Source organism: Corynebacterium glyciniphilum AJ 3170 (assembly GCF_007673095.1).
Classification (GTDB): Bacteria; Actinomycetota; Actinomycetes; order Mycobacteriales; family Mycobacteriaceae; genus Corynebacterium.
The window spans coordinates 1-56,615 of record NZ_VDYZ01000009.1; the positions used below are offsets into that span (position 1 = coordinate 1).

Sequence of the window (56,615 nt, forward strand, 5' to 3'; positions counted from 1 at the left end):
CCTGAAAACCGCCCGGGCCTGGCAGCCTGCCAGCCCGGATGACGCGGTCACACTGCACTGGGCCGGACCCGGCGGGATGCGCGCCACCACCGTGGCCGCCGGACCGTTGTCCCCGGTGAGACACCCAGACTGACAAGCCCACCGCCAGCAGGCGAGGCTCACAGACAGCTACTCGACGGTCACGACCTGGACCGCCGAGCACACCAACACGCCCGGAGGCGAATAACTCCTGACCGACAGATAACTTCCTACAGCAACTCCGTCGCGCCCATCCGGTCAAGCTCCCAGGCGGTCTCGAAGGCGGACTGGCGCCACTTCTCGTAGCGCCCCGACACTCCCCCGTGCCCGGAGGTCATGTCCGTCTTCAGCAGGAAGTCGCCACCGCCGTCAACGTCACCGGCAACCTCACGCAGCTTCGCGATCCACTTCGTCGGTTCCACGTACAGCACCCGGGTGTCGTTGAGACCACTGATCGCCAGGATCGGTGGGTACGCCTGGGCAGTCACGTTCTCATAGGGGGCGTAGGTCGCCATGTAGTCATACACTTCCGGATCGTGGTACGGGTCGCCCCACTCCTCCCACTCGGTCACCGTCAACGGAAGCTCGGGCATCAGGATACTGGTGAGCGGGTCGACGAAAGGCACCACGGCTTCAATACCGGCGAAGCGGTCAGGCGCCATGTTCGCCACAGCGCCCATGAGCAGGCCACCGGCGGAACCGCCTTCCGCCACCATCTTCTGCGGCGAGGTGATCCCCGCGGCGATCAGGTCGTCGGCAACGGCGATGAAGTCGGTGAAGGTGTTGGTCTTCTGCAGCATCTTGCCCTGCTCGTACCAGTGACGTCCCATCTCCCCGCCGCCACGGATGTGCGCCACCACGTACACCACGCCGCGGTCCAGCATCGACAGCCGGAACACCGAGAAGTACGGGTCCATACTGGCCTCGTAGGAACCGTAGCCGTATAGCAGGACAGGGTGCACAGTGCCTTCAGCCAGCGGATCCACGTCGGTGCGGTGGATCAGCGACACCGGGATCCGTGCCCCGTCGGATGCGGTAACCCACCGACGCGATGCGGTGTAACGCGACCGGTCGAAGTCACCGAGCACCGTCTGCTCACGCCGCAGCGTCCGCTCCCCGGTCCGCAGGTCGATCTCCCACACCTGCGCCGGCGTGACGTAGCTGGTGTAGCTGACGCGCAGAACCGGAGACTCCCACTCGGAGTTGCCGACGGTCCCGGCCGAGTAGATCTCCTCGTCGAACTCAATCGGTTCAAACCGTCCCCAGCCGCCGGCGGCGTCCGAGACATCCATCAGGGACAGCTGCTCGATGGCGTTCTCCCGGGTGGCGAGCACCAGGTGATCGGCGAAGCAGTCCACCCCCTCAATCCGGACGTCGTCACGGTGGGGAACAAGAACCTCATAGGACGCGTCGTCAAAGCTGGCGACCGTACCCACCGGACAATGGCCGACCTCACCGTTGGGCAGACCGTCGAGTTCCTCGCGGACCACCAGCCAGGCGTCCTCCCCGCCGACGACGACGTGGTCGACGTCGTACTGCACGTCCTTCTCCCTCGGACGGATACAGGTCAGCTCGCCCTCCGGGTCACCTGTCTTCTCCGAGACGTCGAGGTACCAGGTTTCGGACGTCGTCTTCGAGGCGGTCGAGACCAACAGGAAATGCTCGGAGCGGGTCACTCCGAGTCCGGTCCAGTAGGCTTCGTCCTCCTCACGGAAGACACACACGTCCTCACTCTCCGGTGTGCCGATCTTGTGCCGCCAGATCTCGTGGGGACGCCATGCCTCGTCGACCCGCTGGTAGAAGAGGTAGTCGTCGCCGACCCACGTGGCACCGTAAGCGACGCCTTCCAGGACATCCTCCAACAGGACGCCGTTGACCAGGTCCTTGACCCGCAGGGTGAACCGCTCGTCGCCGACAGTGTCGGTCGAGTACGCCAACAAGGTGCCGTCGACGGTCACGCTCGCCGCACCGAGGCTGAAGAACTCCTCACCATCCGCCAGAACGTTGCAGTCCAGCATGACCTGTTCACGGGCCGCGGGCTCGCCGGGGACGATCTCGGGCGGGGTCCAGGACGCCGCTTCGTCGGTGGTGTCGACGGGGATCCGGCACATGGTGGGGTAGCTCTTCCCCTCCTCGGTGCGGGAGAAATACCACCACTGTCCCGAGCGCACCGGAACCGACAGATCAGTTTCCCGGATCTTCGACTTCACCTCATGGAAGACCGCGTCCTCCAGGGGCTTGAGGTGTGCCGTACGCGCGTCGGTGTACGCGTTCTCCGCGGTGAGGTGCGCCAGGACCTCGGAGTTGTCCTTGTCCCGCAACCACTCGTAGTCGTCGACGACATCACGGCCGTGGAAACTACGGGTGACGGGCTTCTTCTTCGCTACCGGTGGGTTCGCATCCATGGGACACGATCGTAGCGCCCACTGGAAGGGGTCCGGTCAGCGGTCGGTGCAGGTACCGATCCAGTCGGCGAAACGCTGGCCGGAGATCCTCTCGTAGGCGTCCACGTAGCGTTCGCGGGTCGCCTCGACCACCGGCCCCGGAAGCTCGGGCGGCGGAGTGCCCTCGTTCTTGTCCCACCCCGACTTCGGCCCGGTCAGCCAGTTGCGCACGTACTGTTTGTCGAAGCTGGGCTGGACCTTGCCCTCCTCATAGGAGTCGGCCGGCCAGTAGCGGGAGGAGTCGGGCGTCAGCACCTCGTCGCCGAGCACCAGGTTGCCGTCGGCATCCAGGCCGAACTCGAACTTCGTGTCCGCCAGGATGATGCCGTGTTCCGCCGCGATACCGGCCGCCTGGGTGTAGATCGCGATCGAGGCGTCGCGCAGTTCCTCGGCACGCTCCCGGCCGAGTCCCTCGACAACGACGTCGAACGAGACGTTCTCGTCGTGGTCGCCGATCTCCGCCTTGGTCGCGGGGGTGAAGATCGGCTCCGGCAGCTTGGACGACTCGGTCAGGCCGTCCGGCAGTTCCACGCCACACACAGACCCATTCTCCCGGTACTCTGCGAGCCCCGAACCGGTGAGGTAACCACGGACGACGCACTCGAACGGCAGCATCTCCAGCTTGTGGCAGATCTGCGCCCGTCCCAGGGACTTCTGCGGGATGCGCTCATCGTCGGCGGGGCCGGCAAGGTGGTTCGGGAAATCAATGCGTCCGAAAAAGAAGTCACTCATGGCGGTGAGCACCCGCCCCTTGTCCGGGATCGGGGTCTCCAGCACGAAGTCGAAGGCGGAGATCCGGTCGGTGGCCACCATGAGCAGGGTGTCCTCGTCGATCTCGTAGATCTCGCGGACCTTTCCCGCGGAGAAATGGGTGTAGTCGGACAAGTCGGGTCGCATGGCCTGCAGAGTCTAGCCCTCACGACCGGCAATCTCCACGCGCCCCCGCGGACCCCACACGAGAGGTACCGACGGGGTTTTCTGTTTCACCATGCGAGACAGGGAAGAATCACTAAACTTTCCATTTTCGACGTTTCCTGTACACCTCACGAAAGTGCCATCCATGAGAATCCGACCCCGTCGGGCACTGGCGGCGACCCTCACCGGGCTTGCCCTGCTGCTCTCCACGACGGCGTGTGTACCGGACCGGGACGACATCCCGTCCGACTACATCACGTTCTTCGGCGGCGAACCACAGAATCCGCTGCTGACCACGAACACCAATGAAGTCCAGGGCGGTGAAGTCCTCCGCGCCATGTACACCGGCCTGGTCGGCTACAGCCCTGACGGCGAGCCGTACAACGCCGTCGCCGAGGACATCGAACCGAACGACGACTCCTCCAGCTTCCACGTGACCCTGAAGGACGGCTGGACATTCACCAACGGTGAACCCGTGACCTCCGCCAGTTTCATCGACGCCTGGAACTTCGGCGCGACCTCGGCCAACGCCCAGCTCGGTGCAGACTTCTTCTCCGCCATCGAGGGATACGACGACGTCGCCGGCGAGGACGCCACCGCGACGGAGATGTCCGGGCTCACCGAGATCAACGACCATGAGTTCACCGTCGACCTTTCGGCACCGGACGCCTCCTTCCCCACCCAGCTCGGGTACTACGCGTTCTCACCGCTGCCCCAGGTCGCCTTCGACGACATCGATGCCTTCGGTCAGCACCCGATCGGCAACGGGCCCTACATGCTCGACAGGGATGACGCCTGGCAGCACAATGTATCGATCCAGCTGAAGGCGAATCCGGACTACGTCGGCGACGACAAAGCGCAGAATCCGGGCATCGCCTTCAAGCACTACGCCGACGTAGCCACCGCCTACGCCGACCTGCAGTCCGGCGATCTGGACCACATGCGCGAGAACGTCGGTCCGAGAGCTCTTCCCAGCTACCGAGCGGACTTCCCCGACAGCAACGACGACGCACCCTACGCCGCCATCCAGAACTTCACCATCCCTGAGAACCTCCCCGGTTTCCAGACGGATGAAGAAGGCCGGCTGCGTCGTGCCGCGATCTCCATGGCCATCGACCGGGATCTGATCATCGACAAACTCTTCTTCGGTGGACGACAGGTCGCCGAGGACTTCGGCGCCCCCACACTCGAAGGCGGTATCGCGGATGTGCCGGGCAAGGAGGTGCTGACCTTCCAGCCGGACAAGGCCCGTGAACTGTGGGAGAAGGCCAACGAGATCAAACCCTACAGCGGTGAATCGTTCCAGATCGCCTACAACGCCGACGGCGGCCACCAGCAGTGGGTCGAGGGTGTGACCAACAGCATCCGCCAGGTACTCGGGATCAAGGCCTCCGGTAAGGCCTACCCCACCTTCCAGGCCCAGCGTGACGCAATCGTCAACCGCACCGTGGGCTCTGCCTTCCGGTCCGGATGGAATGCAGATTACCCGTCCATCTCGTCCTTCCTCGTCTCCAACTACCGCACCGGCGGCGGATCGAATGACGGTGACTACTCGAACCCGGAGTTCGACAAACTGCTCGCACAGGCCTCATCGTCCCCCGATTCCGATGCAGCCCAGACCTACTACGACGAGGCTCAGGCGGTACTGATGGAGGACCTTCCGCAGATCCCCCTGTGGTATTACGCGGCGACCACGGCATGGGACCCTGGCCTGCACAACGTGGAGACGAACTGGCAGGGTATGCCCGTCTACACCGAGATCACGAAGGACGGTGAGTGACCGTGTGGTGGTACCTCGGTAAACGACTGCTCCAGCTCATCCCCGTCTTCTTCGGGGCGACATTCCTCATTTACGCCATGGTCTTCCTCATGCCGGGAGACCCCGTCCTCGCGTTGGCCGGCGACAAGGCCGCTGAACCGGCCGTCCTCGACCAGATCCGCGCCGACTACAACCTGGACAAGCCCTTCATCGTCCAGTATCTGCTCTTCCTCGGCGGCTTCTTCACCGGTGACATGGGCACCACCTTCTCCGGTCGCGCCGTCACCGAGGTCCTCGCCGAAACCTTCCCCATCACCATCCGACTGGCGCTGATGGCTCTGGTCATCGAAGCCGTGATGGGTATCGTCTTCGGGCTGATCGCCGGTCTCAAGAAGGGCAAGTGGTTCGACTCGACCCTGCTGGTCGTGTCACTGGTGATCATCGCCGTACCGACCTTCGTCATCGGTTTCGTCGGACAGTTCCTGTTCGGCATCCAGTGGGGTGTCGTCCCCCCGACGGTCGGCTCCGACGGCTCCTTCAGCCGACTGCTGCTACCCGCCATCGTGCTGGGAATGGTCTCCTTCGCCTACGTCCTACGATTGACCCGGTCGGAAGTGGCGCAGAACCTGCGCGCCGACTTCGTTCGCACCGCTTCTGCCCGCGGACTCTCCCGCGGCGTCGTCGTCCGCGACCACGTCCTGCGCAACTCGCTGGTCCCCGTCGTCACCTTCCTCGGCGCCGACCTCGCCGCTCTCATGGGCGGCGCGATCGTGACCGAGGGCATCTTCAACATTCACGGTGTCGGCGGCCTGATCTTCCAGTCCGTCAGTATCGGTGAGGCCCCCACCGTCGTCAGCGTCGTCACGATCCTCGTGGTGATCTTCGTCGTGGCCAACCTCATCATCGACCTGCTCTACGCCCTGCTCGACCCGAGGATCCGATATGCCTGACATCCACAACCGCAATGAACGCTGGACAGCAGAGGTCGTCACCGAGGACGTCCTGACCCGCGACCAACTCCTCCCCGAGGACGCACCCGCCGGCTTCTGGGGAACGGCGTGGCGGAATCTCCGCCGACGTCCGATGTTCTGGATCTCGACGGTGATCATCCTCGCGGTTCTCCTTGTGACCGTCTTCCCCGGGCTGTTCACGTCGACCGATCCCACCACCGCGACCCTGGAGGATTCCCTCGAACCCGCCAGGGACGGGCATCCCTTCGGCTTCACCCAGCAGGGGTACGACGTCTTCGCCCGCACCATCTACGGAGCACAGGCGTCTGTGGTGACCGGACTGGTGACCACCCTCGTCGTCGCCGTTCTCGGCGTGGTCGTCGGCTCTCTCGCCGGCTACTTCGGCGGATGGGTGGACGCACTTCTGTCTCGTCTGACGGACATCTTCTTCGCCGTGCCGCTGCTGCTCGCCGCCATCGTGCTCATGCAGCTTTTCGACGTCCGCAACGTATGGACGGTCGTCCTCGTGCTCTCCGCCTTCGGCTGGCCGCAGATGGCCCGCATGGTCCGTGGTGCTGTGCTGCAGGCCAAGAACAACGAGTACGTGCAGGCGTCCCGCGCTCTCGGGTTGACCCGCGGCAGGATCCTCGTCCGACACATCCTCCCGAACTGCCTTGCCCCGATCATCGTCATGATGACGACCAACCTCGGTATCTACATCGTCGCCGAGGCGACACTGTCCTACCTCGGCGTGGGACTGCCGCCGGACACCGTGTCGTGGGGAAATGACATCTCCACCGCGCAGGACGTCCTGCGGCTCTCGCCGGAGATCCTGTTCTACCCGGCTGGTGCGCTCGCGCTCACCGTCCTGGGATTCATCCTGCTGGGCGACACCCTCAAGGACGCCCTCGACCCGAAGGAGCGCACCCGATGAGCGACCAACCACTGCTGTCCATGCGCGGCGTCGACATCGCCTTCGGTACGCGCAAGAATCCCAAACCCACGGTCTTCGATGTCAGTCTGGACATCTGGCCCGGTGAGACGGTCGCCGTCGTCGGTGAATCCGGATCCGGCAAGTCCACCAGTGCCATGAGCATCATGGGCCTGCTGCCCGGCGGAGGGCATGTCACGGACGGCACCATCACCTTCAAGGGCGAAGACATCACCCACGCTTCACCGAAGCGGTTCACCGAACTGCGCGGCGACAGCATCGGTCTGGTCCCCCAGGACCCGATGAGCAACCTCAATCCCGTGTGGACGATCGGTCACCACGTCAAGGAAGCACTGAAAGCCAACGGCATCGCGACCGGGTCCGCGGCGCACAAGCGTGCCGTCGAACTGCTGGAGGAAGCGGGGCTCTCGGACGCTGAGCACCGCATCAGCCAGTACCCCCACCAGTACTCCGGTGGTATGCGTCAGCGTGCGCTGATCGCCTGCGGGCTTGCGGCGCGTCCGGACCTGCTCATCGCCGACGAGCCGACCTCCGCACTGGACGTCACCGTCCAACGCCAGATCCTCGATCACCTGCAGGGTCTCACCGAGGAACTGGGCACCGCCGTCCTGCTGATCACCCACGACCTGGGCCTCGCCGCCGAGCGAGCCGACCGCATCGTGGTGATGAGTCAGGGGCACGTCGTGGAGTCGGGTCCTGCCCTCGAGATTCTGCAGGATCCCCACCACCCGTACACCCGCAAGCTTGTCGCCGCAGCACCCTCCATCGGTGCGCGACGCAGCGAGGTCCAGGTGTCGGAGCCGGCGGACAGGGCTGACGCGTCTGGTGAGTCACCGCTGATCACCGTCGAGAACCTCAGCAAGGTCTTCCAGGTGCCCGGCGACAAGCCGTGGCGGAAGAAGGACTTCACCGCCGCAGACGACATCAACTTCTTCCTGCGCCGGGGACGGACTCTTGCGTTGGTCGGCGAGTCCGGCTCCGGTAAGTCGACCGTCGCGCAGATGGTGCTCGGCCTGCTGGAGCCCACGTCCGGGAAAGTCACCTTCGACGGTACCGACGTCACCGACCTGGACCGGAAGGCAGAACTCGCCTTCCGCCGACGCGTCCAGCCGGTGTTCCAGAATCCCTACGGCTCGGTGGACCCGATGTACTCGGTGTTCAACACGATTGCCGAGCCGTTGAAGATCCACGGTGTCGGCTCGAAGAAGGACCGGGAGAAGCGTGTCCGGGAGCTGCTGGACGTGGTCGCCATGCCGCAGTCGATGATGTCACGCTTCCCCGGGGAACTGTCCGGGGGCCAGCGCCAGCGTGTGGCGATCGCCCGTGCCCTGGCGCTGGGTCCGGACGCGCTCATTCTCGACGAAGCGGTCAGTGCGCTCGACGTACTGGTGCAGTCACAGGTCCTGGACCTGCTGAACCAGCTGCAGCGGGACATGGACCTGACGTACCTGTTCATCACCCACGACCTCGCGGTGGTCAAGCAGATCGCCGACGAGACCCTGGTGATGCAGCACGGCCGGATCGTGGAGCGTGGCGAGACCGACGACCTCTTCGATCATCCGGAACAGGAGTACACCCGCCGACTGCTCGATTCCATCCCCGGCGGGACGATTCCCCTGCACCAGGGGTAAGCGCAACGGTGCCGGCTCAGAAAAGATGCCGGAGGAAGCTCTCCGGCTCACTGAGGAACCGGCGCCAGTTCTGCACGAGAGCGAGGTCGTCGTAGTTCTTCCGGTGAATTCCGGTACCGTCCCATGCTGCATATGCCGTCCAGGTAGGCAAAGTGGCTGTGCATGGTCTCGGCGCGGAGGAACACACCTTTCCTGGAAGCACCTCCGGCACGGATCAACTTCAGGTTCTCTGCGAGGCCGGACTCCGTCCGCTGGGTCGAGTGCATCGCGTCCCGTGTGCCACCTTCCGGGTTGAGACCATAGGCCTCGGCGACGGCTTCGACGAGCGTCGACTTCCCCGAACCGTTTTCCCCGACGAGGACTGTAAGCCGCGACAGGTCAATTCCGTTGTCAAGCACATCCGCGACAGCGGGGACCGTGGCGGGCCAGGCGCGACGGTCCGCCGGATAGACGGCCAGCTCCTCGACCCTGCGTACCGGAAGTGGAGACGGATAGGGCATGGGGCCAGTGTATCGCCCCCACCCCCGGGCGTCCCGGCATCAAATGAGGTACCGGACGAGGTCGGGGGTGATGACCGAGACGAGAGTCGCAACCGTTTCCGGAACAGAACCATTGGCCCGGCGACCGATGGCATAGTGGACGCTGAAACCATGTGTCAGCAGTCACAGCGCCGCCTGGGGCACTGGCACGGTCACGTACCCGAGCCTCTAGGAGTCCCACCCCGTGGAGAAGCACACCGTTCGCGTCCATCCTTCTGCTGAAGAGTTCCCGAAGAAGGAGCACCTGGCCTGGAAGGTCGCCGAAGTAGCGGCCGACCCGGTGGCCGTCCCCCAGGACTCCGCCGACATGGCGGTCAACCGCATCATCGACAATGCCTCGGTGGCGGTCGCGTCCGTGCTGCGCCGCCCGCCGTCGACGGCCCGCTCCCAGGCGCTGAGCCACCCGTACTCCCCCGGTGCCACGGTCTTCGGTGTTCCCGGCACCTACTCGCCGGAGTGGGCCGCCCTGGCCAACGGCACCGCCGTGCGCGAGCTCGACTTCCACGACACCTTCCTGGCCGCGGAGTACTCCCACCCGGGTGACAACATTCCGCCGATCCTGGCCACCGCCCAGCACAAGGGCCTGTCCGGCGCCGAGCTGGTCCGTGGCATCGTCACCGGCTACGAGATCCAGGTGGACCTGGTCAAGGGCATCTGCCTGCACGAGCACAAGATCGACCACGTCGCCCACCTCGGCCCGTCGGTCGCCGCCGGCATCGGCACACTGCTCAAACTCGACACCGAGACCATCTACCAGGCGGTCGGCCAGGCGCTGCACACCACCACCGCGACCCGCCAGTCCCGGAAGGGCCTGATCAGCTCCTGGAAGGCCTTCGCCCCGGCCTTCGCCGGCAAGATGGCGATCGAGGCGATCGACCGTGCGGTGCGCGGCGAGGGTGCACCGTCACCGATCTGGGAAGGCGAGGACGGCGTCATCGCCTGGATGCTGGACGGCAAGAACGCCGAGTACACCGTGCCGCTGCCGGGTGCCGGCGAGGAGAAGCGGGGCATCCTGGACACCTACACCAAGCAACACTCCGCGGAGTACCAGTCCCAGGCCCCAATCGACCTGGCACGTCGCATGGGCAAGCAGCTCCGCGACCAGGGCCAGGACCTGTCGCAGATCGAGTCGGTCGTGCTGCACACCAGCCACCACACTCACTACGTCATCGGCACCGGCGCGAATGACCCGCAGAAGTTCGACCCGGACGCGTCCCGTGAGACGCTGGACCACTCCGTGATGTACATCTTCGCCGTCGCACTGGAGGACGGTGACTGGCACCACGAGCACAGCTACTCCCCGGAGCGTGCGCACCGTCCCGAGACCATCGAGCTGTGGAACAAGATCAGCACCGTCGAGGACCCGGAGTGGACCCGCCGCTACCACGCAGACGACCCGAATGAGAAGGCCTTCGGTGCCAAGGCCGTGATCACCCTCAAGGACGGGACGGTTCTGGAGGACGAGCTCGCCGTCGCCGACGCCCACCCGCTGGGAGCACACCCTTTCACCCGGGAGCAGTACATCGGCAAGTTCCGTACGCTGGCAGAAGGTCTGGTCGACGAGAAGGAGCAGGACCGCTTCCTCGAGGCCGCCACCAACACCCTGGAGCTCGGTGCCGGCGACCTCAACCAGCTGACCGTCACCTTCTCCGAGGATGTGCTGGCACGCGCACCGAAGATCAACGAGGGGCTGTTCTAGATGCCCGGCCTGTTCTCAAGCAACGTCACCCCCACTGACCGCCGTAAGGCGTTCCGGGAGGCACTGACCTCCGGCACGATCCAGCGGTTGCCCGGCGCTTTCTCACCCCTGGTGGCCCGTGCCATCCAGGAAGCCGGACTGGACGGCGTCTACGTCTCAGGCGCTGTCGTCGCAGCGGACCTCGCGCTTCCGGACATCGGACTGACCACCCTCACCGAGGTGGCGGGACGGTCACGCCAGATCGCCCGCGCCACGGACCTGCCTGTCCTCGTCGACGCTGACACCGGCTTCGGTGAACCCATGTCGGCCGCCCGTACCGTCAGCGAGCTGGAGGACGCCGGTGTGGCGGGCTGCCATCTCGAAGACCAGGTCAACCCCAAGCGGTGTGGGCACCTCGACGGCAAGGAGGTCGTCCCGACCGAGCTGATGCTGCGCAGGATCACCGCCGCCGTCAACGAACGACGCGACGATTCCTTCGTCATCTGTGCCCGTACGGACGCCGCCGGGGTCGAAGGCATCGACTCCGCCATCGAGAGGGCGAAGGCCTACGCCGACGCCGGCGCCGACCTGATCTTCACCGAGGCACTGCACACTCCTGCGGACTTCGAGAAGTTCCGTGCAGCGGTCGACACCCCCCTGTTGGCGAATATGACCGAGTTCGGCAAGACCGAATTGCTCAGCGCACAGACGCTGCAGGACATCGGCTACAACGCGGTGATCTACCCCGTGACCACCCTGCGGATCGCCATGGGTCAGGTCGAGGCCGCGCTGGGCGACATCGCCGAGACCGGCACCCAGACCGGGTGGATCGACCGGATGCAGCACCGTTCCCGGCTGTACGAGCTCCTGCGCTACAGCGAGTACAACGCCTTCGACACAGACGTCTTCACCTACACCAGGCCGGACGGAAGCTAGCGGCGTCCGGCACCACCGCACGGTTGTCACCACCAACTGAAAGGACCATCCCTGATGAGCGAGAACAACCCCAACAACTCCCCGGAGATCCGTAAGGGCCTCAACGGCGTCGTCGTCGACTACACCGCCGTGTCCAAGGTCAACCCGGAGACCAACTCCCTGACCTACCGCGGCTACCCGGTGCAGGAGCTCGTGGAGCACTGCAGCTTCGAGGACGTCGCCTACCTGCTCTGGAACGGCGAGCTGCCCACCTGGCGCGAGCACCAGGAGTTCGGCCAGCGTGAGCGGGCGCTGCGCACCGTCAGCCGCGGCCTGCTGGACCTGATCAACTCCCTGCCGAAGACCGCCCACCCGATGGACGTCGTCCGCACGGCGGTGAGCTGGCTGGGCACGCAGGACGTCACGAACGAGGACAACAGTTCCGACACCGTCCGCCGCACCGGTCTGAGCCTGCTGGCCAAGCTGCCGGTGATCGTCGCCTACGACATGCGTCGCCGGCGTAACCTGGAGTTCATCCCGCCGTCGCGCACCCGCGACATCGCCTCGAACTTCCTGTACATGTGCTTCGGGGACGACCCGGACTCCCCGGCGAACAACATGGACGACGTCAAGGCGTTCGACCAGTCGCTGATCCTCTACGCCGAGCACTCCTTCAACGCCTCCACCTTCACCGGCCGGGTGATCACGTCCACCACGTCCGACGTCTACTCCGCGGTCACCGGTGCGATCGGCGCCCTGAAGGGTGCATTGCACGGCGGTGCCAATGAGGCCGTGATGCACAACTTCCTTGAGGTCGACGACCCCGCCAAGGCCGAGGATTGGGTCCTGGACAAGGCCGACAACAAGCAGAAGATCATGGGCTTCGGCCACCGCGTGTACAAGAAGGGCGACTCGCGGGTGCCGTCGATGGAGAAGGCGATGCGTCGCACCGCCAAGAACCACGACGGTGACAAGTGGGTCCAGATGTACGACAACATGCAGGCTGCGATGGAGAAGCGTACCGGCATCCTGCCGAACCTGGACTTCCCCGCCGGACCGACCTACTACATGCTCGGCATCGACATCCCCTTCTTCACCCCCATCTTCGTGATGGCCCGCGTCGTCGGCTGGACGGCCCACATCGTGGAGCAGAACGAGTCCAATGCACTGATCCGTCCGCTCAGCGCCTACAACGGCGAAGATCAGCGGGTGGTCGAGGAGAATATCGGACGCTGACCCCGCCCTGAACGCGCCCGTGCCGACGGTCACCACCGTCGGCACGGGCGCGTCGCCGTCTGTCCCCACCTCTCGACAGTGGCGTGGATCACCAGTATTCTGTGAGACTGGTCTGACCACACATTTCTGACTGAACCCACCAGTACCTGGAAAGGACGCCTTACATGGCTGCCCCCACCAACCACACCGGCACCACCAACCCGCTACCCGCCTTCACCAAAATCCTCGTCGCCAACCGCGGCGAAATCGCAGTGCGTGCCTTCCGCGCCGCCTACGAAACCGGCGCATCCACCGTCGCGGTCTACCCCAGAGAAGACCGCAACTCCTTCCACCGCTCCTTCGCCGATGAGGCGGTACGCATCGGCACCGAGGGTTCGCCCGTCAAGGCATACCTCAACATCGACGAGATCATCCGCGCCGCGAAGCAGACCGGGGCTGACGCCGTCTACCCCGGTTACGGCTTCCTCTCGGAGAACGCGGAACTCGCCCGCAGGTGCGCCGAGAACGGCATCACCTTCATCGGCCCGTCCCCGGAGACCCTGGACCTCACCGGCGACAAGTCCGCCGCGGTCGAGGCGGCCCGCCGGGCCGGACTGCCGATCCTCGACGATTCAGCCCCCAGCGAGGACATCGACGAGCTCGTCTCCTTCGCGGAAGGACGCACCTACCCGCTGTTCGTCAAGGCTGTCGCGGGTGGCGGAGGACGCGGCATGCGCTTCGTCGGTTCCCCCGACGAACTGGCAGAGAAGGCCGCCGAGGCGTCCCGTGAGGCCGCCGCGGCTTTCGGTGACGGTCGTGTCTACATCGAACGTGCGGTGATCAACCCGCAGCACATCGAGGTGCAGATCCTCGGCGACACCCAGGGCGACATCATCCACCTCTTCGAGCGTGACTGTTCCCTTCAACGTCGTCACCAGAAGGTCGTGGAGATCGCCCCGGCCCAGAACATCTCCGAGGAACTGCGCGACCGGATCTGCGCGGACGCGGTGGCGTTCTGCAAGTCGATCAACTACTACGGTGCCGGCACCGTGGAGTTCCTCGTCGACGAGAACGAGAACCACGTCTTCATCGAGATGAACCCGCGCATCCAGGTCGAGCACACGGTGACCGAGGAGGTCACCTCCGTCGACCTGGTGAAGTCGCAGATGAACATCCTCGCGGGCGCGTCCCTCGAGGATCTGGGCCTGAGCCAGGACAGCGTCCAGCTACGTGGCGCCGCCCTGCAGACCCGTATCACCACCGAGGACCCGAACAACGGCTTCCGCCCGGACACCGGCACCATCACCGCGTACCGCTCCCCGGGTGGAGCGGGTGTGCGCCTCGACGGCGCCGCGTCCCTCGGTGGCGAGATCACCGCGCACTTCGACTCGATGCTGGTGAAAATGACCTGCCGTGGTGCGGACTTCGCCCAAGCGGTCACCCGTGCCCAGCGCGCCCTCAACGAGTTCACCGTCTCCGGTGTCGCCACCAACATCGGCTTCCTGCGAGCGCTGCTGCGTGAGGACGACTTCCAGAACAAGCGCATCTCCACCTCCTTCATCGCCGACCACCCGTGGCTGCTGCAAGCCCCGCCGGCCGATGATGAGCCGGGCCGACTGCTCGACTACCTGGCCGACGTGACCGTCAACCGGCCCAACGGCGGGCGTCCGACGGACATCGTCCCGCGCCGCAAACTGCCGGCCGTCGTCGCCCAGCGCGACGCGAAGTCCGCCGGCGAGGGCGTCATGACGCCGCCGGTGCCGCTCGGCACCCGCGACCGGCTCCTCGAGGTTGGTCCGGCGGAGTTCGCCCGGCAGCTGCGCGCGCAGAAGGCCCTGGCTGTCACGGACACCACCTTCCGTGACGCCCACCAGTCCCTGCTCGCCACCCGCGTGCGCACCACCTCCCTCTTCTCCGCGGCGGAGGCCCTCGCCCGACTCACCCCGGAGCTGCTCTCCGTCGAGGCCTGGGGCGGTGCAACCTACGACGTCGCACTGCAGTTCCTCCACGAGGACCCGTGGGAGCGGCTGGACCAGCTGCGCGAGGCGATGCCGAACACCAACATCCAGATGCTGTTGCGCGGTCGCAACACCGTCGGATACACCCCGTACCCGGACGTGGTCTGCCGGTCCTTCGTCACCGAAGCCGCGAAGAGTGGTGTGGACATCTTCCGCATCTTCGACGCCCTCAACGACATCGACCAGATGCGCACCGCCATCGACGCGGTCCTGGAGACAGGCACGGGTGTCGCCGAGGTCGCGATGGCCTACGCCGGCGACCTCTCGAACCCGGCCGAAGACCTCTACACCCTCGACTACTACCTGCATCTGGCCGAGCAGATCGTCGAGTCCGGCGCCCACGTCCTGGCAATCAAAGACATGGCCGGACTGCTCCGCCCGCAGGCTGCGTCCACCCTCGTGTCCGCACTCCGGTCCAACTTCGACCTGCCCGTGCACGTACACACCCACGACACCGCCGGCGGCCAGCTCGCCACCTACCTCGCCGCGGCGGACGCCGGCGCGGATGCGGTGGACGGTGCTGCCGCGTCGATGGCAGGGACCACCTCCCAGCCGTCGCTGTCCGCGATCGTCGCCGCCTTCGCCCACACCGACCGGGACACCGGCATCTCGCTGGACGCGGTGAACTCCCTGGAGCCGTACTGGGAGGCCGTCCGCTCCCTGTACAGCCCGTTCGAGTCCGGCCTCGCCGGTCCGACGGGCCGAGTCTACACCCACGAGATCCCCGGTGGTCAGCTGTCCAACCTGCGGACCCAGGCCACCGCTCTCGGCCTCGGGGACCGTTTCGAGCTCATCGAGAACGCCTACGCCGGTGTCAACAAGCTGCTCGGTCGTCCGACCAAGGTCACCCCGTCCTCCAAGGTCGTCGGTGACCTCGCGCTGCACCTCGTCGGTGCCGGTGTGACGGTAGAGGAGTTCGCCGCAGACCCGCAGAAGTACGACATCCCGGCGTCCGTCATCGCCTTCCTGCGCGGCGAGCTGGGCACGCCGCCCGGTGGCTGGCCGGAGCCGCTGCGTACGAAGGCCCTGGAGGGCCGCGCATCCACCGCCGCCCGCGTCACCGAGGTCCCGGCTGAGGAGGAGGACCACCTGAACGGTGACTCCTCCGGGGAGCGCCGGGCCTCGCTGAGCCGCCTGCTGTTCCCGAAGGAATCGGAGGGCTTCGCCGAGCACGAGCGCCAGTTCGGTGATGTTTCCGTGCTCACCGACCGGCAGTTCTTCTACGGCCTCGAGGAGGGTGAGGAGACGGTGGTGCGGATCAAGGGCAACCCCCCGATGGTGGTCCGCCTGGATGCCGTCGGTGAACCCGACGAGAAGGGCATGCGCCAGGTCGTGATGAACGTCAACGGCCAGATCCGCCCGATGCGGGTGCGGGACCGGTCGGTGGAGTCGGTCACCGCAGCCGCCGAGAAGGCCGACCCGTCCCTGGCCGGTCACGTCGCCGCACCGTTCGCCGGGGCCGTCACGGTCACCGCCAAAGTGGGTGACACGGTCGAAGCCGGTGATGCGGTGGCGGTGATCGAGGCGATGAAGATGGAGGCGTCAATCACCGCCCCGGTCGCCGGCAGGATCGCCCGGGTGGTGATGAGCCAACCGACGAAGGTTGAAGGCGGCGACCTCCTCGTCGTCGTGGAGTAAGTCGTGGAGTAACGAGACCGCTGCCGGGGTGCGCAGAGCCCCGCTGACAGGTTTCCTCCGAAGTAGTTCTAGCCCCGTGCACGTATCCTCACCGGATGCGTACACGGGGCTAGAAACATTTCCACCGCCGGGCCGTCGGCGCCTGGCCCGCACCTTGAGATGACACGCCCTAGACGACGGGTCCTCTGGACCCGTCCACGACCCTCTTCATCACCATGGTGGAGTTCAACCGCTCCACCCCTGGCAGGGTGCCGAGCACGGAATCGTAGAGCTCCTGGAAGCCGGTCATGTCTCTGGTCAGCGTGCGCAGGATGTAGTCGGTCTCCCCGAACAGCCGCTCAGCCGAGACGATGGCCGGCTCCGCTTCGACAGCATCCTCGAATGCAGCGACAGTAGCCTGGTCAGTCCTGCCCATGGTCACCATGACCAGTGCCTCGAAAGTGAGGCCCAGCGCCTCGGGATCCACCGCGGCGTGATACCCGCGGATCACTCCCGTGTTCTCGAGATCGCGGAGCCGACGGTGACATGTCGACACACTCAACCGCGCATGGTCGGCGAGGTCCGTGACGCTCATGCGCCCGTCCTCCTGGAGCAGTGAGATTATCTTCCGGTCAATCGCGTCCATGGAAGATATCTTCCCACACATGCCCGGATAGGTGCTGAAACTTCGAAACACATCCCCCGCTACCTGCAATAAGATTTCATACCATGGAAGCTACTCTGGTCCTGCAGTTCGCCGTCACGGCCGCACTACTTACTCTGGTCCCCGGCGCGGACTGGGCCTACGTCATCAGCACCGGCACCCGCAGCCGGTCCGTCGTCCCTCCCGTTCTCGGCCTCGCCAGCGGATACGTCGTGCTCGTCGCCGCCGTGGCGGTGGGCGTCGGTGCCCTGGTGTCGACCCACCCCGACATCCTCACGGTGGTGACACTCGTCGGCGCCTGCTACATCAGCTACCTGGGCATGAGCACTCTGCTGAGCCTGCGGGGCCCCGACGGGCCCCTGCCGCGCACCGACGAGGGAGCGCCTGCGGACGGCGCCAACGGGCTGCGCCTGTACCTGCGGGGCATGGGGGTCAGCGGCATCAACCCGAAGGCGATGCTGATGCTGCTCGTCCTCCTGCCGCAGTACCTCACCCCCGACGGATGGAGTTCCACCGCGCAGACCGGACTCCTCGGAAGCATCTTCATCCTCGAGGTCGTCGTGATCTACTTCGGCGTCGCCCTCTTCGCCCGGTCGTTGCTGCTGGGGCGTCCGCGGCTGAACACCGCAGTGACGGCGTTCTCCGGCGTGCTCCTGACCGGCTTCGGGGTGTGGCTGCTGCTGGATGTTCTCGTGTTTTAGAGGATGTCGTCCGGTCGGTAGGACGCGGCCTCCGGGTGGGCGGAGACCAGCGCGTTGATCCGGGCGAGGACGCGGTCGACCTGGTCCTCGGCCGCGCCGATGAACGCGTGACGGTCGGCGAGCGCAGTGTTCAGCGCGTCTTCATCCAGCGGAAGCCGCTCATCCGCCGCCAGTCGCTGGACCAGGTCCTGGTCCCCGCCGTTCTCCCGCATATTGAGCGCCACGGCAACCGCGTTCTCCTTGATGACCTCATGTGCCGTCTCCCGTCCCACCCCGGCACGGACCGCCGCCATGAGGATGCGGGTGGTGGCGAGGAACGGGAGGTAGCGTTCCAGCTCCCGGTCGATCATCGCCGGGAACGCACCGAACTCGTCGAGGACGGTGAGGAACGTCTCGCACATGCCGTCGAAGGCGAAGAACGCGTCCGGCAGGGCGACGCGACGGACGACCGAACAGAAGACGTCGCCCTCATTCCACTGGGACCCGGCGAGGTCGGAGGCCATGGTCATGTAACCGCGCAGGATGATCTGCATGCCCCCGACGCGCTCGCAGGACCGCGCGTTCATCTTGTGCGGCATGGCGGACGAGCCGACCTGCCCCTCCTTGAACCCCTCGGTCACGGTCTCGTTACCGGCCATCAGGCGGATCGTCATCGACAGTGACGACATCGCCGCCCCCAGTTCCACCAGTGCGGAGAGGGCGTCGAAGTCGAGTGACCGCGGGTAGACCTGCCCGACAGAGTCGAAGATCCTGGCGAAGCCGAGCTCATCGGCGATGACCTGCTCAAGAGCCGCCAACTTCTTCGCGTCGCCACCCAGCAGGTCGAGCATGTCCTGGCTGGTGCCCATCGGCCCCTTGACCCCGCGCAGCGGGTAACGGTCCAGCAGGTTCTCGATGCGCTCGATCCCGACCATGAGTTCATCCGCCGCTGAGGCGAAGCGCTTGCCCAGCGTCGTCGCCTGTGCAGCGACGTTGTGTGACCGTCCTGCCATCACCAGGGACTTGTACTCCGCGGCGTGGCGCCCGAGCTGAGCCAGGACGGCGACGGCTTTGTCACGGGCGATGGTCAGTGACCGGTGGATCTGCAGCTGCTCCACGTTCTCGGTCAGATCCCGGCTGGTCATCCCCTTGTGGATGTCCTCATGACCGGCCAGCGCATTGAACTCCTCGATGCGCGCCTTCACGTCATGCCGGGTGACTTTCTCACGCTCCGCGATGGAATCGAGGTCGATGGTGTCGATGACACGCTCATAGTCGGCGATCGCCGCAGCGGCGATATCGATGCCCAGGTTCTTCTGCGCCTTCATCACCGCGATCCACAGGCGGCGCTCCATGAGGATCTTGTCCTCAGGGCTCCAGATAGCAGTGAGTTCAGCGGAGGCGTAGCGGTTCGCCAGGACATTCGAGATCTTCTTTTTGTCAGCCACGGCAACCAGTATCCCACAACCAATTGCCACAGTGACTACTGTGCGGAACTGGTGCCCTGTCCTGGTAATCACGACTAGTACGCGATCATCGGTGACCGAGTCGAGGACCTCGACCGATTCAGCACGCACCAGCGGGGAAAGCCACGCTATCCTTACCTCATGAAAATCCTTCGCGCAGTCGGCGCGATCCTGGTCCCGGCGGTCGCCGTCGGCTTGTCCCTCAGCTCCTGCTCTTCTGATTCAGGAGACGGCTCGACCTCCGGTTCGCCGGACTCAACAACCTCGTCACAAGCATTTCCGAGGACAGTGGACCACTTCCGCGGATCCACCGAGATCCCCGAGGCACCCCAGCGCATCATCACCCTCGACAACGCCTACCTGGACTACGTCGTGGACCTGGGCGGCACCGTGGTCGGCGTCTCCGATATCGGTGCCGAGCTCGTCCCGACCTACCTTGACGACGAGCAGGCAGAACGCGCCGCGGATGTCGAATCTGTGGGGAACATCGCGGAACCGCAACTGGAGAAGATCGCGGCTCTGCAACCGGATCTGATCCTGTCCTCCGACGTGCGGCACAAGGAGTACTACGACCAGCTCACGGAGATCGCCCCCACCGTGTTCAGTGAAGACACAGGGGACACCTGGCAGGAGAACTACCTGTTGACCGGCGAGGCGCTGGGGAAGAAGGAGCAGGCCGAAAACCGCCTGTCCGAGATCCGTGATCGTGCGGGCCGCATCGGCGACCGGATCCGGGACGAGGGCACGGACGATGTAGCGGACGTCAGCGTCGTGCGGATCAAGGACGAGAACACGATCAGGTTGTACGGCGAAGACACGTTCTCCGGCTCAGTGCTCGCGATGGCTGGTCTGCCGCGTCCCGAGAACCAGGAGTCCGGGTACCCGGGGCAGGATTACGGGATGTACGTGGTCTCGCCGGAGAACCTCGATGAGGCAGACGCCGACCTGGTCCTCGTGTCTGTTCCGGAAGAAGGCACAGCGAAGGCGAAGGAGTGGTCGGCGATCTCTGACGCCGTTCTCCAGACGTCCACCTGGACATCCTTCGACGGACGCAAGGTCGACGTGGATGAAGGGACCTGGATGACCTCGGTCAGCCCGATCGGGGCAGATCACATCCTCACCGATGTGGCTGGCATCTTCGACGTCGACGGGGAGTGACTGTTCTCGAGGCGAACCCACCGGATCACTCGCGGATGAAACCGTCGTATTCGCTCACCCTGGTGACCTCTTCACCGTTACGCAGCACGAGCTGTAGGCCGTGCTCCGGTTCCCACTCACACTCGTTTTCAGTGATGACGAACCATTCGTCCGTCTCGTCGTCCAGCTCGACGGTCGCCGAGGTCCCGAGCGTCACGAAGTTCCAGACGTCCGCTGGCTCGGTGATCTCGGGAATACCGTAGTCTTCGCGTTCCTCGGCAGAGAACTCCTCCGTTGCCTCCCGGTAATACGCGAAGACCTGGGAGGTGGCGTCCTTGAGGGAGGACTCCTGCAGCGACCGGTAGTTCGACAGGCACGTCGCGACGTCGTCGAGGTCGACGTCCTCGTCGTCGTGGATGACGGTGAACTCGACATCGTCGCCCACCACGTCGACGCTCAGCGTCGCAGTCCATTCGTCATCGCTGTCGCTGAACTGGCCGTGTCCCGGAATCTCGATCGTCATGCCGCAACCCTAACGTGTCTCACCGCCCCGCCTGGCACACCGGGCACCAGTAGATCTTCCGCGCAGCCATCTCCCCCAGCTCAACGGGAGTCCCACACACAAGGCAAGGCAGCCCGGCGCGTCGGTACACGTACACTTCTCCGCCGTGGTCGTCCTTACGCGGTTTGCGTCCCATCGCTTCGGGGGTGTGCTCGTCACGGACCGTGTCGATTCGTCCGTGTTCCAGGCCGTAGTCCATGAGCAGGACCATGTCCTGCCAGATGTCCTCCAGCTCTCCCCCTGTCAGCGACGTTCCCGGAAGGTTCGGATTGATACCGGCGCGGAATAGCGCCTCGGTGCGGTAGATGCTGCCGACACCGGCATACATCGACTGGTCCATCAACAACGCGCCGATCGGTTTCGATGACCGTCGGGTACGGGTGAACGCCCGCTCCCGCTTCTCCTCGTTGAGGGCCCCGTCCTCCGACGGTCCGCCGACGGGTCGCAGGGGGTCGGCACCCAGCTTCCCCAACGCCGTGTCCTCCTCGGACGGCCCGATGATGACGCAGCGCTGCGGGCCGCGCAGATCTGCCGCGACAGATCCGTTGTCGATTCGCAGACGCACCTGACCGCGAGGTTCCGCGAACGGCTCCAACGTGAACGTGCCGATGAGACCGAGATGGATGTGGACGATCCGTGCATCCGGCACGGTCGCGTCGCCGAAGTGCAGGAAGAGGTGCTTTCCCCACGCCTCCGCGCCTGAGAAGGGCGCGCCGTCGAGGGACGTCGCTTCGGTCGCGAAGCGCCCCTGCGGTGACGACACGTTGACCGGTGCCCCGGCGAACTGCGCGTTCAGCTCGCGGGCGAGACGGTGGATCACATGACCTTCAGGCATCAGTCTTCGTCCGGGTCATTGCCGCGGATCCTGTCGACCTGACGGTCTGCGAGGTCCATCAGGATCTGTGGTTCGTCGATGCCACTCGCATCGACTCGGAAAGCGACTCCTTCGACATTCCCGACCACGACTGACACAGGATTGTCCCCACCCTGCGAGTCTGAATCACTGACGACGGTAATGACGTGGACATCCTCTGCCCCGATGATCTCCGCGTCAGACGAATCCGCCTGGAATGTCACCGCAGGACGATCGGGTTCGAGCTCGGAATGCTGCGTAAAAGTCTCACATTCGGATAAGTCGTCTGGCAACGCCATGCCCGTATTCTCCGGATCGGTAGAGATCATCGCGTTGACCTCACCCCCATCGGATTCCGACTGCGGAAGGAATCCAGCGGCTGCCGTCGTATCCGGATTGTCGTACAGCTCCGCCAGCATCGACACCGCTGACGGTGCGATTGCCGCACACACCTCTGGTTCCGTAATTACCGCTTTCGCCGAATCCAGCAGGTCAGACATGTCTTCGTCATTACTTTCCTCGAAGACTTCAGTGGCGTCGCCCCATTCCCACCCGGCCGGAGTATCGGAATCGGTGAGCATCATGTCTGACGGATCCTTAGAGGTGGCGTCACCTGAACCCGAACCGTCGGCACCGTCACTGGCGTCGGACGAACATGCGGCAGCCGAGACCAGCAGGCCGACTGTCGCCAGCGCGGCACAAGTACGGCGGAGAGTCTTGTCAGTCATTCATCCAGCCTATCCGGTTCAGTGCGCTGGAATCTCGATACGTCCCTCGACCGCTGCCAGGCCAATGTCGGTACGGAAGTGTCCACCCGGCAACGAGATCCTGCCCAACTCGTCGTAGGCGGCAGCCCGGGCGTCCTCCAGTGTGGCGCCCTTACCGATCACGTTGAGCACACGTCCACCGGCGGACACCAGCGCCCCGTCCTTCTCAGCGACACCAGCAGCACGGATTCCGCGGGCTTCATCCCCGGCAGCGGCACCGGAAATCTCCACCCCGGTGACCGGAGACGCCGGGTAGTTCTCCGCAGCGAGCACCACCGTGACCGCGTACCCGTCCTGCCATTCGAGCGGCGCGAGCTCATCCAGTGTCCCGGTGGCCACCGCATTCAGCACCCCGCCCAGCGGGGTCGTCAGGAGATCGAGGACGGCCTGCGTCTCGGGGTCGCCGAAACGACAGTTGAACTCCACCACGGCAGGTCCGTCCGCGCCCCAGGCCAGGCCCGCGTACAACAGGCCGGAGAACGGGCAGCCTTCCTTCACCATCTGCGCGGCAACCGGCGCAACCACGTCATCGACAATGGTCTGCACACCGTCCTCCGGCAACCACGGCAGCGGAGTGTAGGCACCCATGCCGCCGGTGTTCGGGCCTTCGTCATTGTCACCGACACGCTTGTGGTCCTGGGCGGGGAGCAACGGAACCACGGTTTCGCCGTCCACCAGGCAGAACAGTGAGACCTCGGGGCCGTCAAGGAAGCTCTCCAGCAGCACCGGGTTCCCGGCGGCATGGACGTGGTGGACGTGCTCGAGAGCTGCGTCACGGTCCGGGGTGACGACGACGCCCTTACCACCGGCCAGTCCGTCGTCCTTCACGACCCAGGTGGGACCGAAACGGTCAATGGCAGCGCTGATGTCCTCCTCGGTAGAACCGGGGAGCAGTGACTCGGCGTGGGCGGTCTTCACTCCCGCCGTCGCCATGATCTCCTTGGCGAATGCCTTGGACCCCTCGATCCTGGCAGCAGAGGCCGACGGGCCGAACACGGCGAATCCTGCGTCACGCAGGGCGTCCGCCACCCCGGCAACCAGGGGGATCTCGGGGCCGATGACGACCAGGTCGGCAGACAGCTCCCGTGCGAGGGCAACGACGGCGTCGGGGTCGTCCCCCTTCGTCCCGGGGTGAAGTGCCGCCACCCCGGCCAGGCCGGGATTACCGGGTGCGACGTGCACCTCGCTGACCTCGGGGTCAGTGGACAGTGAGTAGGCCAGGGCGTGTTCGCGGGCTCCGTTGCCGATGACGAGTGTGCGCATGGCTGAACAGTTTAGCCGCTACCATCGACAGCATGGCTTCCGTATTCAGCAGTATCATCTCCGGCGACCTCCCGGGCCGCTTCGTCTACCGGGACGAGACCGTCGCCGCGTTCCTCACCATCGAACCTGTCGCCTACGGTCACACACTGGTCGTGCCGGTGGAGGAGGTCGACAAGTGGACCGACCTGGACCCTGCACTGTGGGCACATCTCAATGAGATCGCCCAGCATGTGGGTGCGGCGATCGTGGAGAAGTTCGACGTGCCCCGCGCCGGCTACCTGATCGCCGGTTTCGAGGTCCCGCACGCCCATATCCACGTCTTCCCCGCCTCGGACATGTCAGGCTACGACCTGTCCAACGCACTCGGCATGAACGACACCGACCCGGAGAAGATGGACGACGCTGCCGAGAAGATCCGGTCAGGTCTACGGTCCCGTGGAGTCGACGTTAGCGACAGCTGATGGAAGAGGAGATCGAGTCCATCGCCAAGGCGATCGCCGAGGCGGAGTCCGAGGCACAGCAGGTGCAGCAGGAACAGTTCCAGGAAACCCCCGGAAAGATGATCCTCAACCAGCTGTCGCAGTTCACCGACGGTGTGCGCAACACCCTGGAGTTCCCGTCGCGACTGCTGCCCCGGACGCCGCAGCTACCCGGAGGAACAACCACGCTGCCGATCGGAGCCCGCCAGTACACGGTCGGCTTCGTCGACGACCTGTGGCACGCGCGCCCCACCGAAGAACGGCCGTACCCGGTGGTGCTGTTGCACGGAACGATCTCCTCGAAGAACGCGTGGCAGAACCTGGTGGTCTCCCTCAGGGACAAGGGGTGGGTGGTGTTCGCCCCTGACTACGGCATCCACGGCACGCAGGACGTCCTGACCTCGGCACGGGACATCGCCGCCTACCTCGAACAGGTGTTCGCGGCGACCGGGGCAGAGAAGATCGACATCGTCGGACACTCCCAGGGTGGACTGCTCGCGCGGTACTGGATCAACGAGATGGGCGGTGCCGACCGCATCCACCACCTGGTGTCGTTGTCCGCCCCGCACCACGGGACGACAGTCCGGGGACTGCTGGCGTCGGTGATCACCGCCAGCGAGACGACGGTCCGGGTGGCGGAGGCGGTGGTCAGCAAGATGATGGGTCCGGCAGGCATGCAGCAGGTCGTCGGGTCCCCGCTGATCGAGACGATGACGACCGGCCCTGAGACCCGGCCGGGGATCCGGTACTCGTGCCTGGCTACGCGCAATGACACCACCGTCGTCCCGTTCGAAACTACATTCCTGAAGCCGGATTCGGGGGACGGCCCCGGGGGGCCTGCGCGGGTGTGGAACGCGTTCCTGCAGGATCACGGGGTGAGCCGGGTGCGGCACGACGAGATGCCTGCTCATCCCGAAGTGCAGGATCTTGTGGTGAAGATCCTCGAGGAAGGGCTGCGGGACTGAACGTCACGTCGGGACGAAGTTCCCGGAACCCCGGACTTGTGTTGGTCTGGCACTCCTTTGGCCGACACAAGCGTGGCGTCTCAAGAGGCGAAGCACTCCTCGGCGGTCTGTAGCGTCTCGATCTCTCTTCGCCTCCTTGCTTACTGAGTAAGTTACCGGGTAACATTCGAGGAACTTACCGAGTAAGCAACACCTTCTCAGCCGAGGAAGACACCATGTCCATCAAGTTCGCCCTGCTCAGCCTCTTAGCCGAGCAACCCCGGAGTGTGGGGAAGCTGAAGTCCGACTTCGAGGCCCGCACGCGGGAGACCTGGCCCGTCAACGTCGGGCAGGTCTATCAGACGATCCAACGTCTCGCCCGGGACGGCCTCATCGAAGTGACCGGGTCCGACACCGGTGCGTCCGGACGCCACACAGAGATCTACGCCGTGACCGACACGGGCCACTCCGAACTCACCACGTGGTGGCACTCCCCCGTCCTGCCTCCCCCCAACGACCGGGATGACCTGGTGATCAAGACAGCCATGGCAGCGTCCACGTCCGGGCCCCTGCCGGAGGGCATGGACTTCGCGTCGGTCCTGCACAACCAGCGGCTGGCCGTCCTCGACGAACTGCGAACGCTCACCAGGAAGAAATCAGAGGTCCCTCCGTCCACTGCGGCCGACAGACTGCAGCTCGAGCGCCGGATCTTCGATCTCGAATCCCAGATCCGCTGGCTCGACCAGATAGAAGCTCTGCCACCCGCCACAGAAACCGAGGAGAACTGAGACCATGACACGCCCCAACAAGACCTCGCCCCTCTCTCCCCGGCGCCTGTCCGGCAATGAGTCCGAGGACGCGACAACGTCCGCCGCGGCTCTGCACCTCGACCAGGTCAGCCGAATCCATCAGGACGGCCCCACCACCGTCACCGCACTCGACCGCGTCACGCTGACCATCGAACCCGGTGAGCTGGTTGCGGTGATGGGCCCGTCGGGATCCGGAAAATCCACGTTGCTCAACGTTGCCGGCACGCTGGACACCGCCAGCGATGGACGCGTCCTCGTCGCCGGGGTGGATGTCTCGCATCTCTCCGCGCAGGCCCGCGCGGAGGTACGACGAACCCATGTGGGCTACGTCTTCCAGGACTACAACCTGATCCCGACTCTTACGGTGGCGGAGAACGTCTCACTACCGATGGAGCTCAACGGTACGAAGAGGAAGGACGCCCGCGCCGCAGCACTCAGCGCCCTGGAAGAGATCAGTCTCAGCGACCTTGCCGACCGTTTCCCGTCTGAGGTCTCGGGCGGTCAACAGCAGCGCGTCGCCGTGGCACGGGCCTTGATCGGCGACAGGCACCTTTTCCTCGCCGACGAACCCACCGGCGCCCTGGACTCGGTGACTGCCGAATCCGTCATGTCGCTGCTACGAAACCGGGTTACCGACGGCGCCGCAGGGCTGCTGGTCACCCATGAGCCCCGCTTCGCCGCGTGGGCTGACCGCACCGTGCACCTGCGCGACGGCCGGATCATGGAGTGATCATCATGTCGAACATCTTTTCCCGACTGCGGGTCGCCCTGCGTCTAGCCCGGCGCGACCTGGCCGCCCACAAAATCCGCACCGTCGTCGCCCTGCTGCTGTTCGCTCTGCCGGTGTCGCTGGTGGTGGGTTTTGCGTCGATGGTGAGCGGCTATGACCGGGCACAGGACAAGTCTCCGATAAGCAACGTCACATCGCTGTCCTTCATCAGTCAATCGGGCGAATCACACCGGTCTCTGACTCCTGCTGTCGTCTCGGAGCAGGGGGATGAGCTTTCTGCAGGAATCGGGGATCTGGCCGACTCGCTGTCCGCGACTGTCCTGCAGACCTCCGAGTTCAGCCGGGGCGACCGGAGCATCGATCTCGACGTCTTCACCGTCGCCCCGTCAGCGGACGGTTCCGGCCCGGAGGTCGACCCCGGCACGGTGCACCTCAATGACCGGGCAGCGTTTCTCATGGACGCCGAGGACGGAGACACCGTCACAGTCGACGGCTCCCCCCTGACTGTGACCGTCGGCGCTGAATACACGGGCTCGGTGGTCAGTACCGAAGATGTACCTGTCAACCAGAACATCATGTCGGTGAGATGGTCCTTCCCCACCGACCAGGATGAGACAGCGAAGATCACCTCGGCACTGACTTCAGAGGACAGTGACCTGGCCTCCTCCGTGAGCATCCACGGCCGCGGGGAACCCGGTTCGATCTCCTTCGGACTCGACTCCTTTCTCGTCGCGCTGAGCGTGTTCATCCTCGGCGTTCTTCTGATCTCTGCGGTGATAACCCCGGTGTTCGCCGTCGCCGCGCGACGCCAACGACGGGCCATGGGATTGATGAGTGCGACCGGTTCCGCACCGCGCGATCTACGCCTGGTGATGCTCGCTGAGGGCTTGATCGTCGGCGTCATCGGCACTGTCCTCGGCCTCCTCCTATCCGTCGGTGTCGCCCTCGGGTTGGAGAATCTGACTCCTGGTGCCACTCCCTACTGGTCATGGCCATACGCCGTCGCTGTGTCCGTCATCGCCCTGATCTGCAGCGTGACCTCAGCACTGGTGCCTGCACTCCGGGCAGGGAAAGAGGATCCGGTCCAGGCACTCAGCGACGGCGGCAGCGTCCGGATGACTGGGTTCAGGAAGCGTATGCTCACCGGGCTGATCTTCCTCATCCCCGGGGTGATCCTGACCCTGACCTCGAACTACGAGGCACTCACCATCGGGGTCGCCTTATGCGGTATCGGTGTTGTACTCAGCAGCAGCCTGCTCGTGTGGCTCATGTCCCGACTGGGAAGTCGACTACCCACCGCTGGACGACTCGCAGTCCGGGACAGTCTGCGAAACAACCACCGCACTGTCCCTGCTGTCGGCGCCATAGCCGGAGCGACGTTCCTCGCCGCAGCAGCACTGACGCTGCCCTACGACGTTCCGGTGTGGACGGATTACAAGGACAATGTCGCGGTGGTCTCCAGTAGCCAGGGTGGCGACGAGACCTTCTACACGGAGGAACTCAGGACGATCTCGGACCGCATGGGAGCCCGCGAACAGCACACGGTCGCATCAGCCGAGAACGCTACCCGGCACGGCTCCACGTACCACGTGAACGTCCGCCCGAACAACGACAACGCCGCAGACGTGTACGGGTACGCCACGTCCCCGAATGACATCCAAGTGACTGACGGCGGGGTGTTCGGTGCATACGACGGCATATCCGAGGAAACGGTGAAGAATGCCTCCGACGCTCTCGCAGAAGGAAAAGCGGTGGTTTCATCCCCAGATATTCTCCACAACGGAGAGGTCACTCTGGACCTGCGCGAATACGACCCCTACTACGGCTACATGCCCGACTACTCTGATGAGGATCCCGGTCCACCTGACGATTCACTGACCGTCCCGGCAATCCTTGTCCCCGGCCTCTCAGATATCGGCACAGTCTATGGCACGGCAATCAGCCCTGAAACCGCTGCATCCCTGGGCCTGGACACCTCATACTCCGAGACAGTGCTCATCCTCGATAAGCCGGTCACTACCCTCCAGGCGGCTCTCTCGGTCACGGGCCTCTGGCCAGTGTCCTCACAGTATGTCTCCGTCGACACCCCGGCGGTCAACGGTGAACGGGCGATCATGTTCACCGTCCCCGTCACGCTGAGTTGGGTTCTCACCCTCGGTACGCTCCTGCTGGTCGTCCTGCTCGCCGCCACGGAATCCCGCAGGGACATGGCGACGATCACCGCAATCGGTGCTGCACCAGGACTGTTGCGCAGGTTCTCCGCAGCACAGGCCGTGTTCATCGCCCTGCCGGGCACGCTTCTCGGAGCCGTGATCGGAACCCTACCTGCTGCAGGACAGGCACTTCGGGAACTTCACGGAGATCCGGTCTTCGTCACCGGTTTCCTCACCCCGTCCCAGTGGCTCGCACTCGGCCTGACCGCTGTGGTCGGTCCGGTTCTGGCCTGGATTGCCGGATCTGTCATCGGTGCCGTCACCTCCCGCGACCGCTCGCCGGTCCGTCGGCGCTGACACGTGCATTCCAGGTTGGTCATGGAGCTCAGAACCAACCAGGAGTGCACGTCCCGGCAGAACGGTGCGAAAATAGGACCATGCGACAGACACGTCCACCACTCGTCGGCCGTCTTCTGGACCTGCTCCCGCAGCCAGCCTCCCCCTGGACAGACACCGAGGACACCGGGACGCGGCCCGTCGTCCTGGTGCACGGAACCGCCGGGAGCCGGGACAACTTCGAGAAGATCGTGCCCGTGCTCCGCGAGACCGGACGCCCGGTCCTGTCCGTCTCCTACGGGCACCGCGGCACCCGGGGACTACGCGACTCACTCGGCGAGGTCGTCGACCAACTCGCCGAGATCACCGGACGTGCCGGCGCCGTGGACCTGGTGGGACATTCCCAGGGCGGACTTCTCGCACTCGCCGCCACCGGGATCCTCGAGGACCGTACCGGTGGCAGCAGCAACGACAATGACGACAACACTATCGTCCGCCACGTCGTCGGTCTCGCGGCGGACTTCCGCGGGGTGGGGAGGCCGTGGTTCCGCCCACCGGAGTCGCGGATACTCCACCGCATCGACCAGGCGTTTCTCCCGGCGCTCGCAGACCAGCTCGCCGGGTCCCCCGCCCTGGACGACGTCCTCCGTCATACGGTGCGCACGGACGTGCCGGTCACCCAGATCATCACCCGGGGAGACCGGATCGTCCCGGAGGCACGTGCCCGCGCCCTCGTGGCCCCTGACCCGTTGACCGGTCTTCCTGCCCACCCGGGGCCGGTGCAGGTCGTCACGATCCAGGACCGTTTTCCGGACGCCCGGATCAGCCATGCGGTGATCCCCCACCACCGCGTTGTCGGCACACTCATCGCCGAAGCCCTGGCCGCAAATGTCACCCGCCCCAGGAATCGCGACCGGAATCGCGACCAGACTTCCGTCCGTCGTCCTCAGGTTCCGTAGCCTCCCCAGGTGCATCGGCCGCATCGGCTGCTTCGGCTGCGTCGCTGTCCGACCCGCCGACGTCACCGGACTCAAACTCCGCGTCCGGTTCCTCGTCGGGTTCCTCATCCTGCTCCTCGTCATCCCGCCACACCGGCAGCAGGATCCGGAAGGTCGTGCCTTCGCCCAGTTCGCTCTCCACGGTGATCGTGCCGTTGTGCAGCTCGATCAGACGCTTGACGATAGACAGGCCCAGACCCGAGCCGCCTGAGGCCCGGGACCGTGACACGTCCGCCCGGTAGAACCGTTCGAACAGGTGCGGGACATCGTCGGCGGAGATACCGTCGCCGTCGTCGATGACCTCGACGGCGACCATGTCGTCGTCCGGCCGGCTCAACCGGACCGTGACGGTGGCGTCCTCCCCGGCGTGCCGCATTGCATTGGTCACGAGGTTGCCGACGACCTGGTGCAGGCGGGCACTGTCACCGACGGTCACGGGCACCGACCGGGTCTCGTTACGCACACTCACCGACCGTCCCGGGAAACCTACCCGTGCGTTCTCCGCCGCGGACAGGCAGATCTCCAGCATGTCCACCGGATCCTCGCGCATGGGGCGCCCCTCGTCCATGCGCACGAGGGTGAGCAGATCCTCCACCAGCAGACTCATCCGTCCTGCTTCGGCGGAGATCCTGTCGATGACCATGTCCGGGTTGTCGGTGGCACCGGACCGGTACAGGTCGGCATAGCCGCGCACGCTGGTCAGCGGGGTCCGTAGTTCGTGGGAGGCGTCGCCGATGAAACGGCGCATCGACGCCTCGGCCTCCCGGGCCTGTCGCTCCGAATCATTGACCGCGATGAACGCCCCCTGGATCTGGGCGAGCATCCGGTTCAGCGCGACGGACAGACGCCCCACCTCCGTCTTCGGCGACCAGTTCGGGACTCGCTGGTCCAGGTGACCGCGGGCGATCCGTCCTGCCGTCTGTTCCACCTGGTACAGCGGCTGCAGGGCACGTCGGACGAGGAAGAGGCTGGCCGCGGTGACCGAGGCGAGGATCAGCAGACTGATGATGATGAGCATCGTCGTCATGCCGCTCATGATCTTCGACTCGCCGTCCATCGGCAGCGCGAAGACGGTGACCCCACCGTCCTCGTTGGTCACCGCCGCCGCACGCCACGGTGCCGGCGAGGCGGAGTACGTCGCCGCCGGGACAGTGACCGGACGCGTCGGCTCGGTGATCGACGAGACGTCCGGCAGGGAGTCGTTGACGCTGTTCGGGCCGGTGGTCTGGCACGCGTCGCCCGGCAGACCCCAGTACATCTTGGACGGGGGACGCTGCAGCCGCAGCTGGTCGTGGGACTGGTAGGTGTTCCGGCAGGGGGACTCGGTGACACTCGCCGCCCAGGTCGCACTCTCCTGGAGCTGTTCATCCACCCGCTCAGTGAGGAACCGCTGCATCATGCCGGTCACCACCGTGCCTGACACGGTGAGCCCCAGCGCCGTGAGCACCGCGATCACCAGCACCAGGGACACCCGGAGCGGGTAGTGGGACAGAAAAACCCCCGGGTACTGTCGGCTCGCCCGCCGGGCGCCGGCTGTCATCCTGCCCGAACCTGCCATCAGCTACGCGGCAGCCTCAGGACGTACCCCACGCCGCGCACGGTGTGGATCAACCGCGGATCCTGGGTGTCGATCTTGCGGCGCAGGTAGGAGACGTAGGATTCGACGACATTGCCGTCGCCGCCGAAATCGTACTCCCACACGGCGTCGAGGATCCGGGACTTCGGCACCACGACCTCGGAGTTGACGAGCAGGTAGCGCAGCAACTTGAACTCGGTCGGAGACAGGTCCACGACCTTGCCCGCCTTGGTGACCTCGTGCATGTCGTCGTTGAGGGTGATGTCGGCGTAGGTGATCAGCGAGGAGTCGTCGTCCTCCGCGGGCTGCACCCGGCGCAGGATCACCCGCAGGCGGGTGATCACCTCCTCCAGGGCGAAGGGTTTGGTGACGTAGTCGTCCGCGCCGATCGTCAGGCCGTGGATCCGGTCGTCCACGCCGTCCTTGGCGGTGAGGAACAGCACGGGTGCCTCATGCCCGTCCTCCCGCAGTTTGTTGAGCAGTGTGAAACCGTCCATGCCGGGCATCATCACATCGAGGATGAACGCGTCGGGACGGAAGGTCTTGGCGATCTCGCGGGCCGTCGCACCGTCTGCGGCGGTCTTGACCTCGAAGTCCTGGAACTCCAGACGGGCCTTGATCAGGTCGGCGATATTGGCCTCGTCGTCGACGACGAGGACCTTCACCGGCTGTGCGGCGTGGGCACCGTGCGCACTGTGGGCGTTGTGGGCACTGTGCGCACCGTGACCGGAGTTACTGGAATTGTTCGACAGAGGCACGTTCATATCTCCCTAGTCTGCCCCGGGAATCCGGGTTTTTCATGCTGGGCACATCCAGAGTACCTGTGACTTCGGTAGGCTTTCGGTGATCACCACCCGACACGCGCCCGAATACACGCCCGGGTAAAAGTGGCTCGACGACGTTGCCAGAGGATAGGATAGCTCCCGTGAACATTCGGAGAACACCTGCACACCACAGCGGCCCCACCCGCACCATCCGTCGTCGGGTCGCCGCCCTCGGCATCGCAGCGGTCGCAGCCGTCGGCATCGGCGGAGCGGGCATCGCCCCGGCCACCGCCGCGCCGAGCATCCCCAACCTGCCCGCCGTCGGCGACATCGCACTGCCCGGACCGGACGAGATCAACGACATGGTCCGCGACGGTGTCCTTGACGCGCACGACGCGGCACTGCTGCAGGCCGGCAAGGTCCCCGAGCAGTTCCGCGACGCCTATGAAAAGGGCGTCCGGGACCTGGCCGACCTCGTCGCGCCCGGTGCCGTCCAGGAACGTCAGGACGAGCGGGACGCCGCCGAGCGTGCCGCCGCTGCCGCCCGTGCCGAGCGCGAGGCACGCACCGCCGCCGAGCAGCGTCGGGCCAGCACCGAGAACACCCCGTGCCCGGCATCCGCCCGCGTGTGCGTCGACATCGACGGCAAGCGCACCTGGCTGCAGCAGAACGGCGACACCTCCTACGGCCCGGTGAGCATGTCCCCGGGCAAGCCGGGCCAGGACACCCCGCGTGGCAACTTCACTGTGCAGTACAAGGTGAAGGACGAGATCAGCCGCGAGTTCAACAACGCCCCGATGCCCTACGCCGTCTACTTCACCAACAACGGCCACGCCTTCCACCAGGGCACCCTGGACACCCAGTCCGCCGGTTGCGTCCGGATGAACAACCAGGACGCGGTCACCTACTTCAACGCCCTCAACCCGGGCGACCAGGTGTTCATCTACTGATGACCGGTTCCGTGTCCCCGGAACAGTCCCCCGGCCAGTCTCCTGACCTGCGCTTCCGGCCTGCCGTCGACGGCGACCGGGAGTTCCTGCGGGCCCTCTACATCCTCACCGACCAGTGGGGTGACGAGGAGCAGCCCGTCAGCGAGGGGATCGACGAGGAACTCGAGGTGTATGTGGACCGGTGGACTCCGGACCAGCCCGCGGTCATCCTCGACGACCTCAGCAGCGGGACGCCGACGCCGGTTGGCGGTGCCTGGCTGCGCACCTTCACCTCTGACGCGCCGGGGGCGGGTTTCGTCTCCGACGACATCCCGGAGGTCGCCATCGCGCTGCGTCCGGAGTTCTCCGGGCACGGACGTGGCACGGCCCTGATGTCCGAGATGCTGGAGACCGCCCGTGCCGCGGGCTTCCCCGGCGTCTCGCTCGCCGTGGACCTGGGCAACGACCGTGCCCGCCACGTCTACGCCAAGCTCGGCTTCGTCGACAGCACCGTCAACGGTGGTCTCGACCCGAGCGGCCACTGCCACGTGATGGTCCACCGCTTCGACTGATCCTGGTCACTGCATTCTCCGCGCTGATCAGGCACATCGGCACCCCCACCCCGGGCGTGGTCGTCGACCCCGCGTAGTAGAGGTTCGACACCGTCCGCGACCGGTTGGTCCCACGCATGAACGCCGACTGCGTCAGCGTGTGTGCCAGCCCCAACGCCCACCCGCGCCAGGAGTTGTAGCGTTCGGCGAAGTCCGCCGGGCCCAGCGTCCTGCGGACGACCACCCGGTCGACCAGGTCGGGCACCCCCGCCCGCTGCGCGATCATGTCCAGCGTCACATCGGCGATGGCGTCGATGTCGCTGCTGCCCATCGACGGGTCGCAGGCTGCGGGGACAAGGACGAAGAGATTCTCGTACCCCTCCGGTGCTGCGTCCGGGTCGGTCGCCGAGGTCCGGGAGACGTACACCGACCGCGACGCCTTGTGCCCGGGCCCGCCCGGAACAGTGTCGAACACCGCGGCGAAGTCGGGCGTCCAGTCCTCGCTGAAGATCAGGGTGTGGTGCGCCAGCTCGCGGAGTTCGCCCTCCACCCCGAGCATCACCACCACCGCACCGACACCGGGGTCCGCACCACGCCAGCGTCGTTCCGGGTAGGTCTGCAGTCCGTCCGGGAGCAGTCCGGTCTCGGTGTGGTGCAGGTCGGCGGCGCTGACGACCACGTCCGCAGGGATGAACTCCTCGCCGGCGGACGTTCTGACATTCACCCCCAGAGCTCGCGCGGAGGACACCGCGGCGACGGCGCGGCCCACCCCCGGTATCTGCCGCAAGGGGTTCGCCCGGTCACGGTCGGTGACGATTCCGGTGACGTCCGCCCCGGTTCGGATGTCCACCCCGTTGGTGACGGCCAACTGTCGCAGTGCCTCCACCACCGCAGCGAAACCGCCCGAGGGGTACTTGACGCCCTGGACCAGGTCGGTGAAACTCATCAGCTGGTACAGGGCGGGAGTCTGGGACGGCCGCGACGAGAGGAACACCGCCGGGTAGCTGAGGATCTGGCGCAGACGACGGTCCCGGAACCTCCGGTTGACCAGGCCTTCCAGTGATCCCGCGAGGAGCCGGACCAACCGCACCGCGCGCCGCGCCACCTCGGGGCCGAGGAACGGGGCAGGTGAGGTGAAGCCGGTGTAGAGGAACCGGTCCACGGCGATGCGGTAGGTGTCTCCGGCTTCCGCGAGATAACGCCTGATCTCCGCGCCTGCCCCGGGTTCCAGTGACTCGAAGAGTTCGGCGACCGCGTCCTCCCCCACCGGCACGTCCACCGGGTCCAGTCCCTCGGGAAGCAGGCGGTATCCCGGCGACAGCTCCCTGAGATCCAGCTGCTCGGAGGTGGAGGTGCCCATCAGCGAGAAGAAACGGTCGAAGGCTTCGGGCATCAGGTACCAGCTGGGGCCGGTGTCCCACCGGAACCCCGGCGCGTCGTCGACGGTGAGGGTGCCCGCGCGTCCTCCCACCGTGTCCCCGCGTTCCAGCAGAGTGACCTCATAGCCACGCCGGGCCAGCAGCCCGGCGGTGGACAGCCCTGCGACGCCGGCACCGATGACCACGGCCCGTCGCCCACCGGTCATCGTCGGCTCCTGGTGATCTCCCGGACGGTCAGCGCCGCCTTGACCGGGGCGGGCACCCGGACCCGGGTGTGTCGGAGCTGGTGCGGCGGAGTGCGCCGCAACCGCGCGGACAGTTCCTCGTAGAGTGCCGCTGCGGCCGCCACCCCCACCCGGCAGCCCGCCGGCAGGGACGGGACACGGAGACGTCCGGCGGCGATGCCCGCGTCCACCTCGTCCAGGACGCGGTCGCGGATCTCGGCTGTCAGCGGACCGTCCTGCAGGTCCGGCAGGTAGCACCGCCCCAGCTCATCCCGGTCGTCGCCGAGGTCCCGCAGGAAATTGACCTTCTGGAACGCCGCACCCAACGCCGCGGCGCCCTCCGCCAGCCAGGCACGCTGTGCGGCGGGCACCGGGTCCGCGTGCGCGAGAAAGATGTCGAGGCACATCAGGCCGATGACCTCGGCCGAGCCGTGGATGTAGCGGGCCAGGCTCTCCTCGTCGTGCACGTCCCGGACGATGTCGCTGCGCATCGAGGCGAAGAAGTCCCTCATGTGTGCCGGGTCAATCCGGCACCGTACCGACGTGGCCGCCCACGCATGCAGCACCAGGTCGGTGTGGAACCCTGTCTCCGGTGCCGCGAGCACCTGGGCCTCGTAGGCGTCCAGGACCGCGCGGGGGTCGGCGTGTCCCGCGGCCGCGCCGTCGACGATTTCATCGGCGATACGCACCACGGCGTAGAGGTTGCGGACGTCCTCCCGGACACCGTCCGGCAGCAGGCGTGTGGCCAGGGAGAACGACGTGGAGTAACGGCCGATCACGGTGGCGGAGACACGCTCGGCGAGGGCCGCGTACATCCCGGCGGCGGTGCTGCGGCGACTGCGAGTGTTCATCGACAGACAGCGTACCCGCACGCACCCGTGTGCCCGGTATGTTCACCGAGGCAATAGTCTGTGGGGTATGGCCACCACGACACGGGACGACACCGCCCGACTCACCGGCATCTACCGCGGCCCCACCCTCGCCTGGGCGTTCTGGGACTGGGGGTCCGCCGCCTTCAACGCGGTGCTGGTGACCTTCATCTTCTCCGTCTACCTCACCGACTCGGTGGGAGACTCCATCGACGGCGGCTTCGGCGACGCCATCAGCCCGGCCACCTGGTACGGGTGGGCGATGGCGCTCGGTGGGGTGACGATCGCCCTGATCGCGCCGGTGATGGGACGACGCTCCGACGCACGCGGGACGCGCCGCAGGTCGGTGACACTGTGGACCCTGGTCACCGTCGGGCTGATGCTCAGCCTGGTCGGCATCGGTGACGACGCCCCCGGGTACTTCTGGGCCGGCATCGTCATCATGGGTGTGGCGTCGGTGACCTTCGAGTTCGCCGAGGTCAGCTACTTCGCCATGCTCTCGCAGGTCTCCACCCGGGAGAACGTCGGACGGGTGTCCGGCTTCGGGTGGTCGATGGGGTACTTCGGCGGCATCGTCCTGCTGCTGGTCTGCTACCTCGGCTTCATCGCCGGGGAGGGGGACACCCGCGGGCTGCTCGGCGTCCCGGTGGAGGACGGGTGGAACGTGCGCATCGTCGCCGTCATCGCCGCGGTCTGGTTCCTGGTCTCGGCGATCCCGGTGATGCGCAGGGTCCCGGAGAACACCCCGGACCCCAGTGCAGCGACGTCCTCGGTGAAGGAGTCCTACCTGGGGTTGTTCCGTGACATCGCCTCCCTGTGGCGTACCGACCGGTCGGCGGTGTGGTTCCTCATCGCCTCGGCGGTGTTCCGCGACGGGCTGGCCGGGGTGTTCACCTTCGGTGCCGTACTGGCGGTCTCGGTGTACGGGCTGAGTCCGGCCGATGTGCTCCTCTTCGGCGTGGCCGCCAATGTCGTCTCCGCGATCGGCGCGCTGGCCTGCGGTTACCTGGACGACAGGGTCGGCCCGAAACCGGTGATCATGGTGTCGTTGATCCTGCTGGTGGTCGATGCGTTCGTCCTGTTCTTCGTGGACGGCCCGGCCATGTTCTGGGTCTTCGGCCTGCTGCTGTGCATGTTCGTCGGGCCCGCGCAGAGCGCCTCGCGCTCGTACCTGACGCGGATCTGCCCGGAAGGTCGTGAAGGCCAGATGTTCGGCCTGTACGCCACCACCGGACGCAGTGTGAGCTGGATGGCCCCGGCCGCCTTCGCGGTGTTCACCGGCCTGACCGGTGATGACCGCTTCGGGATCATCGGTATCGCCGTGGTGCTGCTCGCCGGCCTGCTGCTGCTCACCAGGTCGAGGGGTACCGATACCCCCACCCGGTAATGTACGGTAAGCCTCAACTTATTTCTAGGAGGCTTACCGTGAGCAAGGGGTTCCAAGGCGCCGTCCTGCACGGCCTCGGCGCGAAAGACCACGTCCTGACCGTGACAGACACCGAGTGGCGGACCAGCAACATGCTGCGCGTGACCTTCCGGTCCGACACGATCCTCTCCGCCGACGGGGAGGCACCCGCGGCGTGGATGAGGGCCTGGTTCCCCGATCCGGACGGCGGCTCCAAACAGTTCCAGCGCGGCTACACCTTCGCCGAGACCGATCCCGCCACCGGACGCCTGGCGGTCGACTTCGTGATCCACCACCCGATGGGACCCGCGTCCTGGTGGGCACAGAACTGCCGGCCCGGTGACACCATCGAGGCGACCCGATACGGCGAGACGGACTTCACCCTCCTCGATCCCCCACCCGCCGGCTACCTCCTGCTCGGCGACCTCGCGTCCTACCCGGCGATCACCCAGCTGGCCGCGGCCGTCCCTCCCGAGGTGCCCGTGGTGGTCTACCTCGAGAAGCACAGTGACGCCGACGAGGAGGCGCCCCTGCCCGAGGGCCCGAACATCACCTCGGCCTGGGTGGAATCCTTCCCGGACGGCCAGGGCCTCGCCCAGGCCATCAGCGGCGGAGACTGGGAAGGGTGGTACGCGTGGGTCACCGGCGAGGTCACCGCCACCCGGCACGCCAAGACCGTGCTGCAACGCGACGCCCACCTGAACCGCGGCACCCTGCACGCCCAGGGGTACTGGGTGGCCGGGCGTGCCATGGGCAAGTCCCGCGTACTCCAGGAAGCGGCCGAAACAGCGGCCCCGGCAGCCGTGAATGCCGCCGATACTGCCGATACTGCCGATACTGCGGCAGCACCGACGTCCGACCCGACACCACAGAAGAAGCCCTCTGCCGGTGTGCTCGCCCCGGCGAAGGTACCGATGATCATCGCCGGGGTCTTCCAGACCCTGCTGTCGGTCCTGGGCATCGTCCCCTTCATCCTCTTCGCCGAACTCTGCCGCCAGCTCCTCGACGGTGCCGACCGCGACACCGTGCTGGGGACCGGGGTGGCAGCGCTGGTGGTCATGGCGGTCTCCGCGCTGGGCACCACACTGCTGATGCTGGCGATGCACCTCTACGACGCCAGCTACTCCGCCGCACTACGCCGACGGCTGATGGACAAGCTCGCCCGACTTCCCCTGGGGTGGTTCACCGGCAGACGGAGCTCTGACGTCCGCACGCTCGTCGCCGACGACGTCGCCGGAATGCACTACATCGTCACCCACGCCGTCCCCGATCTCGTCGCCGCCGTCGTCACGCCGCTGGCGGCGCTGATCTACCTCTTCACCGTCGACTGGTGCCTGGCGCTGGTCCTTCTCCTGCCGATCGCGGCGTTCATCGCCGTGATGGCGACGATCCAGAGCCGGGAACGCGACCGGGTGGTCATCTCCCAGCGCAACATCTCCACCGTCACCGGACAGTCGCAGGCCTTCCTCGCGAACCGCGACGTCTCCCGGGTGTTCGGCGAGAGGAGCATCGTCGACCTGCCCGGCACCCTGCGCGAGGTCGGCGCCTTCGTCGACAAGCTGCAGAAGGACACCGGTGCAGCGAAGATCATCGCCGTGATGATCAACCGGCCCACCACCGTGCTCGGGCTCCTGGTCGTCGCCACCTGGTTGCTCATGATCCCCGGCTGGGTCAGCGTGTCCGACGCGATCCCCTTCCTGGTGCTCGGCCCGTCCTTCGGCGCCCAGCTGGTGGCGATCAGCGGTGGGATCGGAAATCTCCTGGTGTCGCTGGACGGACGCGCTGGCCTGGACCTGGCATTGACCACCCCGGAGCTGCCGGGACCGGCCAACCGTCCCGCCCCGGTCGGCCATGTCGTCTTCGACCGCGTCCGCTTCGGCTACACCCCTGACCGTGAGGTCCTCCGGTCCTTCTCCCTCACCCTCGAACGCGGGATGGTCACCGCCGTGGTCGGCCCGTCCGGCGCCGGGAAATCGACGGTCGGCGCGCTCCTCGCCAGACTGTGGGACCCCCAGAGCGGTTCCGTCAGCATCGACGGCACCGACGTCCGCGACATGACCCAGGACGAGCTCTACGCCACCGTCACCATCCTGTTGCAGGACGTGCAGCTGATCCACACCACGATCCGCGACAACATCGCGCTCACCGCACCCGACGCCACCGACGAACAGGTGGTCACCGCGGCACGTGCGGCGAACATCCACGACACGATCCTGGAACTGCCCGAGGGCTACGACACCGTCATCAGCGGCGACCGGCTCTCCGGTGGGGAGCGTCAACGCATCGGCATCGCCCGGGCGCTGCTCGCCGACACGCCCGTCGTCGTCCTGGACGAAGCCACCGCCTCCGCCGACCCCGACAGTGAATGGGCCATCCTGACCGCCCTGGACACCCTGCTGAAGGGACGCACCGTCCTGATGATCGCACACCGGCTGCACACCGTCGCCGACGCCGACCGCATCGTCGTGATGGACCGCGGACGCATCACCGAGAGCGGTCGCCACGACGAACTCATCGCCGCCGACGGTGCCTACGCCGCGCTGTGGGACGCCCACCAGACCAGTACACACTCGACACCGGAGGCCCGCTGATGCTCACCAGGATCCGTACGATCAGCGGCGGCGGCCGCGACTTCCGCCTGTTCGTCCTGCTCACCGTCCTGTCCGCCGTCATTCAGGCGGCCGCGGTACTCGTCCTGTTCCCGCTGCTCGACGACCTGTTCGGTGGCACACCGGTCGACGCGTGGCCGTGGGTACTGGTCATGGTCGCGCTGATCGGTGCGGCCTGGGCCCTCGACATCCTCGCCGCACACAAGGGACTGGCTGTCGGCCTGTCCCTGATGCACGCCATCCAACGCCACACCCCCGCCGCCATCCTGTCGTGGCCCACGCCGGCGATCCCCCGGTCGAAGGCCGCACGACTGCGCACCCTGCTGGCCACCGGGGCCGTCGAGGTGACCTCGGCACCGGTCCTCATGGTCGGGCCCGTGGTCACCGCCGTGGTGTTCACCGCCGCCCTCGGCGTGGGACTGCTCTTCTTCACCGTTCCCCCTGCTGTGGTGACCCTGGTCGGCGGGGTGCTGATGATGCTCGCCCTGGTGCTGTCGAGCAGACTCGTCACCCGCGCCGACGAGGAGTTCGCCGCCGCCAACGAGAACCTCGACGACCGCCTCATCGACTACGCCCGGGCCCAGCCGTCGCTACGAACCGCGCGCCGGGTCTCTGCGGGAGCACGCCTGGTTGACGAGGCGCTGGTGTCCGCACGTCGGCGGACGTTGCGCCTGCTGTTCTGGCAGGTGCCCGGCGAGATCCTGTTCAGTGTGGTGCTCCAGGCCGTCCTCATCGGCTACGGACTCACCGTGTGGCTGGCCTTCGACAACGGCACCCTCAGCGCGGTCTCCGCGGCCGTGACCGTGATCGTGATGCTGCGCGTCGTCGAACAGGTCACCGGCCTCTCCCGGCTGTCGGTGGGGATCCAGTCGCTGAACCGGACGCTGGCCGAGGCCGCAGAGGTGGTGACCACTCCGGTGTCCACCCCGTCTGCCGCGTCCCCGACCCCGCCGCAGGTCGACGTGACCGACGTGGACGTGTACTTCCCCGACGGCACCTGTGGGCTCGACGGTGTGAGCCTTGATCTGCGCCCCGGGACCGTGACGGTGGTCGTCGGACGGTCCGGTTCCGGGAAGTCGACGCTGCTGCGCACCCTCGCGGGGCTGGCGACGCCCTCATCCGGTTCGGTGTCACTGGACGGAGCCGCAGCGGGGAGTCCCGAACTGCGCGGCAATGCCACGGTCGTGTTCCAGCAGACTGCGTTGGGAGCGGGGACGGTGAAAGACAACCTGCTGGCCGTCAACCCCGACCTGACGCAGGCGGACCTGGAGCGGTTGGCCGACGCATCCGGACTGCGCGGTGTCCTCGAGGAGATCCCCACCGGCTGGGACACCCCCGTCGGCGAGCTGGGAGACCACCTCTCCGGTGGGGAACGCCAGCGGGTCGGCATCGCCCGTGCCCTGGCGAAACCGTCCCACCTGCTGCTGGTGGACGAGGCGACCTCCGCGCTCGACGCCCACAACGAGGCCGCGGTGGTCGAGTCCATCCGCGCGATCCGTGAGGACTACACCACCGTCATCGTGACGCACCGGCCGTCGACGCTGTCGATCGCCGACACCGTCGTCGTGCTCGACAACGGCCGGATCATAGAACAGGGCACGCCCGCCGAACTCGAGGCGGCGGGAGGCAGCTTCGCCCACCTCCTCGAGGAGTGGCGGAACTCGGCGTCCTGGCGGGTCGGCGGGCGGTGAAAGGGGGCTCAGAGGGGAGGACCGACATGCAAGCGTGCCGGATTCCACCGGACGGCGGCAGCATCGGGTCGATTCCGGCATGCTCCCACGCACCGACACCTATGATGGAGCCTGGAGACGGCAGGGGGTCGTCTCCAGAACCACAGGGGGACACGCATGGCGCCGACCATCGCACGCTTCTGGACGACGCGGGACCTCCGCGCCGTCGGAAAGACACACAATGACATCGCCGGGGCGGTCCGCAGAGGCGAGATCTTCCGCATCACCCGCGACCTCTACTCCACCGAAGAACCCGATGACCTGGTCAAGCTCAAGGCACTTTCCTGGGCACGCCCGGAGATGGTCTACACCGGCGACACCGCCGCCTTCCTGCACGGTCTCGCACCGATGCGCTGGCCCGCCCACGGGCGCGTGCCGAGAACCAGAAGCCGCGACGGCGGTGAACTGCTCACGCTGACCGGTGCGGCGACCCGGCGCACGTGCCGACGGTGGGGTGTGACCACCCTGACCCCACTGGAAACCGCGGCAACCGCCGGCTCCGTGGCTTTAGCGGCGCGACGGGCACTGCTGGAACGCGCCTACTCCGGTGTGAAGGGAAATGACCGGCTCGCCGCCGACATCGCAGCCCTCCCACCGTCGGTACGGGCGAAAGCTACCACCCTGACGGACGGTCTCATCACCGGAGCCGCCAGCGAACTGGAGCTGAAGGCCATCCGCGCCATCGTCGCCGCACTCGACGGACTGGATGTCGAGGTACAGGTCAACGGGATGATCCGTGGTTACCGTTTCGACATCGTCATTCCGGAGGCACGGGTATGCATCGAGATCGACAGCCATCGCTATCACTCGGCCCTCAGGGCACGACAGGAGGACTTCATCAAGGACCGCTGGAAAGGCAATGCCGCAGTCCGGTGGGGGTGGACGCTGCTGCGGTATCCGGATGCGAGCATCGACCATGCACTGGATGAAGTTACGGAGGAGGTCAGGGACACCGTCGTATTCAACCTGGATAACCGGAGGACAAGGAAGATCCGGCAGTATGAGTTACCCACGGACCGGGAGGTATGGCTGTGGCACCCGCTCTTACGCGTCCGGGTCGAGGACGGCTGATGACTGGAGCTGACCAGAGCACGACTAGAGCATCAGCTGCATCAGCGTCATGTCGAGCCACCGGCCGAACTTCGTGCCGACCTGGCGGACCGTCCCGCACTCCTCGAACCCGACCTTGGCGTGCAACCGGATCGAGGCAGTGTTGCCGCCCTCGATCGCGGCGACCATCACATGCTTGCCGTTGTCCCTGGCGTGCTCGATGAGCGCCTGCATCAGCGCGGTGCCCACTCCCCCGGCGCGTCGGTTGCCGTCGACGTAGATCGAGTTCTCCACGGTGTGCCGGAAGCCGTCGTAGTGCCGGAACTCACCGTAGGTCGCGTAACCGAGCAGCGCACCGGCACCGTCCTCGGCGACGAGGGCGCAGGCCCCGGGGACCTGGTAGCGCTGCAGCCAGGAACGGCGGTTCTCCTCGTCGACGATGTCGTCGTTCCACACCGCGACGGTGTTCGCCACGGCGTCATTGTAGATGGCGGTGATCGCGGGGATGTCGGCGTCGGACGCCGCACGGATGTTGATCTCAGTCACACAGGAGAGACTACTTCTTCGGCGCGGCAATCAGCGCGCCGGCGATCGCCGCGATGAAGAGATCCTTCGACAGACCGGTCCCGGCCTCGGACGGGCGGATTCCGTCCTTCCTGGTCATCTGGTCGTTGCGGAAGTAGATGGAGAGGAAGCCCGCGTTGATCGCTCCCAGTGCCAGGCCGGCCAGACGGTTCGAGACGACCGGGGTCAGCAGGGAGGCGCCGACGCCGATCTCCGAGTAGGAGACGACCTTGCTGAAGGTGTCCGGGTCGAGCTTGGTCACCTGGGGCACGCCGGTGGCGGCGAACTGCTGCAGGCCTGCGGCTGCCTCTGTGGGCATCTTGAGCTTGCCGATGCCGGACTGCAGGAAGTAGGCGCCGCTGATGCCGCGGAGGAGAGTGGTCGAGAGGCTCATGGTGGTCCTTACGTGGCCGATAGGAATGTAGTTGATATGACAACTTTTGCCGTCGTTGACTGTACTCCTCCGTCCGACGTGGTGCACGGCCACACAAGCCCCGCCACGTCGCCGACACCTGTCGTCCACGTTCTGTCTGTGTCTCATCCTCCTCCCGTTCACCTCCCGGCCACCGGAACCCGCGAAACCGTCACCGCGCACCCCCGCTATGGTGGACTGGTCACAAAAATGCGTCCTGAGCAGACCATTACGATGGAAAAGCGGCTATCTTCATAGTGAAGCAGCGGGATCAACCCCTGTACTGACACCACCACGGAGAAAACCATGTCGTTCATTCTTGAAATCCAGGAAATCGTGTGGGGCCCGATCAAGGACCTGTACCTCGAGTTCACCGCCGGCCTGCCTGTCTTCAACATCCCGCCGCTGGGCTCGTCGTTCGGCGACATCAGCGTCGACCTCGGATCCTCCGGACTCGGTTCCTCTTTCGGTGACGCCAACCTGGGTTCCACCGACTTCGGTTCCACTTTCGGCTCCACCAACGGCGACCAGAACCTCGGTTCCTCCGGCCTGCAGCTGCCGCCCCTCGGTTCCTGAGAGACGGTCTGGGACTGGCCCCGGGGAGTCAGTCACCAGTGGCGACGCCGGTGAAATCACTGACCTTTCCTGAGCCACCGAAGATCCAGGAGACCAGAATCGCTCCCGGGTCCACCACGCCCTGGGACGCCGCACCGACGTAGCTGGCACGGCCTTTCTTCGCGACCATCTCGCGAGTCCGCTCGGCGCCCTCGGCCGCTGCGGCGTGGCAGGCCTCCAGCGCATCGCTGAAATCGGTGTGCTCCGCGTCGAGTTCCGCGGCAGCGTCGGCAGCGGGGATCAGGGCATCGATCAGCGTATTGTCCCCCTGTTCCGCCCCACCGAGATCCGTGATGGCCCGGTGTGCCGCCTCGAGCCCGGAGGCAAGCCCGGCAACCGGGGAGTCCGCCTGCCCCATGGCGGTGCCGAGCTCGCGGAACAGTGTGCCGAGCACCGCCCCCGAGGTACCTCCCGCGCGAATCAGCAGACGGTGCCCCAGAGCCTCCAGCACCTCGGCGTCCGTCCCCCGCAACGGGAGGGAGAGTCCTCCGAAAGCGGCGTCCATGTTCTGACCGAAGTCGCCGTCGCCGGCGAGACGGTCGAGCTCGGTGAGGTCGTCGGTGGCACCCTGCACGCGCCCGACGAAGTCGCTGAGCCAGCGGTTCTCCTCACCGGAGTCCGGCAGATCATCATCGAAGTCCGTCGCTGCCGGGACATACTCCAGGGGCGCGCCGCGACCGCCGAGAACACGGGGCCATCCCGGCGCCGCCGTCGGGGCGTCAAGGAGTTCCACCAGTTCGTCCATGGCGTCCCCCACCGAGGTCAGCGTGAGGGACACTCCCGCCATGTTCACCGACGTGGTGTACGTCCCCACCATCGCCCGGCGGACCGTCACGCCTCTATCGCCGAGTTGCCGCAGGACGGAGCCGAAGACCAGGGACAGTTCCAGCGGCGTCGTCCCGCCGAGGCCGTTGACGAGGCAGACCACCTCGGAACCGTCATGCAGTGCCAGGGCCTCACCGATGCCGTCCAGGAGTCGGGCGACGACCTCGTCAGCGGTCTCCACATCGACACGGTCGACACCGCGCTCGCCGTGAATCCCCACACCGACCTCCATCTTCCCGTCCGGAAGATCGAAGGTGTCGCGCCCGCTCGTCGGAAGATGCCCGGGGGCCAGGGCCACCGCCATGCTGCGCGAGCTGTCCGCCACCCACTGACCGATGTCGGCGACCCGGTCGATGCTGTCGCCACGGTGTGCCGCGGCGCCGGTGGCTTTCTCCACGAGGATCGTGGCACCGGTCCCCCGTCGCCCCGGACCGCCCCCGCCGTTGCCGTCGTCACCGTCGTCACCGTCGTCACCATCAGCGAGGTCGGTCGCCACGTCGTCGTCGACGAGCACGGCCCGAGTGGCGACGTCGTCGAGCGCCTGCCTGGCGACGGTGAAGTTCATGACGTCGCCGGTGTAGTTCTTCACCACGTGCACCACCCCCGCGCCCTGGTCGGCCCAGCGCGTCGCCTCGGCGATCTGCACGGCATTCGGCGAGGTGAACAACAGTCCCGGGCAGACCGCCGCGAGCATGCCGGCGCCGATGAACCCGGCGTGCATCGGTTCGTGCCCGGAGCCGCCACCGGAGATGACGGACACCGCCGGTTCGCCGGACGCGGTGGTCACCGCGGAAGCGCGGCCGATGAAGCCGCTGTCGTGCCATTCTGCGTCCGGATGGGAGGCGATGAAGCCGCCAAGAGCCTCCGAGAGGAAGTCTGAGGGGTTGTTGCGGAAGGAGCGGAGAGGAATCTGCTGGGAGTCAGAGTCAGACATGTCCGCCGAGTGTAGCCGTGTATCGCCGGAGCCTCCGGCCGTGACTGACGTCGTCACGATCGCCGGAAGACGCCTAGGGTGGAGGCCGCTCATCGACCCTCACCAAAGGATGGACGCATGACTGACAAATTGTTCACCAGCCCCGCCCGCTATGTCCAGGGCATCGACCTCATCGACCGGGCCGCCGGGTATCTCCGCCCCCTCGGCACGTCACCGCTGATCATCGCCGACGACGTCGTGTGGGGGATCGCCGGGGAGAAGCTGCAGGAGTCACTCAGCTCGGACGGGCTCGACCCGGCACACGAGATCTTCGGCGGTGAAGCCTCCATGACCGAGATCGACCGGATCACGGAGAAGGCGCGGTCCGGCGGGAACGACGTCATCATCGGGCTGGGCGGAGGAAAGACCATCGACACCGCCCGCGCGGTGGCCGACCACGCGTCCCTGCCCGTCGCGGTGTTCCCCACGGCGGTCTCCGCGGACGCCCCCACCGCCCGGGTGTCGGTGATCTACACCGACGACGGCGTCTTCGACTCCTACCTGTTCTACGACCGTAACCCGGACCTCATCGCCATCGACACCCGCGTGATCGCGAACGCGCCGGTCCGGACGCTGCGTTCCGGCATCGGTGACGCTCTCGCCACCTCCGTCGAGGCACGCGCGGTCAACCGGGCGAACTCTCGTCGGATGGACGACACCGCACGTCCCACCTTGGCCGGGCTGGCACTGGCCGAGAAATGCGAGGAGACGTTGTTCGCCTATGCGCACCAGGCGCTCCGGGACAATGAGGCGCACGTGGTCAGCCGTGCGCTGGAGAACATCTGTGAGGCCAACACCCTCCTGTCGGGCCTGGGCTTCGAGAACGGTGGCCTGGCTGCGGTGCACGCCATCCACAACGGCTTCACGGCACTGGACGGCGACATCCACCACATGACCCACGGCGAGAAGGTCGCCTTCGGTATCGGGGTGCAGCTCATGCTGGAAGGCGCGGCTGAGAGTGAGGCCGACCGGTACATCGGCTTCCTGCAGTCCGTCGGCCTCCCGACGACCTTGGCGGAGATCCACCTGACGGACGCCAGTGACGATGACCTGCGTCGGATCGCCGAGCTGGCCTGCTCCGACGGCGAGACGCTCAAGCAGATGCCCGGCGAGTACACCACCACCGACGTGGTCGAGGCGATCAAGGCCGCCGATCTCTACGCCCGCGGACTGAAGGAGCGCACGGGGCTCTCCTGACGCGCCGGTCCGTCCTGCGTCCGGGCGGGGACGAGTTCCCACCGTGTCGCGCACCGCCAGACCCACTCGACGGGCCCGTACCGGAAGAAGCGCAGCCACACGGCGCTGGCGAGTACCTGCACGACCAGGATCCCGACAGTCGCCACCGGCAGCCACCAGAGGTTGGTCAACTGTGTGTCCGGGAAGACGTGAAGAAGGATCTGCACCACTGCGGAGGCGGCAAGGTAGTTGGTCAGTGCCGTGCGTCCCAGGACGGAGAACGGGGTGCTGACCACGGTGTCCCTGCTACCACAGGCCCGCCAGAGCAGTGACAGCCCGGTGACGACGGCCACTGCGGTGAACAACCCGGCGAAACCGCCCACACGGTCGAGGGCGTCCGGGTCCGGGAGGACGTCAGCGTTCATCATCGAGTTCTGGAGGATGCTGAGCACCGCCCCTGCCACGGCCGACGCCGCGAACACGAACGCGGCGGTGACGACGTCCCGCCGTCGCGTCGATTCGAGCCACTGCGGGAGCCCGAACTGGGCGGCGCCGAAACCGGCGACCATCATCGTCGCTGCAATCAAGGGGCTGTTGCCCCACATCCAGTAGGCCACCAGTGTCCCGACGATGCCGAATGCCAGCACCGGGCCCCTGGGGAGGAACAGGGCCGGCACGACCAGGACCAGTGCGATGACGGCGTACATCGTGAGAATGTCCCCGCTGTACAGCAGGAACAGGTTCAGCAGCCCGATGGGCAACAGCGTCGCGAAACGGCGGACCATCAGCCAGCGGGCCGCGCGGACCGGCATCCTGCGCTGCGTGGAGCTGTAGAGCAGCCACGCGCTGACCCCGAAAAGAAAGGCGAAGATCGGCACGAAGCGACCCTGAATCACCACATCGTAGAAGCGTAGGACGGGGTGGTGCAGGTCAGCGTTCTCCGTCCAGCGGTAGAGCAGGTCGCGGAGGTTGACGAAGAGGATGCCGCACAGTGCGACTCCCCTGAGGACGTCGAGGAAACCGTAGCGTCCGACAGTGACGGTTGGCCCGGTGTCCTGTCCTGCGTGTGGACCGGTCCGGGGTGAGGTTGCTGCCGTGGTCACTGGGGGTCTCCTGACAGGGATGAAGTGGCTGAATCATCCAGAAGACTATTGCTGGCCGGTCCCTCCGGCATCGGTCCACGGACTGATCCTCGCCGGGTTTCGGTCTCCACCCGGGGTATGAGATGCGTCCCACATGACTACCCTGACCTATGTGGACACGTTACGCAGACACCACCTTGCCGCATTCGCTGCTCTCGGTTGTACTGCCGTACTGCTGGCCGGGTGCGCGCAGCAGGACGAGACGCCGACCGAGACCGAGACGGTGATGAACACCGTGACGAACACCGTCGAAAACACGCCGGCACAGGACGACGGCGCGTCGTCGGAGGCGCCTGCCGAGCCCTCCGGCGACGCCACGGCCGATGCCTGCGAGGATGAATCAGTGGATAACCCGCTGACCGGGGAGGAACCGATTCCGGTGCTCGTGGCGGAGGAGGAGACTCCCGACATCTTCTTCCACTACACAGCGACTGACGATCAGACAGACCCCTGTGCTCCCTTGTCCTGGGTGGTGTTGAACGGCGGCAACGGTACAGCTGAGAACTCGAACGGTACGGCGGGAAGCAGTCGCCAGGCCGTCGCACTGTTCGCAGAGGGCGAGCTCGTCACCGAGCCTGCCCCGATTCTCGCCCGGCGTATCGAGTCCGTTGACCGTATCGACGACAGCACAGTACGGGTGAATTACGCCTTCTTCGGTGACGCGCCAGCAGCGGCGGACCAGAACACCCCTGGATCGGCGACTTTTCATTGGGACGGCAGCAGTGTAGAGGTCAGTGACAATACGATTCCCGTTGAACTCAATGAATCTGCTGAGACGCTGGACCTTGGATCTGTGACATAGGAGCTCAGAAAGAAGCGCCATCGGCCCGGGTGACGCAGCAATAATGACGAATAGGGAAAGAAGGAAAACATGCCTAGAATCCTGATTGTCGTCGCCGAACTCGTTATCGCTGTAACGCTCATCGTGTTGTTGAATGTCAGGGGCGGATCGGTCACCACCGATGACGTGACGCGGTGGCTGGATCGCGGCGCAACATGGTCCGTCTACGCTTTTCTTGTCACCTTGGGGCTGATCTTCATACGGAGAAGATACCTGTGGATAGAGGCGATAATCGTCGTCATCACCGTGCCTGTCACGATGTGGGCGTTGACGCCTACACCGGGCCCGGACATCGGCAGGGGTTTCGTGCTGATGCTCATCCCCGGGATCATGATCGGGTCGGCGGTGTCGTTGCTCTACAAGACCGGTTCTCTGGCGTTGTCGTGGGCGAGGAAGCGGAGGGCTCTATGAGTACATCAGGTTCACTGACTTCACCCGCCAAGCCGTGGGTCGGCCTTGCCCTGCTGGTTGCCTCGCTGGCATGTTTGGTGTGGTCGCTGTTTAATCCGTTCGGTCTGGTGCTTTCTGCGATAGTGCTGTACCTGGCTATTCGTACGGCGCGACGCGGCGGTGACAAACTCACCGTGTACTCTGCCTACGCCGCGGCGGCCATCGCCACAGTGACCCTGCTTCTCTTGCTCGTCGGTGGCATCGCGGTCTGGCTGACCACAGCATAAATGGTTCATCACGTGGTTTGCACCCCGGCCGACATGAGGAACAACAGAACGAACAAACTGAAAAGCGCCGGGATGGCGATAATCACGCAGACCGCCGTCCGCTTGAACGGCATGTCAGGGTGCGCTACAGCAGCTGCCACCAGCGATACGATATACAGCAGTATCGCCCACCCTGGATGCCCAGAAAACAGGACGACGATGCTCGCGACAAAAGGAACAATAAACCACAGCGGGTTTTTCGACTGCCGCTGGTTGGCGGGGGTCGCACTGGAGTCCATACCTGGCACGCTACCTAACCTGATCGATCATTTCTCAGTCTCGCCACGCCGGAACACCGCATAGCTGATACCCAGCATCACAGCGACACCCACGACCACAACAAAAGCGGCCAACAGCATTATGACGAGAACCGAGCCATCGACCATGCGCGCAATCGACAGACCGCCAGTCGCCACGATCAGGCCCGCGAGGGACGCATTTGCGCGTGCGAACTTTACGCGGCGTGGGTCCGAATCATAAACCGTTACCTTAATGAAATCGCGAAACGTCGTCATAGCTTTCAACGGTACGGACCGCACTTCCGCAGCCCCTCGAATGAGGGATGTCACGCCTCGACCAGAAGCATGTAGCCAGCCATGAGCAACAGCATTAGCCCGCCCACAGCCTTGATGACGGCGAGGCCCCGGGGCGCCCGCATAATCCAGCCACGTGCCGCCAAAGCACAGACCACCCAGAAAGAATCCACGAGCGGACCGATCGCCAGCGGGAACAACGCCAACCAGATAAATGCTGGGTACGTCGCCACATTCGCAGGCAGAAATCCGGGCACGATGGTGCCGTGCCGAACAAGATCGGCCCCTTGGGGTTCGTGACTCCGACAACGAGACCACTGAAAAAGGCACGTCGGAAACTCGTGGAGACCATCACCGTTTCCTGATCCTGCTCTTCACCTGACCATTCACGACGCGCCTCCCGCAGGTATGCGGCGGCGAGGATGGCAAGGACTGTCACACCGACGAGGACAAGCGCGGTCTGAAGCCAGTCCGTGCGCTGGAGCAGTTCACCCAGGACCAGTACCACGGCTGCTCCAATAGCCGCGAAGCCGACGGCGTTGCCGATCACGCTAAAGAACGCCGCACGGCGACCGGAGGCGAGCGTTTGGCCCACGATGTACAAGTTGCTGGGGCCGGGTACGGCTATCAGGACGAAGACGGTCACGGCGAGTGAAAGCGCAGCGCTGAGCATGCGGGAGACCTCCGAAAAACAGGGAACTACATGGCGCACGGGGTTGTTACACGCGCCATCGCCACGCGCCCGACAGGTGAGTACCTGAAGCAGGAGCGTAGGGGTTCCGTAGGTCCATGACAGTCAGCGTAACCGACCAATCTTTCTGGTTCGCCTAGAATGAAGCGGTACATGACGATGGCACTGAAGGAAGTACTCCGTCCGCCGTGACGCCAGCACCCCGCGCCCAACAGCCCTGGGTGCGGACATGCGCCCCTTAACAAGGATTCGGACGGCAAGGTCGATGACGACGCAGTGCCTGCCACGGCGGAGGACGTCTCGGGCGAAGAGGTCAAAACCGCAGTCATGATCGACGGTGAAGAACACTCGGTGAAGATCTCGGATCCCCGGTTGCTGGAGATGATGAACATCATCGGGGAGGAAGCTACCGAGGAAGAGCCGCTGGAGATTCTGGAGGCGGCCGCCGAGGCCGGCATCGAGTTGGAGAGCTACGGCGAGATGTTGGAGGATCCCACTAAGGCTAAGGCTGGTGATGTTGTGATTTCGACTAAGGGATCGGGCTTCTACCTCGGTAAGGGCGAAGTGCTCCTGGAGAGTGGCGAGGTCGTTCCGCTGAGCGAGGTTCTGGAGCTGCGACCCCCGCAGTCCGGGATCTTCCGCCTGGAGCTCCCCGAACTCCCGGACGAGGTTGACCACGGCGACGGCGAGGAGCCCGAGGAAACCGCCGCCTCCGAACCCTCCGAGGGCGACGAGGCACCACCCACCGAGGAGTCCCCGGCCGGTGAGCCCCCATCGAGCCCACAGCCTCGGCGGCGGGCGGCGCGGCACCGGCCCCGGAGCCTGCACTGGAGCCGGAGGTGCTGCCCGACGCTGGCTTCGAGGCGGGCGAGATGCCGGATCCGGGGATTGCTCCCGAGTTCCAGGACCTCGACGGTGATGGGATCCCGGACGACAACAACGGCAATGGGATCGTGGACTCGGAAGAGCCGCTGCCCAAGGCTGAGGTCCCTGTAGCGGAGGAGCCCGCGCCGGAGGCTCCCGAGGCTCCCGCCCCGGTGGAGGAAGCACCGGCCCCTGCTCCTGAGGACCAGGAGCCCGAGCCCGAGCAGGCCCCCGGGGAAGATACCCCTGAGGCCCCCGAGCCGCTGTTCGAGGGGACCGCGAACCTGGACCTCGACGGCGGTGGACTCCGCGCCAGCGGTTCCGCCACCACCCGCATCTCCGACGTGCCTTTCGAGGGCGAGGCTCTGGGAAGCCAGGAACGGCGCTAACCGTCCCGCAGCGGGGCGGCGTCAGATACTCTGACACTTCCCGCCCGCGCTAGGAAAGGACCGAGATGTCCCTGTTCCCCGGTGTCGTCGTTGGAGTCATCTATGCGTTCGTGATGCTCGCAGCGACGCACGTTCTGCGTCGCACGAAGTTCTTCAAGGGCAACATCACACCGAAAGCGTACCTACGGGCCAGCATGTTCCTGACTCTGGTCGTATGCATCCTCATGATGGTGGTTGAGGACCCCCCGATTACGGGAGCATGGTTGATCCTGTTCTTCATGGGATTCCAGATCATCGCGATTGTGACCTCCTACCTGGCACCAGAAGATCATCGGCAGTGATCGGGTGAGTTCCAAAGGAACCCCGCACATCTCTTTGAACCACGACGGGATTTTGACATGACCATTCCACACGGCCTCATCTTCGGAGGCCTGTACCTGTTCGTGATGCTCATGGCGGTCGTCGGTCTGCGGCTTCTGAGCCGCGCGAAAATCTTCACTGCCACCATCACCGCGAAGACGTACCTACGCGGAAGCGTCCTTGTGGCTCTGGCCTTGTGCGTAGTCGACCTCATTCTCGAGCCGAACCAGGAATCGGGACCCTGGTTGATCTTCTTCCTCCTGGGGTTCCAAATCATCGCGCTTGCTACTTCGTACCTGGAGCCATTCAACCGGCGACCTGCGGCAGCCGAACGGTGACCGAGTGAGATTCAGCGGGATCCGGTAGGGATCCTCTACCCCACAACGTGGAATTTGTACCGAAAGGAGTCTGGAATGGCTGTTCTGGTCGCAATGCCGGGCTTTGTCCTCGGGCTCGGGTATGCGGGTGCCATGCTCTTCCTGACGCTCGTCCTTGGCCACACGAAACGCTTCGTGGGAAGCATCACCCCTGTGGCATACCTCCGGGTCAGCATGTTCCTGGCCCTGGCCCTGTGCACACTTCTTCTGATCCTTGAACCGGACCAGACCTCGGGAGGATGGGCCGTACTTATCCTGGCGGGATTTCAGATCAGCGTGCTCCTCACGTCCTTCTTCCCACCAGAAAAGCACGAGGCGACCTACCCCCTTCCAGAAGAGCGGGACTGACCCCCACAGCTCCCACAGCCCCGCCAAGTCCCAACGGACCTCGCGGGGTTTCGGCATGTTCGGGGCCGCACTCCCCGGCCCCCTCACCCTGGGGGACACGGAAACTCCGTTAGATAGCCTAGGGGTATGGATGTTCGAAAGGTCGTCGTCCCGCTGCTCTTCCTTGCGGTCATCGGGGTCATGCTGCCCATCGCCATACCCGGCACCAACTGGCTGGGCGTCGCGGGCTGGGCGGTGGCGCTGGTGGCGCTGATCGCCGCGCTGTGGGTTCTGCTGCGGCACAACAGGAGCGAGAATCGCCGGAACTGGGCCTGAGCGGCCCGCTGCGCTGTTTAGCTATCACCATTCAGGGCCTCACAAAGGCCGTAAGGGCGCGGGGGAAGACGAGAAGGACACCATCCCCCGCCGCCTGGTGCTCCCACGCTTCGCCGAAGAGGAGCTGCGGGAATGGCAGCGGCTCCAGCCCGAGAGCCCCGGCGGGTGGATGTGGCCGACCGCGTATGCCAAGCCGGTGGGGAACGGCAGCCGTTGTCCGCGCCTGGAAAAGCGTCCGCCTCGACGTCGAGGACCGGGACGGCGAGGGCGCGGCGGACGACTTCCCCGCACGGAACCACGTGATCCGCGCAACAGCTATCACGTGGGTGGCGAACGCTCCCGCCGCCGAGAGCGGCGGGTTGGACGCGGCGTCACGCTTCGCGGGCCACCGCCGCGGCGGGGTAACAGAGCGCTACTACATGCTCCCCGAGCTCGTTGACGCGTCCGCCATTCTGCAACGCCGTTGGGCCGCCGGAGCGAACCAAAACTAGCGCAATTCTAGCGCTTACGCTTTGCAAGTCTCCGGGACCTTTTGCACCTATGCAGGTAGTTGAGCTGGAGACGAGACTTGAACTCGCAACCTACGGTTTACAAGACCGTTGCGCTACCGATTGCGCCACTCCAGCGGAAACCGACGGTGCATCAGCACCGCCCACGGTGTCGCCACCGGGTTTCAGCCGACGACTCTATCAGCAGCGCAGCCCCCTGATCGAATCAGGATCATCTACCGTAGAGTGTGGCCGGGAAGAACGATCGACAGCACCAGGCTGGTGAGAGAACGGGGAGTCGAGTGAGCGGTGAGAACAGCGGCGACGACCGGGGCGAGAACAAGCGCCTCACGTCACTGAGGAACAAGGTGTCCGCCATGCTGTTCAGCGGAAACAGGTCGACCATCGACACGATCCGCACCGCTCCGCCTCCTTCCCCGCTGGCCCCGGTCGACCTCACCGACACCGCCCAGGTCCATCTGGTGATGGACACCGCCGCACGCATCGGGGACCTCCTCCTGTCCGCCGGAACGGGCAACACCGACGCCAAGGCCCAGGTCAAGGCGGTCACCTCGGCCTACGGTCTCTACGGCTGCCACGTCGACATCACCCTGAACACCATCACCATCTACTCACCGTCGACGGATTCGACGACCCCGATCAGCACCTTCCGGGTGGTGCACGCGCTCAACAGCGACTTCTCCCGCCTCACCGAAGTCGACCGCCTGATCCGGTCCATCGTCAACGGCGCCACCGAACTCGAACTCACCCGCAAGATCCTCACCGACATCGAGACCAGTCCCCCGCCCTACCGCATCCGGTGGGCGACGCTGGCGTGGGGCGGATTCGCCGGTGCCGTGGCACTGATGCTCGGCGGCGAGCCTCTCGTCGCCCTCATCGCCACGATCACGTCGATCATCATCATGGCCACGAACGTGTGGCTGGCGTCGAAGTCCCTGCCGTTGTTCTTCCAGAACCTCACCGGCGGCATCATCGCGACCATCCCCGCCGCCCTCACGTTCAGCTTCGCCCGGGCGCTGGACCACTACCTGTCCCCGTCCCTGGTGATCGCGTCCTGCATCGTCGCCATGCTCGCCGGGTTGACCCTGGTCCAGGCCCTGCAGGACGGTGTCACCGGCGCACCGGTCACGTCCTCGGCACGGTTCTTTGAGACGGTGCTGATGACCGGGGGCATCATCTCCGGCATCGCCATGGGCCTGATGCTGACCAGCCGGTTGGGCATCACCCTGCCGCCGATCGACACGTCCAGTACCCAGGGGACGTTCGGCGGTGCCGCCGTGCAGATCCTCGGCGGAGTCGGGGCGGCGATGTTCTTCGCCATCGCCTCGTTCTGCGAACGCCGGGCGCTGGTGGTCGCCACGTTCACCGCGCTGGTGGCCTACTCGTT

Annotated in this window: 55 protein-coding genes and 1 tRNA gene (1 of these 56 running past the window's edge); 35 read left to right on the top strand and 21 right to left on the bottom strand. The window is 65.8% G+C overall.

Annotated features, from left to right (window positions below):
- Nucleotides 1-248: 248 nt before the first annotated feature.
- Entirely contained in the window at nt 249-2,423 is a 2,175-nt protein-coding gene (locus FS507_RS09700; RefSeq protein WP_145942597.1) for a S9 family peptidase, read from the bottom strand.
- 36 nt (nt 2,424-2,459) lie between these two features.
- Entirely contained in the window at nt 2,460-3,359 is a 900-nt protein-coding gene (locus FS507_RS09705; protein WP_145942598.1) for a phosphoribosylaminoimidazolesuccinocarboxamide synthase, read from the bottom strand.
- A 163-nt stretch (nt 3,360-3,522) separates the two neighbouring features.
- Here FS507_RS09705 and FS507_RS09710 point away from each other — a divergent pair, with 163 nt between their 5' ends.
- The 4 genes from FS507_RS09710 to FS507_RS09725 are packed head-to-tail and all read left to right on the top strand — an operon-like array spanning nt 3,523 to nt 8,669.
- On the top strand, nt 3,523-5,157 hold the full coding sequence (locus tag FS507_RS09710) for a peptide ABC transporter substrate-binding protein (protein ID WP_145942599.1): 1,635 nt from the start codon (nt 3,523-3,525) through the stop codon (nt 5,155-5,157).
- 2 nt (nt 5,158-5,159) lie between these two features.
- Complete coding sequence (locus tag FS507_RS09715) at nt 5,160-6,086, top strand: ABC transporter permease (RefSeq protein WP_145942724.1); 927 nt, start codon at nt 5,160-5,162, stop codon at nt 6,084-6,086.
- Nucleotides 6,079-7,020, top strand: a complete 942-nt coding sequence (locus FS507_RS09720; RefSeq protein WP_075812295.1) for an ABC transporter permease — start codon at nt 6,079-6,081, stop codon at nt 7,018-7,020. Before FS507_RS09715 ends, FS507_RS09720 begins: the two co-directional genes overlap by 8 nt.
- Nucleotides 7,017-8,669: a dipeptide ABC transporter ATP-binding protein gene (locus tag FS507_RS09725; RefSeq protein ID WP_145942600.1), complete on the top strand. Its 1,653-nt coding sequence runs from the start codon at nt 7,017-7,019 to the stop codon at nt 8,667-8,669. The genes FS507_RS09720 and FS507_RS09725 overlap by 4 nt, the downstream gene beginning before the upstream one ends.
- A 47-nt stretch (nt 8,670-8,716) precedes the next feature.
- On the opposite strand, the gene FS507_RS09730 is transcribed toward FS507_RS09725, so the two are convergent.
- Nucleotides 8,717-9,169, bottom strand: a complete 453-nt coding sequence (locus FS507_RS09730; protein ID WP_222121410.1) for an ATP-binding cassette domain-containing protein — start codon at nt 9,167-9,169, stop codon at nt 8,717-8,719.
- 223 nt (nt 9,170-9,392) lie between these two features.
- On the opposite strand from FS507_RS09730, the gene prpD reads away from it, so the two are divergent.
- The 4 genes from prpD (at nt 9,393) to FS507_RS09750 (ending at nt 16,672) form a co-directional block, all read left to right on the top strand.
- Nucleotides 9,393-10,907, top strand: a complete 1,515-nt coding sequence (prpD, locus tag FS507_RS09735) for a 2-methylcitrate dehydratase PrpD (RefSeq protein WP_145942601.1) — start codon at nt 9,393-9,395, stop codon at nt 10,905-10,907.
- Entirely contained in the window at nt 10,908-11,822 is a 915-nt protein-coding gene (gene prpB / locus FS507_RS09740; protein ID WP_186314632.1) for a methylisocitrate lyase, read from the top strand. It begins immediately after the preceding gene.
- A gap of 54 nt (nt 11,823-11,876) precedes the next feature.
- Entirely contained in the window at nt 11,877-13,037 is a 1,161-nt protein-coding gene (locus FS507_RS09745) for a bifunctional 2-methylcitrate synthase/citrate synthase (protein ID WP_145942602.1), read from the top strand.
- Between the two features lie 164 nt (nt 13,038-13,201).
- Nucleotides 13,202-16,672 (top strand): pyruvate carboxylase, encoded by a 3,471-nt coding sequence (locus tag FS507_RS09750; RefSeq protein ID WP_145942603.1) that lies wholly within the window; start codon nt 13,202-13,204, stop codon nt 16,670-16,672.
- A gap of 169 nt (nt 16,673-16,841) precedes the next feature.
- On the opposite strand, the gene FS507_RS09755 is transcribed toward FS507_RS09750, so the two are convergent.
- On the bottom strand, nt 16,842-17,297 hold the full coding sequence (locus tag FS507_RS09755; RefSeq protein WP_145942604.1) for an Lrp/AsnC family transcriptional regulator: 456 nt from the start codon (nt 17,295-17,297) through the stop codon (nt 16,842-16,844).
- 83 nt (nt 17,298-17,380) lie between these two features.
- On the opposite strand from FS507_RS09755, the gene FS507_RS09760 reads away from it, so the two are divergent.
- Nucleotides 17,381-18,016: a LysE family translocator gene (locus FS507_RS09760; RefSeq protein ID WP_145942605.1), complete on the top strand. Its 636-nt coding sequence runs from the start codon at nt 17,381-17,383 to the stop codon at nt 18,014-18,016.
- Here FS507_RS09760 and purB read toward each other — a convergent pair.
- Nucleotides 18,013-19,452 (bottom strand): adenylosuccinate lyase, encoded by a 1,440-nt coding sequence (purB, locus tag FS507_RS09765; protein WP_186314643.1) that lies wholly within the window; start codon nt 19,450-19,452, stop codon nt 18,013-18,015. The genes FS507_RS09760 and purB overlap by 4 nt on opposite strands.
- Before the next feature lie 150 nt (nt 19,453-19,602).
- On the opposite strand from purB, the gene FS507_RS09770 reads away from it, so the two are divergent.
- Nucleotides 19,603-20,619 (top strand): ABC transporter substrate-binding protein, encoded by a 1,017-nt coding sequence (locus tag FS507_RS09770; RefSeq protein ID WP_145942607.1) that lies wholly within the window; start codon nt 19,603-19,605, stop codon nt 20,617-20,619.
- Between the two features lie 25 nt (nt 20,620-20,644).
- On the opposite strand, the gene FS507_RS09775 is transcribed toward FS507_RS09770, so the two are convergent.
- The 4 genes from FS507_RS09775 to purD are packed head-to-tail and all read right to left on the bottom strand — an operon-like array spanning nt 20,645 to nt 24,043.
- Nucleotides 20,645-21,121: a DUF6985 domain-containing protein gene (locus FS507_RS09775; RefSeq protein WP_145942608.1), complete on the bottom strand. Its 477-nt coding sequence runs from the start codon at nt 21,119-21,121 to the stop codon at nt 20,645-20,647.
- A gap of 19 nt (nt 21,122-21,140) precedes the next feature.
- Complete coding sequence (locus tag FS507_RS09780) at nt 21,141-21,995, bottom strand: Fpg/Nei family DNA glycosylase (protein ID WP_145942609.1); 855 nt, start codon at nt 21,993-21,995, stop codon at nt 21,141-21,143.
- On the bottom strand, nt 21,995-22,741 hold the full coding sequence (locus FS507_RS09785; RefSeq protein ID WP_145942610.1) for a hypothetical protein: 747 nt from the start codon (nt 22,739-22,741) through the stop codon (nt 21,995-21,997). The genes FS507_RS09780 and FS507_RS09785 overlap by 1 nt, the downstream gene beginning before the upstream one ends.
- Before the next feature lie 18 nt (nt 22,742-22,759).
- Entirely contained in the window at nt 22,760-24,043 is a 1,284-nt protein-coding gene (gene purD / locus FS507_RS09790) for a phosphoribosylamine--glycine ligase (protein WP_145942611.1), read from the bottom strand.
- 32 nt (nt 24,044-24,075) lie between these two features.
- Here purD and FS507_RS09795 point away from each other — a divergent pair, with 32 nt between their 5' ends.
- From FS507_RS09795 to FS507_RS09820, 6 genes are all read left to right on the top strand, one after another.
- Nucleotides 24,076-24,504 (top strand): HIT family protein, encoded by a 429-nt coding sequence (locus tag FS507_RS09795; protein WP_145942612.1) that lies wholly within the window; start codon nt 24,076-24,078, stop codon nt 24,502-24,504.
- Nucleotides 24,504-25,487, top strand: coding sequence for an esterase/lipase family protein (locus FS507_RS09800; RefSeq protein WP_145942613.1), 984 nt, complete (start codon nt 24,504-24,506; stop codon nt 25,485-25,487). The genes FS507_RS09795 and FS507_RS09800 overlap by 1 nt, the downstream gene beginning before the upstream one ends.
- A gap of 215 nt (nt 25,488-25,702) precedes the next feature.
- Entirely contained in the window at nt 25,703-26,254 is a 552-nt protein-coding gene (locus FS507_RS09805; RefSeq protein WP_145942614.1) for a helix-turn-helix transcriptional regulator, read from the top strand.
- Nucleotides 26,255-26,258: 4 nt separating this feature from the next.
- Nucleotides 26,259-27,005, top strand: a complete 747-nt coding sequence (locus tag FS507_RS09810) for an ABC transporter ATP-binding protein (protein ID WP_145942615.1) — start codon at nt 26,259-26,261, stop codon at nt 27,003-27,005.
- Nucleotides 27,006-27,010: 5 nt separating this feature from the next.
- Nucleotides 27,011-29,515, top strand: coding sequence for an FtsX-like permease family protein (locus FS507_RS09815; protein WP_145942616.1), 2,505 nt, complete (start codon nt 27,011-27,013; stop codon nt 29,513-29,515).
- An 80-nt stretch (nt 29,516-29,595) separates the two neighbouring features.
- On the top strand, nt 29,596-30,453 hold the full coding sequence (locus FS507_RS09820) for an esterase/lipase family protein (RefSeq protein ID WP_145942617.1): 858 nt from the start codon (nt 29,596-29,598) through the stop codon (nt 30,451-30,453).
- Here the strand turns inward: FS507_RS09820 and FS507_RS09825 are convergent.
- A complete protein-coding gene (locus FS507_RS09825; RefSeq protein ID WP_260853288.1) occupies nt 30,386-32,032 on the bottom strand; it encodes a sensor histidine kinase in 1,647 nt (548 codons plus the stop codon). The genes FS507_RS09820 and FS507_RS09825 overlap by 68 nt on opposite strands.
- Before the next feature lie 17 nt (nt 32,033-32,049).
- Entirely contained in the window at nt 32,050-32,832 is a 783-nt protein-coding gene (locus FS507_RS09830; RefSeq protein WP_145942619.1) for a response regulator transcription factor, read from the bottom strand.
- 161 nt (nt 32,833-32,993) lie between these two features.
- On the opposite strand from FS507_RS09830, the gene FS507_RS09835 reads away from it, so the two are divergent.
- Entirely contained in the window at nt 32,994-33,782 is a 789-nt protein-coding gene (locus tag FS507_RS09835; protein WP_186314633.1) for a L,D-transpeptidase, read from the top strand.
- Entirely contained in the window at nt 33,782-34,333 is a 552-nt protein-coding gene (locus tag FS507_RS09840) for a GNAT family N-acetyltransferase (RefSeq protein ID WP_145942620.1), read from the top strand. Before FS507_RS09835 ends, FS507_RS09840 begins: the two co-directional genes overlap by 1 nt.
- Here the strand turns inward: FS507_RS09840 and crtI are convergent.
- Both crtI and FS507_RS09850 read right to left on the bottom strand, forming a co-directional pair.
- Nucleotides 34,275-35,897 carry a phytoene desaturase family protein gene (crtI, locus tag FS507_RS09845; RefSeq protein WP_145942621.1) on the bottom strand — a complete coding sequence of 541 codons (1,623 nt, stop codon included), beginning with the start codon at nt 35,895-35,897 and terminating at the stop codon, nt 34,275-34,277. The two genes, FS507_RS09840 and crtI, sit on opposite strands and share 59 nt — an antisense overlap.
- Complete coding sequence (locus FS507_RS09850) at nt 35,894-36,766, bottom strand: squalene/phytoene synthase family protein (protein ID WP_260853289.1); 873 nt, start codon at nt 36,764-36,766, stop codon at nt 35,894-35,896. Before FS507_RS09850 ends, crtI begins: the two co-directional genes overlap by 4 nt.
- Nucleotides 36,767-36,833: 67 nt before the next feature.
- Here FS507_RS09850 and FS507_RS09855 point away from each other — a divergent pair, with 67 nt between their 5' ends.
- The 4 genes from FS507_RS09855 (at nt 36,834) to FS507_RS18490 (ending at nt 43,599) form a co-directional block, all read left to right on the top strand.
- Nucleotides 36,834-38,171 (top strand): MFS transporter, encoded by a 1,338-nt coding sequence (locus FS507_RS09855; RefSeq protein ID WP_145942622.1) that lies wholly within the window; start codon nt 36,834-36,836, stop codon nt 38,169-38,171.
- Between the two features lie 38 nt (nt 38,172-38,209).
- Nucleotides 38,210-40,780: an ABC transporter ATP-binding protein/permease gene (locus tag FS507_RS09860; RefSeq protein WP_145942623.1), complete on the top strand. Its 2,571-nt coding sequence runs from the start codon at nt 38,210-38,212 to the stop codon at nt 40,778-40,780.
- On the top strand, nt 40,780-42,489 hold the full coding sequence (locus FS507_RS09865; RefSeq protein WP_145942624.1) for an ABC transporter ATP-binding protein: 1,710 nt from the start codon (nt 40,780-40,782) through the stop codon (nt 42,487-42,489). The genes FS507_RS09860 and FS507_RS09865 overlap by 1 nt, the downstream gene beginning before the upstream one ends.
- A gap of 156 nt (nt 42,490-42,645) precedes the next feature.
- Nucleotides 42,646-43,599, top strand: a complete 954-nt coding sequence (locus FS507_RS18490) for an endonuclease domain-containing protein (RefSeq protein WP_260853290.1) — start codon at nt 42,646-42,648, stop codon at nt 43,597-43,599.
- A 24-nt stretch (nt 43,600-43,623) separates the two neighbouring features.
- On the opposite strand, the gene FS507_RS09875 is transcribed toward FS507_RS18490, so the two are convergent.
- On the bottom strand, nt 43,624-44,124 hold the full coding sequence (locus FS507_RS09875) for a GNAT family N-acetyltransferase (RefSeq protein WP_313958075.1): 501 nt from the start codon (nt 44,122-44,124) through the stop codon (nt 43,624-43,626).
- A gap of 10 nt (nt 44,125-44,134) precedes the next feature.
- Nucleotides 44,135-44,536 carry a hypothetical protein gene (locus tag FS507_RS09880; protein ID WP_075816417.1) on the bottom strand — a complete coding sequence of 134 codons (402 nt, stop codon included), beginning with the start codon at nt 44,534-44,536 and terminating at the stop codon, nt 44,135-44,137.
- A gap of 324 nt (nt 44,537-44,860) precedes the next feature.
- On the opposite strand from FS507_RS09880, the gene FS507_RS09885 reads away from it, so the two are divergent.
- Nucleotides 44,861-45,130, top strand: coding sequence for a hypothetical protein (locus FS507_RS09885; protein ID WP_145942625.1), 270 nt, complete (start codon nt 44,861-44,863; stop codon nt 45,128-45,130).
- Between the two features lie 28 nt (nt 45,131-45,158).
- On the opposite strand, the gene FS507_RS09890 is transcribed toward FS507_RS09885, so the two are convergent.
- Nucleotides 45,159-46,928, bottom strand: a complete 1,770-nt coding sequence (locus tag FS507_RS09890) for a dihydroxyacetone kinase family protein (protein WP_186314634.1) — start codon at nt 46,926-46,928, stop codon at nt 45,159-45,161.
- A gap of 117 nt (nt 46,929-47,045) precedes the next feature.
- On the opposite strand from FS507_RS09890, the gene FS507_RS09895 reads away from it, so the two are divergent.
- A complete protein-coding gene (locus tag FS507_RS09895; protein WP_145942626.1) occupies nt 47,046-48,164 on the top strand; it encodes a glycerol dehydrogenase in 1,119 nt (372 codons plus the stop codon).
- On the opposite strand, the gene FS507_RS09900 is transcribed toward FS507_RS09895, so the two are convergent.
- Nucleotides 48,125-49,246, bottom strand: a complete 1,122-nt coding sequence (locus tag FS507_RS09900) for a DUF418 domain-containing protein (protein WP_145942627.1) — start codon at nt 49,244-49,246, stop codon at nt 48,125-48,127. The two genes, FS507_RS09895 and FS507_RS09900, sit on opposite strands and share 40 nt — an antisense overlap.
- A 133-nt stretch (nt 49,247-49,379) precedes the next feature.
- On the opposite strand from FS507_RS09900, the gene FS507_RS09905 reads away from it, so the two are divergent.
- The 3 genes from FS507_RS09905 (at nt 49,380) to FS507_RS09915 (ending at nt 50,803) form a co-directional block, all read left to right on the top strand.
- Nucleotides 49,380-50,087, top strand: a complete 708-nt coding sequence (locus FS507_RS09905; protein WP_145942628.1) for an LppP/LprE family lipoprotein — start codon at nt 49,380-49,382, stop codon at nt 50,085-50,087.
- A gap of 69 nt (nt 50,088-50,156) precedes the next feature.
- Nucleotides 50,157-50,537 carry a hypothetical protein gene (locus tag FS507_RS09910; RefSeq protein ID WP_145942629.1) on the top strand — a complete coding sequence of 127 codons (381 nt, stop codon included), beginning with the start codon at nt 50,157-50,159 and terminating at the stop codon, nt 50,535-50,537.
- Entirely contained in the window at nt 50,534-50,803 is a 270-nt protein-coding gene (locus tag FS507_RS09915; RefSeq protein ID WP_145942630.1) for a hypothetical protein, read from the top strand. Before FS507_RS09910 ends, FS507_RS09915 begins: the two co-directional genes overlap by 4 nt.
- A gap of 8 nt (nt 50,804-50,811) precedes the next feature.
- Here FS507_RS09915 and FS507_RS09920 read toward each other — a convergent pair whose 3' ends face one another.
- From FS507_RS09920 to FS507_RS09930, 3 genes are all read right to left on the bottom strand, one after another.
- Entirely contained in the window at nt 50,812-51,081 is a 270-nt protein-coding gene (locus FS507_RS09920; RefSeq protein ID WP_145942631.1) for a hypothetical protein, read from the bottom strand.
- A 27-nt stretch (nt 51,082-51,108) separates the two neighbouring features.
- The gene (locus FS507_RS09925) at nt 51,109-51,357 is read right to left on the bottom strand and encodes a hypothetical protein (protein WP_145942632.1); all 249 of its coding nucleotides are present in this window, start codon (nt 51,355-51,357) and stop codon (nt 51,109-51,111) included.
- Nucleotides 51,358-51,451: 94 nt separating this feature from the next.
- Nucleotides 51,452-52,048, bottom strand: coding sequence for a LysE family translocator (locus FS507_RS09930; RefSeq protein WP_145942633.1), 597 nt, complete (start codon nt 52,046-52,048; stop codon nt 51,452-51,454).
- Between the two features lie 294 nt (nt 52,049-52,342).
- On the opposite strand from FS507_RS09930, the gene FS507_RS09935 reads away from it, so the two are divergent.
- The 7 genes from FS507_RS09935 to FS507_RS09965 all read left to right on the top strand — a co-directional run bounded on the left by FS507_RS09935 (nt 52,343) and on the right by FS507_RS09965 (nt 55,210).
- Nucleotides 52,343-53,062 (top strand): hypothetical protein, encoded by a 720-nt coding sequence (locus tag FS507_RS09935; protein WP_145942634.1) that lies wholly within the window; start codon nt 52,343-52,345, stop codon nt 53,060-53,062.
- Nucleotides 53,020-53,319, top strand: coding sequence for a hypothetical protein (locus tag FS507_RS17600; RefSeq protein ID WP_186314635.1), 300 nt, complete (start codon nt 53,020-53,022; stop codon nt 53,317-53,319). Before FS507_RS09935 ends, FS507_RS17600 begins: the two co-directional genes overlap by 43 nt.
- Nucleotides 53,320-53,384: 65 nt before the next feature.
- Nucleotides 53,385-53,660, top strand: coding sequence for a hypothetical protein (locus FS507_RS09945; protein ID WP_145942635.1), 276 nt, complete (start codon nt 53,385-53,387; stop codon nt 53,658-53,660).
- Between the two features lie 57 nt (nt 53,661-53,717).
- Entirely contained in the window at nt 53,718-54,017 is a 300-nt protein-coding gene (locus FS507_RS09950) for a hypothetical protein (protein WP_145942636.1), read from the top strand.
- 75 nt (nt 54,018-54,092) lie between these two features.
- Complete coding sequence (locus FS507_RS09955) at nt 54,093-54,404, top strand: hypothetical protein (RefSeq protein ID WP_145942637.1); 312 nt, start codon at nt 54,093-54,095, stop codon at nt 54,402-54,404.
- 126 nt (nt 54,405-54,530) lie between these two features.
- Complete coding sequence (locus tag FS507_RS09960) at nt 54,531-54,719, top strand: hypothetical protein (RefSeq protein WP_145942638.1); 189 nt, start codon at nt 54,531-54,533, stop codon at nt 54,717-54,719.
- A 185-nt stretch (nt 54,720-54,904) separates the two neighbouring features.
- Nucleotides 54,905-55,210, top strand: coding sequence for a hypothetical protein (locus FS507_RS09965; RefSeq protein ID WP_145942639.1), 306 nt, complete (start codon nt 54,905-54,907; stop codon nt 55,208-55,210).
- A gap of 62 nt (nt 55,211-55,272) precedes the next feature.
- Here the strand turns inward: FS507_RS09965 and FS507_RS09970 are convergent.
- A tRNA-Thr gene (locus tag FS507_RS09970) sits at nt 55,273-55,345 on the bottom strand.
- Nucleotides 55,346-55,509: 164 nt separating this feature from the next.
- Here FS507_RS09970 and thrE point away from each other — a divergent pair.
- A protein-coding gene (gene thrE, locus FS507_RS09975) for a threonine/serine exporter ThrE (protein ID WP_440130347.1) crosses the window boundary here: on the top strand, nt 55,510-56,615 show its 5' portion. The gene runs 508 nt beyond the window's last position; the window shows 1,106 of its 1,614 coding nt (coding positions 1-1,106); it begins with the start codon at nt 55,510-55,512; its stop codon lies beyond the right edge, outside the window.

Excerpts from the sequence above, each read along its gene's own strand:
- FS507_RS09915 (WP_145942630.1), top strand. The coding sequence starts at position 50,534 with ATGAGTACATCAGGTTCACTGACTTCACCCGCCAAGCCGTGGGTCGGC.
- FS507_RS09785 (WP_145942610.1), bottom strand. The coding sequence starts at position 22,741 with ATGACTGACAAGACTCTCCGCCGTACTTGTGCCGCGCTGGCGACAGTC.
- FS507_RS09750 (WP_145942603.1), top strand. The coding sequence starts at position 13,202 with ATGGCTGCCCCCACCAACCACACCGGCACCACCAACCCGCTACCCGCC.
- FS507_RS09815 (WP_145942616.1), top strand. The coding sequence starts at position 27,011 with ATGTCGAACATCTTTTCCCGACTGCGGGTCGCCCTGCGTCTAGCCCGG.
- FS507_RS09775 (WP_145942608.1), bottom strand. The coding sequence starts at position 21,121 with ATGACGATCGAGATTCCGGGACACGGCCAGTTCAGCGACAGCGATGAC.
- FS507_RS09795 (WP_145942612.1), top strand. The coding sequence starts at position 24,076 with ATGGCTTCCGTATTCAGCAGTATCATCTCCGGCGACCTCCCGGGCCGC.
- prpB (WP_186314632.1), top strand. The coding sequence starts at position 10,908 with ATGCCCGGCCTGTTCTCAAGCAACGTCACCCCCACTGACCGCCGTAAG.
- FS507_RS09920 (WP_145942631.1), bottom strand. The coding sequence starts at position 51,081 with ATGGACTCCAGTGCGACCCCCGCCAACCAGCGGCAGTCGAAAAACCCG.
- FS507_RS09810 (WP_145942615.1), top strand. The coding sequence starts at position 26,259 with ATGACACGCCCCAACAAGACCTCGCCCCTCTCTCCCCGGCGCCTGTCC.
- FS507_RS09780 (WP_145942609.1), bottom strand. The coding sequence starts at position 21,995 with ATGCCTGAAGGTCATGTGATCCACCGTCTCGCCCGCGAGCTGAACGCG.
- FS507_RS09720 (WP_075812295.1), top strand. The coding sequence starts at position 6,079 with ATGCCTGACATCCACAACCGCAATGAACGCTGGACAGCAGAGGTCGTC.
- crtI (WP_145942621.1), bottom strand. The coding sequence starts at position 35,897 with ATGACCGGTGGGCGACGGGCCGTGGTCATCGGTGCCGGCGTCGCAGGG.
- purD (WP_145942611.1), bottom strand. The coding sequence starts at position 24,043 with ATGCGCACACTCGTCATCGGCAACGGAGCCCGCGAACACGCCCTGGCC.
- FS507_RS09725 (WP_145942600.1), top strand. The coding sequence starts at position 7,017 with ATGAGCGACCAACCACTGCTGTCCATGCGCGGCGTCGACATCGCCTTC.
- FS507_RS09710 (WP_145942599.1), top strand. The coding sequence starts at position 3,523 with ATGAGAATCCGACCCCGTCGGGCACTGGCGGCGACCCTCACCGGGCTT.
- FS507_RS09705 (WP_145942598.1), bottom strand. The coding sequence starts at position 3,359 with ATGCGACCCGACTTGTCCGACTACACCCATTTCTCCGCGGGAAAGGTC.
- FS507_RS09760 (WP_145942605.1), top strand. The coding sequence starts at position 17,381 with ATGGAAGCTACTCTGGTCCTGCAGTTCGCCGTCACGGCCGCACTACTT.
- FS507_RS09865 (WP_145942624.1), top strand. The coding sequence starts at position 40,780 with ATGCTCACCAGGATCCGTACGATCAGCGGCGGCGGCCGCGACTTCCGC.
- FS507_RS09840 (WP_145942620.1), top strand. The coding sequence starts at position 33,782 with ATGACCGGTTCCGTGTCCCCGGAACAGTCCCCCGGCCAGTCTCCTGAC.
- FS507_RS09885 (WP_145942625.1), top strand. The coding sequence starts at position 44,861 with ATGTCGTTCATTCTTGAAATCCAGGAAATCGTGTGGGGCCCGATCAAG.
- FS507_RS09905 (WP_145942628.1), top strand. The coding sequence starts at position 49,380 with ATGACTACCCTGACCTATGTGGACACGTTACGCAGACACCACCTTGCC.
- FS507_RS09955 (WP_145942637.1), top strand. The coding sequence starts at position 54,093 with ATGGCTGTTCTGGTCGCAATGCCGGGCTTTGTCCTCGGGCTCGGGTAT.
- FS507_RS09730 (WP_222121410.1), bottom strand. The coding sequence starts at position 9,169 with ATGCCCTATCCGTCTCCACTTCCGGTACGCAGGGTCGAGGAGCTGGCC.
- FS507_RS09830 (WP_145942619.1), bottom strand. The coding sequence starts at position 32,832 with ATGAACGTGCCTCTGTCGAACAATTCCAGTAACTCCGGTCACGGTGCG.
- FS507_RS09745 (WP_145942602.1), top strand. The coding sequence starts at position 11,877 with ATGAGCGAGAACAACCCCAACAACTCCCCGGAGATCCGTAAGGGCCTC.
- FS507_RS09820 (WP_145942617.1), top strand. The coding sequence starts at position 29,596 with ATGCGACAGACACGTCCACCACTCGTCGGCCGTCTTCTGGACCTGCTC.
- FS507_RS09925 (WP_145942632.1), bottom strand. The coding sequence starts at position 51,357 with ATGACGACGTTTCGCGATTTCATTAAGGTAACGGTTTATGATTCGGAC.
- FS507_RS09880 (WP_075816417.1), bottom strand. The coding sequence starts at position 44,536 with ATGAGCCTCTCGACCACTCTCCTCCGCGGCATCAGCGGCGCCTACTTC.
- FS507_RS09700 (WP_145942597.1), bottom strand. The coding sequence starts at position 2,423 with ATGGATGCGAACCCACCGGTAGCGAAGAAGAAGCCCGTCACCCGTAGT.
- FS507_RS09800 (WP_145942613.1), top strand. The coding sequence starts at position 24,504 with ATGGAAGAGGAGATCGAGTCCATCGCCAAGGCGATCGCCGAGGCGGAG.
- FS507_RS09850 (WP_260853289.1), bottom strand. The coding sequence starts at position 36,766 with ATGAACACTCGCAGTCGCCGCAGCACCGCCGCCGGGATGTACGCGGCC.
- FS507_RS09825 (WP_260853288.1), bottom strand. The coding sequence starts at position 32,032 with ATGACAGCCGGCGCCCGGCGGGCGAGCCGACAGTACCCGGGGGTTTTT.
- FS507_RS09910 (WP_145942629.1), top strand. The coding sequence starts at position 50,157 with ATGCCTAGAATCCTGATTGTCGTCGCCGAACTCGTTATCGCTGTAACG.
- FS507_RS09965 (WP_145942639.1), top strand. The coding sequence starts at position 54,905 with ATGCCAAGCCGGTGGGGAACGGCAGCCGTTGTCCGCGCCTGGAAAAGC.
- FS507_RS09930 (WP_145942633.1), bottom strand. The coding sequence starts at position 52,048 with ATGCTCAGCGCTGCGCTTTCACTCGCCGTGACCGTCTTCGTCCTGATA.
- FS507_RS09755 (WP_145942604.1), bottom strand. The coding sequence starts at position 17,297 with ATGGACGCGATTGACCGGAAGATAATCTCACTGCTCCAGGAGGACGGG.
- FS507_RS09895 (WP_145942626.1), top strand. The coding sequence starts at position 47,046 with ATGACTGACAAATTGTTCACCAGCCCCGCCCGCTATGTCCAGGGCATC.
- FS507_RS09770 (WP_145942607.1), top strand. The coding sequence starts at position 19,603 with ATGAAAATCCTTCGCGCAGTCGGCGCGATCCTGGTCCCGGCGGTCGCC.
- FS507_RS09960 (WP_145942638.1), top strand. The coding sequence starts at position 54,531 with ATGGATGTTCGAAAGGTCGTCGTCCCGCTGCTCTTCCTTGCGGTCATC.
- FS507_RS09890 (WP_186314634.1), bottom strand. The coding sequence starts at position 46,928 with ATGTCTGACTCTGACTCCCAGCAGATTCCTCTCCGCTCCTTCCGCAAC.
- FS507_RS18490 (WP_260853290.1), top strand. The coding sequence starts at position 42,646 with ATGGCGCCGACCATCGCACGCTTCTGGACGACGCGGGACCTCCGCGCC.
- FS507_RS09950 (WP_145942636.1), top strand. The coding sequence starts at position 53,718 with ATGACCATTCCACACGGCCTCATCTTCGGAGGCCTGTACCTGTTCGTG.
- FS507_RS09855 (WP_145942622.1), top strand. The coding sequence starts at position 36,834 with ATGGCCACCACGACACGGGACGACACCGCCCGACTCACCGGCATCTAC.
- FS507_RS09945 (WP_145942635.1), top strand. The coding sequence starts at position 53,385 with ATGTCCCTGTTCCCCGGTGTCGTCGTTGGAGTCATCTATGCGTTCGTG.
- FS507_RS09805 (WP_145942614.1), top strand. The coding sequence starts at position 25,703 with ATGTCCATCAAGTTCGCCCTGCTCAGCCTCTTAGCCGAGCAACCCCGG.